Raw genomic sequence first — 57,671 nt, forward strand, 5'->3', positions numbered from 1 at the left:
CCGGAATATTTCCCTTATAGACTTTCCTTCTTTTTTCTCGATTACTTTATCAAGATCAATGAAATCACACCCTAATTCCTTTGCAAGAGCCTTTCCAAAAGTGCTTTTCCCGGACGCCATAAATCCGCATACATAAATAGTCTTGTCAAAATCATTCAGTTTTTTAATCATGATTTTGGTTTTTTGGGAGTTACCATTTCCACGTCTTCTTTGTCTACCAGTACCGCACCGGGAGGCGAACCTTTGGGTTTGCGCACATATTTCTTTTTGGTAATGATTACCGGGGCAAGATTTGATCCGCGCGCCTTGGAGTTATACGCAGCATAAGAAGCTGCTTCCAATAAAACATTTTTAGGGGGCATCCCTTTATCATTTCCCATTCGTATTACTAAATGTGAGCCGGCTACTTTCCGGGCATGCATCCAAACGTCTTCTTTATGAGCCTTTTGCACCAGGATGTCATTGCTTTTCGCATTTTTACCAATCCAGACCGGATACCCTTGAATTTCCAGGGTGTGAAATGGCAACTGTTCTGTATTGTTATCTGAACCGTCCTGTTCCTTAAATTCTTTCAGTTCCTCTTCATGTTCTTTTTCCCAATCTATAAAGTCCCATAAACTGCTAATGGCTTCGGCTTCTTCCAGAAGTTTTTCTGCTTGTTCTTTTTCTTTCTCCATTTTTGGGATCCGCTTTAGCGCTTCTTCATACGACCTCTCAGAACTTGCCGATTTTTTATAATATCGTTGTGCATTTTCCGCGATATCCAGTTCCTGCTTCAAAGGGATAGTTACTTTTTTGCCTTCATCATACAAATCATCCACTTCAATTTCCTCGGTGTTCACGTTGCCGAGATGTGCATTAGCCATCAAAATATGTCCCCATTGTTCATACTTTTCTGCACGTTCCAAACCTTTATCAGCCTGATGCAAGTTTTGAAGACCCGATTTGGTTCTCTTCACTTTTCGACGCAAGCTTTTTAGCAAAGAAGATTTGCGTTGTTTCAACCGCTGACTCCGGGAATAATTCTTATAGCGATAAAGAATTAATTCATTTACGTCATTAAACTTTTGCTCTGTTTTTAATGGCAAGGTTTTTTCTGAAAGTAAGGTTGTCTCGCCATTTTCGAGTAGCCGGAAATCGGGCTGTTCTTCCATTTCTTTACACATGCTTTTTACAAAATCCTCAAGTTCATCTTTACTTGCTTCATCGAGCTTGTGGATTTCGATCAGGTCTTCCAAATTTTGCCGGGGGAGCATCGGGTTGAGGGTCGTTAATTTATTCTTGGTATTTTTTCTGCTTATGTCTCCTTCTACCTCATACAAATCAAGAACCTGGGGCTCAGGCGGTTCACTTCCCTCTTCATCATATTCCTTAAACACTTCAGTAATCACTCCGCCTTTCGATAGGAATACATTCGACCGGTTGCTGAATAATCGAAAAGAAAGCTTGTATCCATTTTCGAAATGAATATACAGCCAACGATCACTTTCAGGAATGCTAACATCAGTAATTATAACATCATAAATAACTTCAAAAAAATCGATGGTATTACTCTTTTTCGCCCCTCGATAGCTATCTGTAAACAAGGCAATATTCCCGGGAGCCGAACTAAAACAAAGCCGGAACTTTTCCTCCTGTTCTTTAATAAAAAACTCTATGTAGTTTTTATATGGGCTTACCGCCTGTTCAAATCTGCTGCCAATTAATTTGTTTTTAAGCCGTCGATTTAGATATATTAATTCATAATAGTTCATTAAAAATCAGTTGGGGGATTTAAGAATTTCATGCATTATCCAATATTTAATTCTATAGTAAATACTGTAGAATCACAATTGGGAAAAAGAGGGATTAAAACTAATAAGTTTAGAACATGGGAAGATAATAAGATTCATGCCACCGGTTTGGAATTAATCATTGATTTAAAAGAAGCATCCGGATACATGGAATCTCTTTCTATAAATTTTGACTGGGACAGTTTCAGAGAAACAACCATGGCTAAAGAACTGGATGGAATGGAGAGTCACCCCTTTCTGAAAATAGAGACACTTACCAAGTCTTCCATAAAACCTACTATTGATATTGAAATGAGCTGGTTGTTTGATATCGACACCTGCCAGCCTGAAGTGCCGGGCGAAGCCGGAAATTATCGTATTGAAAAAGCAAGCCGCTGGATGGAATCGATCAGTAAAAAAGTGAATGAGCTTTTATCTGATAATGACATCATCACCCGATGGCATATCGAAATTGACGGTGACGAAAACGGACGCTACCTCTCCGCAATTAACTTGATTTCCTATTTTCAGTACGAACTCACTTCCCCGAAAAGCTTAAATGAGGTACAGCACCTGGTAGGGCGTAAACTTCACGATTTATTGCTCAAAGCCAATAAAGTGATTTACTCATCCAATGAGATTTTGGATGAATCCATTGCTGCTTAACCCTCTTCTGATTACCTCCTTTAGCAGGGCTAAAATTTCATTCAGGTCATTGCATATCCTATTGCCCTAAATAGCCTCTGCGCTTTAGCTGGAAGCAGAGCAGAACGTCTGTAATGATGACTGGTAACGACGCAGAGCATCGTTACTAGTTGAAACAAGATCCTGAAACGGTATAAAATAAAAAAAAGGTCAGACGGGCTTAACCCATCAGACCTTTTAATGTTAATGTGCTTCAAACGATAAAGTTTTAATCGTAAGTATAAAACCCTTCCCCGGTTTTATTGCCGAGTTTTCCGGCATCTACCATTTTTACCAGTAATGGAGCCGGCCGGTATTTTGGATCTTTAAATCCTTCGTATAACACGCCTAAAATATCGAGGCATACATCCAGTCCGATGAAGTCAGCAAGTCGCAGGGGGCCCATGGGATGCGCCATTCCCAGCTTCATCACTTCATCCACGTGTTCAGGTGTAGCAACGCCTTCACCTACACAAAAAATCGCCTCATTGATCATTGGCATGAGCACGCGATTGCTGACAAAACCGGGGGCATCGTTTACAGGAACCGGAACCTTGTTCAGTTTTTTCGACGTTTCCTCAACCACCTTATAAGTACTATCATCGGTTTGCAGTCCGCGTACTATTTCAACCAATTTCATAACCGGAACCGGATTGAAAAAATGCATCCCAATAAATTTCTCAGGGCGGGATGTTAAAGCCGCTAATTTTGTGATAGAAATGGACGAAGTATTGGACCCAAAAATTGTGTGATCAGGAGCGGACTCATCCACCTGTTTCCAAACTGATTTTTTGATATCAAAATTTTCAGGGACGGCTTCAATGACCAAATCAACATCTTTTACCCCTTCTTTTACATCCAGAAAAACACTGATGTCGCCAAGAGTAGATGATTTCTTCGCCTCATCAATTCTCTCTTTTTTGACCATGCGATCGAGATTCTTCTCGATGGTTGACATAGCCCAGTCGGCAAATTCTTGTTTGGTTTCAATAAGGTTTACAGGAATGTTGTTCATAGCAAACACATGAGCAATTCCATTCCCCATGGTTCCGCCACCAATTACGGCTACTTTTTTTACGTCCATTATTTTGATTTATTTTCGGTTTAAATTTCTATCAGATTAGGGTTTTTAAAAGCGTTTTTCAACCAATAAAGCCTAATAATCATATTTATAAATGCTAAAAATTAAAGCGAAGAACGGCAGTGAAACCCGGTTCTCCAAATTCATTGAAATACGATAATTTTGCTTCCGGAGCGTTTTCCCATTTATCGCGGGCCCGGACAAAAGCACTTAATCCACTGAACAGACGATTGGCTGCCATAAGGGCCAGCAGGGTTGGAAGCTGACTTCGGTGTTTATCTACCCGCTCCCTGGTGTTACGATATTGATTTCGCAAATCTCGATTTTCCCAACTCCATTGATACTCTGCCGTTTCGGGATAGAGTTGATCCCAGTTTCTTGTTCTAATCTGTGCTTCATTGTAAGAATCAAGATCATCATAATTTCCAACTGCAATCAGATAATCTCGTTTTTTTCCGGACAGATCAGTTCTGGCTTTACTCAAAGCCAACGTGATGAAATCATTCTCCAGGTTATCGGCGCGGGCATCCAGTCCAAAATAGGATAATACTAACACCACCTCACCTGCCAAGTGATATTTTCCACGGGTCCAGTTTTCATTATCAACATAATAATGGCCCCATCCCGGTACGACCAATGATCTCAGAAATGCTCTCTTAGCAGAAGGCAGGTCCTCCTCTTGTTCCTTTACCTGGGCTTCTGCCGCCGTTGAAAATGAAATGGCAAAAATGAAAATGAATATCGAAAACCATACCGGGATTATTGGAGAAACTGATTTTATGGGGCTTAAACAGTTCAAAATCCTCTATTCAATTTCATGATTCATTATTCTTCTTCCGTTCCCTGTTCCAATGTCGCAAAATGGAAATACTGAATCCGGCCATCAAAATAAATGTACCGGCCCAAACAACAGAAATAAATGGTTTTTCATCCGCTACAATCAACACCCATTCCGGCTCATACTCTTCTTCCAACCCTGTAACCGTAAGTTCGATGCTGTTTTCCTGGGGATTAATTTGCGTGAATTGAAACTCCAGATCGAATTCAGACACCATAGCGGGCGGAGAGTAAATATAACTCTGGCCATTCTGACTGTAAACGGCAAACAAAGGGTCTACGGTAATAATACGATTGCTTGCCGGATGTATCAGCTCCACCTCTGCACGCACACCGATGGTCGTATTTGGAGGCAATCCGGTACTGTCGGTTTTGGCATAATTAACGAATCGTATTTTAAACTTGCCTACATCTATAGTTTGACCCGGATTAAAGGTTAAAGTCTGTACTTTCGGTTCTTCATCAACAGTATCACGGGCAGCTACATTTTGCATCATACTGTTTTCGGCAATCCGGTCATTTTGCTCCTGCACATAAGAACTCCCCCCTACATAGAGGTAAATATCACTTAACAAGCCGGTTCTCACATCCGGATCCACTGACCATTGTATATTCTCCTGTGAAGATGAAGTCAGCATCGGATATACTTCCGGTATCATATAAAAAGGTTTCCCTCCATCAACCGGCTCAAATTTGATTTTGTAATTTTGCTGCCCCCTGCGCACGCGGTTGTCCAGCTCATAGCCTTCGTAAGTCACCGTATAACGATTGTCCACAAGTACCGGTTCATCCAGGTTTAAAACCAGCATCTCTTCTTTTTGTGTGACTTTGAAACCCTGTTCATCCGTCACCTCTCCTCTTTCAACCGCCGCATTGTAGTTAGCTGTTTTTTGATCCACAAGTGCTTCGTTATAAGCGGAAGAAGCTAAGATACCCACCAACAACATGCCGAAGCCGATGTGAGTCAAGGATCCGCCGATCAGTTTTGGTTTCTGCAAGGCAAGCCTGACCATCACCCACGCATTCCCGACAATAGCAAAATATCCGCAAAACAGATAAACCATATAATACAGATTCCTTACATCCCCCATAATAATGGAAAAGATGGTAACGGCACTGGTCACCAGCAGCGGGTTAATCAAAGCCGAAGCCAATGACTCTGCATCGTACTTTTTCCAGAAAAGATATTGCCCCAGCACAGTAAACACAGCCATAATCATGACTATGGGCATGCTCCAGTTATTATAGAAACTGATTTCCGGCGGAGTAGGATTTTCAACAAATAACTTACCAAGTATAGGAGAGCTGGTACCGAGAATAATAACCGATCCCAGAATCAGCAAAAGCATAGCACCCGTCACCGTCATAAATTCGCGGCTCAGTATCTTCGCTTCTTTGTCCGGAGATGGGAGTTCCCTATATCTCCAAAAGAATAAGCCTAAGCCAACGAGGGTCACCACCAGCATGAATGCCAGCAACTGATTGTATAAACCCAGGTCTACGAAACTGTGAACGGAAGAGCTTCCCAAAATCCCGGATCGCGTCAGAAAGGTTTCATAAACCACCGCTACATAAGCCAGGATCGCAAACAGAATGGATGATTTTTGAGCTATCGCGCTTTTTCGCTGAATGATCATGGTGTGAATTCCCGCCGTCCCAATCAACCATGGAACCAACGAGGCATTTTCTACCGGATCCCAGGCCCAGTATCCCCCAAAAGAAAGGGTGACATACGCCCAATATCCACCCAAGAATATAGCCGTCAGTAAAGCTACATTAGCACTGAGCGTCCAGGGTAAGGCCGGACCAATCCACTCGTTATATTTCTGTTTCCAAAGGGCCGCCATGGCAAAACAATAGGGAATGGTCATCATGGCAAAGCCAACAAAAAGTATCGGCGGATGAATCATCATCCACGGGCTTTTGAGCAGGTCATTCAACCCGCTGCCGTCTGCAGGAACAAAATCAGGATTGGTTTGAAGAAACGGGGCATTCGGCATTTCTTCAGCAATCGTTCTAAATGGAGAAGCTCCCAGCTTCAATCCAAAAATATCCCATCCCAATAACATAGAAAGCAAAAATACCTGGGTCAGAGTCAGGAAGAAAAGTACCGGGGCCTTATAAGGCGACCGGGTCCATTTCATCAACCCAAAACCAAGAAGTGCTGATATCAAAATCCAAAGCATAAAGCTGCCTTCCTGCCCGCCATAAAAAGCAGAAAACAGATATCGTGGGGTTAAATCAAGGCTGGTATAATTGAAAACATAGTAATACTGAAATTGATGCTGAAAAATCAGGTACATCAAAATTCCGGAAGCAGCAACCAGGAAAACAGCTTTGGCCGCAAACAGCCAATTTCCGATTTTCAGGGTTTTTTCTTCATCCCGGTTGGCAGAAATAAAATAGAAAACCATGGCAACCAAAGAAGCTGAAAAAGAAGCTGAGATAAGGACTTTACCAAGAATGCCTAACATAGATTATTGAGAGAGTAGATTTGGAAATTTATTAGCGCAGTAAAAAAAATTAACTGTCAGAGGCTTTTGTGAATTGTCCGGGATCATTGTCATTGTACTTGGAAGGACATTTCATCAACATTTCATTTGCATAAAATATATCTCCGCGCATTTCCCCTATGACCACCAATTGATCAGCGTCTTCAAAATTATTCGGTTTTGGTTTGGGATAAACAACTTTCTTTGAAACTCCGTCTTCATCTTTCATATAGAAAGTAAATCGTTTGGTTTCCAAAGAGAACTCAGCCCCCTTCTCTTCATCCCAGGTACCCGGAATATGAGCACTGCTCTGATTTTCCGCTCCTTCAAAAGTGGTATAAGTGCTGATGCTTTCGCCAAAATTATACATCAGCAAGGAAGTAAATCCTACAATGGCTATAATGCCAATTATCAGTTTCGGTTTCATGCTTCTTGGTTTGTTTTAATTTGTTCTTCCAGTTTGGTCACTTTTTTGTCTACCCGGAAAAGAAAAAACAGGAGTACCAGCCAAATGATCAGGCTCACTCCCAGTACAACGTACATAAGTTCGTTTGAGGACATAAATTGAATAAATGCGCCGGCTTCTTCTGCCCCGGTTGCGCCACTCCATTGATCGGAATAAGCATTGGTCAGCGTGTCAACGACGGCGAGTGAATCTTCTTGCATTAATTATGATACTTTTTTTTGATTATTTGGCTTCAGCCCAATTTCGTATAAATTACGAATTCTCCACTTCCAATTTCACCTTGTTGTAACGGAAATGGATATCATATATCCAATAGCCCAGTGCAATAAATCCTATAAATGCCGGATATAACACAAACCGCAATTCATCGGCTGTAATTTCACTAAAAGCGGGATTTCCGTCGGCACCGGGATGCAGGCTTGTCAGTTGCCGGGGGACCACATACAGCAAAAACGGAATAGTGGTAACAGCAAAAATATTATACACTGCCGAAAGTTTTGCGCGTTTATCACGGTCATCAAAGGCAGAGCGGAGCACGAAATAAGCCACATAAATCATCAGTGCCAAGGCCGCTAAATTCATTTTGGGTTCGGCGAATGTCCACCACGAACCCCAGGTAAAACGCGCCCAAAGCGAACCGGTCAGCAGTCCGCAAACGCCAAACGCCACTCCCACACTGGCGGCCGAGGAAGCTTTAATATCATACTCAATATTTGGAGTATTCAGGTATTTGATGCTGTACCAAAAACTCAAGATGAAAAGCACAAACATGGTCATCCACATAGGCACGTGAAAAAAGATATTACGCGCCGTTTGTTCGAGGATGGGGATTTCAGGAATGTAAATTAAAAAACCGGCAGAGATGACAAGTGTCATCCAAATGGCTACTACGTATTTCCAGACTTTCAAGAGTGTGTGAATTTTATTAACTATGGCTACGTTTTAGATTCAAAATATACGAATTTCACCTTGATAATCTGAGTATATAATCTGTAAAAGTTATCTATGACCCAAACCGAAAAATCCATCACTCTGACTCCCTCCTGGAAAGCTTTTTTTTGGAGATATATCTTTGGAGTAATTTTAGTTCCCGTACTCATCGGAATCATTCTGTTATGGAAAACCCGGAAAAAACACGCCGGCATTTCCTATAAAATTACCAATCGAAAAATTACTGTGGTGAAAGGAAATTATTCCCGGAATATTGACCTGGCCGATATACGTCAAGCCACGCCCGGAGAATCACGCTTCGGTGTAGGGACCGTCACCTTGAAAACACGGGGACGTGAAATTGAGCTTATTGGACTAGAAAATCCAGAATACATAGCGGATTCCATCGAAAAAGCAGTAGAAGCTGAACTCAAACGGCTGGAAGCAAAAAAACAGGCCAAACCGCGAAAAAGCCAATACAATCCCGGCACCATGGATCGCCTGGACTACCTGACCGGCCTTTGGCAACAGGGGCTTATGAGTGATGAAGATTTCGAAAAAGAGCGTAAAAACCTGCAAGGTTCTTAAAAAAAGCTATGAGTTTTCTTTTATCATTATTATTTACCATCGTTTTACAAAATTAAATCGTTTATTTCTCGCCTAATATAAATTCTAAGTCTCTCTCATGAATACTTCTACTCTGCTCAAATGGGTCGCGCTGCCCGTATACTTCGCTATGTTTACTTTTTCTCAAAGTTTTGCCCAGCAAGCTAATTTTGAGGCCGCCGAACGTTTTACCAGTGAGAAAATGGAAAAACTGATCGGCAATACTTCCGTTTATCCCCGGTGGATTGAAGACACCGACAATTTTTGGTACACCTATGAAAATGAAGCAGGTAAAAACTGGTATTTCGTAAATGCTGCCCGCCCCAACCAGCGACTCCTTTTTGACCAGGAAGACATGGCTTCGCAACTGACTGAAATTTTTGAGCGCCCTTTCAATGCCAAAGATTTAGACTTAAAAGATTTTGAATATGATACCGACAGGGAGCGGTTCACCTTCCACGTTGACAGCATTGAGTTTACTTATAATATCAATGGCAACGACCTGATTAAAGGGGATTCCCTGCAGAAAGAAGAGCGGGAGACTTGGGCAACGTACTCTTCTGACAGCACCTATATCGCTTTTGCTAAAGATCACAACCTGTACATTATGCGGTCTGATGATCCCGACAGTACCGAAATTCAGCTTACCGAAGACGGTGAGCGATGGTTCAGCTATCAAGCCGACCACGGGGATACCACAAGTAATGAACGGCTGAGATCGCGAGCCCGCTTTTTTGATGACGAGCAGAAAATATATGTATCCAGAACAGATGCACGGGAAGTCGGAGAGCTTTGGGTGATTAATACCCTGGATAAGCGCCCAACCCTTGAGACTTATAAATACGGCATGCCCGGCGAAGATGAAATCGGCATTGATCACATTGAGGTAATTGATATCGCAAGCCGGGAGCGCATCCGCATGGATACCGACAAATGGGAAGATCAGACTTTAAACGCCAACTACGGAAATCACCAGACCGGAGATTACCGGGCCAACAGCTCCGATAAACTCTACATCTACCGCGAAAACCGAACTTCAGATAAAGCAGATATCCTTATCGGGGATACCGAAACCGGGGAAACGGAAGTCCTGCTTAGCGAGACCAGCAAGCCATATTTCAACTGGAGTTTTCAATATCTGGGTATTATCAATGACGGTGAAGAATATATCTGGTGGAGTGAGCGAACCGGCTGGGGACAATTATATCGGTATGATTCGGAAGGAAACCTCAAAAATCAAATTACCTCCGGCAACTTTGTAGTGGGTGATGTGGTTAAAATTGATACTACCGCTCAAACTATCTTCTTTGAAGGCTATGGCAGAGACGGCGACCATCCTTATTACGAGCACTTATACAGCGTAAAATTTGACGGGTCCAACTTCAAGCACCTCACCCCTGAAAACGCCGACCACAGTATCTCCGAATCCGATGAAGGCAATTACTTTGTAGATAACTTCTCCAGGGTGAATGAACCTACGAAATCTGTTATCCGGGATGGAAACGGTAGAATTACGCTGACCCTGCAGGAAGTTGACATGAGCGCTGCAAGGGAAATCGGGTGGGAAGCTCCGGAAGAATTTAAAATCAAAGCCGCCGACGGTGTTACTGATTTATACGGGGTGATGTGGAAACCTTTCGACTTTGACTCCACCAAAAACTATCCCATCATCTCTTACGTATATCCGGGGCCGCAAACCGAACCCTTCCCCACCAGCTTTTCATTAACCGGCTATACCGGAAGAAATCAGGCACTGGCACAACTGGGCTTTGTGGTGGTGGCATTCGGAAACCGTGGCGGAAGCCCGCTTCGCTCCCGCTATTATCACACCTACGGGTATGGAAATTTAAGAGATTACCCACTGGCGGATAACAAATACGGTATTGAACAACTGGCAGCACGCCACTCTTTTATCAACCAGGATAAAGTGGGGATCTTCGGCCATTCCGGCGGTGGATTCATGAGTACCGCGGCCCTGCTCACCTATCCCGATTTTTATGATGTCGCTGTTTCTTCAGCCGGAAACCACGACAATAATATCTACAATACCTGGTGGAGCGAAACCCATCACGGGGTGAAAGAGAAGCGGAAGACGATTAAAGAAATGACCGAAGACAGCGTTGAAGTGGAAAAAGAAGAAATTACTTTTGACGGCAAAAGTGCATCAAATCCTGAACTGGCTAAGAACCTCAAGGGACATTTGTTGTTGGTCCATGGAAACATTGACAACAATGTACACCCTGCCAATACGCTTCGACTGGCAGATGCCCTCATTAAAGCCGGTAAGCGATTTGATATGATGATTCTGCCCGGCCGCCGTCATGGCTTCGGGCCTTATCAGCCTTACTTTGAACGTCAAAAATGGTACTATTTTGCACAGCACCTGCTGGGTGACTATAAGACCAATGTTGACTTCAACCTTCCCGAAGATGAGTAGAACATCGAACAAGGAATAAAGAACATCCAACGCCGAAGTGGGTTACTGCTTCGGCATTTTTATTTAAAATGATATATCACAAACTGCATACTTTACAATAAAGACTCTTTAATTCAGTCAACCAACTAAATACCTCTGTCTCATGCTCAGTCAATCAATTAAAACCCTATTACCACTTTTACTTTTCTTCTTTTGCTTCACATCCATTTCACTGGCTCAAAAAGCCAATTTTGAGGCTGCCGAAAGATTCACCGGCGAAAAAATGGAGAAATTAATCGGCAGTACTTCTGTCTATCCGAGATGGATCGAGGACACCGATCAATTCTGGTACACCTACGAAAATGCCGAAGGCAAGAACTGGTACTTTGTTAATGCAGCCCGTCCTTCTCAGCGAATGCTGTTCGATCAGGAGGAAATGGCCGCTCAGCTTGCTGAGATATTCAACCGCCCTTTCAATGCCAAAGATCTCGACTTAAAGGATTTTGAGTATAATACTGATAAAGAACGCTTCACTTTTCATGTAGATAGCATTGAGTTCACCTACAACCTGAATGGAAATCAACTCATCAAGGGGGATTCCCTCAGCGAAGAAAAAGAAGAGGATTGGGCCAACTTCTCCCCTGACAGCACCTGGATCGCTTTTGCAAAAGATCACAATCTTTATGTGATGCGTGCTAATGATGAGGACAGTACCGAAATTCAGCTTACTGACGACGGTGAACGATGGTTCAGCTATCAAGCTCAGGATGGTGATACTACCTCCAACAAAAGGCTCGCAGCAAGAGCAAATTGGTTTGAAGACTCCCAAAAATTGTGGGTCAAACGACAAGACAAACGAAAAGTGGACGAACTTTGGGTAATAGATTCTTCGGGAGAAAGGCCTTCACTTGAGACCTACAAATACTCCATGCCGGGTGAGGAAGACATTTATATTGATGAGATCAAGGTGTTTGACCCTGAGGCACAAACTTCCGTAACCCTTGATACCGACAAATGGGAGGATCAATCTCTTGGCGGTGCATATTTTAATGACGGGGGGATCTTTGAAACCGAGAGGTCAGATTATCTTTACATCTTACGAAGGGACCGAACATGGAGCAAGATTGATGTAATAAAAGCCAACACTGCAACCGGAGAAACAGAGGTGCTTTTCTCAGAAGAAAGCAAACCCTACTTCAATACCCGGTATGCTCAGCTTGCTATTATAAATGAAGGAGAAGAATTCATCTGGTGGAGCGAACGCACCGGCTGGGGACAGCTTTATCGATATGACAGTGAGGGTAATTTGAAAAACGCCATAACAACAGGCTACTATACCGTGGGTGATATTGCCAAAATTGACACCACCGCGCAAACCATCTACTTCTCTGCTTACGGACGTGAAGCCGGCCAAAACCCATACTTCGAAAACCTGTACTCAGTCCGTTTTGACGGATCCAGATTCAGGCATCTCACCCCTGAAGATGCCAATCACAACATCTCAGAATCCGAGAAGGGTAATTACTTTGTCGACAACTACTCAAAAGTAGATCAGCCAACAACCACTGTGATTCGAAATGCATCCGGAGAGGTCACGCTACAGCTGCAACAAGTAGATATGAAGCCGGCCGAAAATATTGGATGGCAAGCTCCGGAAGAATTCAAGCTTAAAGCCGCAGACGGAGCCACCGATCTTTACGGGGTAATGTGGAAGCCTTTTGACTTCGATTCAACAAAAAGTTATCCGATCATCGCTTACGTGTACCCGGGACCACAGACTGAACCTTTCCCTACCAGTTTTTCCGTCACGGGATCAACAGGCAGAAATCAAGCCTTATCGCAGCTTGGATTTGTGGTAGTGGCATTTGGAAACCGGGGCGGAAGTCCGATACGCTCCAAGTATTATCATAATTACGGATATGGAGATCTCAGAGACTATCCTTTGGCAGATAACAAGTATGGTATTGAGCAGCTGGCAACACGCCACTCTTTCATCAACCAAAATAAAGTGGGAATTTTCGGGCATTCCGGCGGGGGATTCATGAGTACAGCCGCGCTTCTTACCTATCCCGATTTTTATGATGTAGCTGTTTCCTCAGCCGGTAATCACGATAATAACATCTATAACATTTGGTGGAGTGAAGTTCACAACGGGGTAAAAGAAAACCGGAAAATGGTTAAAGAAATGAACGAAGACAGTGTTGAAGTGGAAAAGGAAGAGATTACATTTGATGCACCCATCGAGACAAACCCTGCGCTGGCTGAGAACTTGAAAGGGCACCTCCTGCTGGTTCACGGCGATATGGATAATAACGTGCATCCTGCCAATACACTGCGGCTGGCAGATGCCCTTATTAAAGCCGGTAAGCGATTTGATATGATGATTCTGCCCGGCCGCCGTCATGGCTTCGGACCTTATCAGCCTTATTTTGAGCGTCAGAAGTGGTACTACTTCGCCGAGCATTTGCTGGGAGATTACCGTACCAATGTAAACTTCAACCTTCCCGAAGATGAATAGAACATCGAACAAGGAATAAAGAACATCCTACGCTGAAGTGGGTTACTGCTTCGGCGTTTTTTTTGCTAAATCAGTCTGCTAAAATTCAGCGTTCGGAGTTCTGCGTTGGATGTTCGATGTTTCCAACCCTTCCTGGTATTCTTTTTCGTTTTGGGTGATGGTAAAGCTCCAGAAGATCCCCCCAAGCGCCATGATACCGCCGTACACCATAATGAGCGGCTTCACCGTCATCAGTCCGGTTTCAAGGATTAAAGAAGCAATAACGGTAGAAACAGAGCTTCCAATCGTAAATAACAGCCATTCCGTACTGAATATCCGTCCCCGGAAAGTATCCTTGGTTCGCTTTTGTAAGAGTACGGTACTGGTTACCCAGTTGGCGCCGGAAGCGGAATGTGCCAAAAGCACAAATATCAGCATCAATGCGAGTTCATCCACCATCCCGACCACCATATACATCAACCCGCAAAAAGTGATAGCCAACCCCATCACCATCACCCAGTCTTTTTCATCACTGAATAACCGCCGGCCGATGATAGGCCCGATTCCCGTTCCAAAACCGCGGGCAGCATACAATAAACCCAGCCCGATGCTTCCCATCATCAGCACTTCCTCACTGACGATGATGAGCAGATAAACCAATCCTCCCAAAAACACGGTGGAGGTCCCCTTGGCTAACGAAGGCCGTAAAATCTGCCGGTTTGCCAGCAAATAACTCAACCCTTCCCTGATCCCCTTCAACGGGTTGCGCGTCCGGTACATCTCCTCTTTTGACAATCTCTTTTGGGGAATCGTGGCCCGGTACACAAACCATGCGGAAAGTACATAGGTCAATGCATCCAGGATCAACACCAGATCGGTTCCCAGCCACTCGGTTGCAAACCCCCCAATGGCCATTCCCGTGGTAAAAATGATACTCCATGTAGCCGTGGATATGATATTGGCATTGGTAAGATTGGCTTCGGAAGTCACATTGGGGATAGAAGAAGTCTTGGCCGGCTCAAAAACAGCTGAAAGCATCATTTGTACTGCTGTGAGTACATAAGCCAGCCACAGCAAAGAGGCAGACTGAACCAGGATAATCCCCAGCACGGCAATCGCCCGCAACAGGTCACACCAAATCATCAGCTGCCTTCGGTTAAAACGGTCGGCCAGGTACCCGGCAAAAGGCGAAGAAAAAGCAAGGCTCAGCATCTTTACGACAATAATGAGCCCCAGAAGAAATTCCGAATCCGAATATCTCGCTATAATCGCATACAGCGCCAGCAGCCCAAACCAATCTCCGAAATTCGATACCGACTGTGCCATCCACAGGCGCCGAAAGTCGTGATTTTCTTTAATGAGGGTTAGATACGGACGAAGGTTTTTTAGCATGCTTACTAGCTTTCAGCTGTCAGCTTTTTCTTATTTAATTTCGTTGTTCAACCAACCTTGGAGGTTCTTCAAAGTTCGATGTCGAATGTTCCCTGTTCGATGTTCAATGTTCGATCACTCCACCCCGGTGCTGCCAAACCCGCCTTCGCCGCGATCCGTTTCATCCAGCTCGTCCACTTCCACCACGGGAAATTGGGTAACGGGAGCAATCACCATTTGAGCAATGCGGTCGCCATGGTTTACCACAAATTCCTCTTCCCCATGGTTGATGACAATCACTTTTAGTTCTCCCCTGTAATCAGCATCTATGGTTCCGGGCGTATTCAACATGGTGATGCCGTTGCGAATTGCCAGTCCGCTGCGAGGACGAACCTGGGCTTCATACCCTTCAGGCAAAGCCATTTGCAGCCCGGTTGGAATCATTTTCCGTTCCCCGGGCTTAATAACGATGGGCGTTTCAACGGCAGCACGTAAATCCATCCCGGCGGCCGATACCGACTCATAATTAGGCAATGGAAGGTCTTTGGCGTGATCCAGTTTCTTAATCAATACTTGTTTCATAGTTCTTCGCGTGTGTATTCAATCATTCGTACAATTACATTTCCCCAAAGCACCTTTACACGGGCCTCCAGCGGAACCCTCAGGTCATCATCCAAAAACCAGGCCCTGAAATCTCCTGAAAAACCAAAAGGCCCCTCAATATTTTCCGTTGAACCTTTCATCTTATAGGCCATAATCGGACCGTCAAAAGGCTCATAATTTCGTTCCTCTTTCTTGGTTGAGTTCTTCCCGTAGATGTAGCCCTTCTTCTTGGTCACATACACCGGGAGTTTGAAATCCTCTTCAGTACCGGCAAACAACCGGGAGAAGTAAAAAATCAGGTGACCCGAAGTAGCCGGGTCCTCCAGGTCCAGGGTATCGCGGGTATCATCTTCCTCAAGATAAAATACCTTCCCCACGTCCCGCTCAAACCAATACTGTATTTCACCGTACTCTCCTTCGTCAACATTGTCCTTCCAATACTTCGATTCCACCGGAAGTCCGTCCTCGTTCACATAAAATAGGCTGTAAAACCGGTCCAGCTCCTTTCCCATAAAGGGAATGGACGAATTAGAGGTAATTTCAGTTAGCAGCCGTTTTCGTTCCTGGTCCTGGTAAAGGGAATCGCTGAGTAATTTCACTTCCACCCAGCCCAGTTTTAAAAACCCGTATTTAACTTCGTACCGAAACGTTTCTTTCACTGAAAACAAATCCTCCATATCGGGCGGATGTGTCTTGTCTGACGGGAAATCATGCTGCGCAAAAACCACGGCAGGAAGCAGAAATAAAAGTATCGACAGCAGAAATTTTTTCATAAGATGCCTGTTGCCTTACTTCTCCTCATCAGGTTCTTCCGAGATAAAGGCTTCAAACGATTCCTCGTCATAGCCTACCAATACGGATTCATCTTTAATTAAAACCGGGCGCTTAATCATGGTCTGATGCTCCAGCAACTGCTCAAATAATTCCTCTTCCGAAAGGTCTTTTTCAGCCAGTCCGAGGTCACGCCACTTCCTTCCCCTTTTATTAATCAAAACATCCAGTCCCACTTTAAATTCCAGCTCTTTAAGCTCTTCACGGGTGAGCGGGGCTTTCTTTACGTCAATAAACTCAAATTCTACCCCTTGCTCTTCCATCCATTTTTTGGTGTCTCTGATCTTATTACAATTATTAATCCCAACTATATGAAGCATCGTATGATTATGGTGAATGTTTTGTATTTTTCCTGTCTGAAGATACGGTTTGTTTCCTGAAATTCGAACGTAATGAACACCCGATTCGTGCCTTTTATGTCACACTTTAAATCTTTTATGATCTTTTTGCTGGTATCTGTCTCCCTGATGAGCTGCAGCCGCAATGATGACCAGGTTAAATTTGAGAAAGAAGCCTATTCGGCTCCGGCCGGTTATACCGAGACCAATTTTCAAGGAGAAGTGCAATCAGAGGATCCGGACGACTGGCGTATTTCCCCCCTTTATCAGGGAACAGTTCGAGTCAACCCCCCGTTTCCCAATCCCGTCACAACGGATCAGCCTGTCAATTTTGAGATTGAGGTAATATCGGTACAACAATCTATCAATGGCCTGTTCGTCGTGACCCGGAATAACGATGGGACCTTGAAATCACCTCCTCTTTATGAAAGGTTTGAAACTTTAGATCAGGGGTTAACGACCTTCACCATCAATCCCATTGAGTTTGGGTTTCAGGGAAGTCCGGAAGGAGCACGGGGCCTGCACCGGGTATTTATTTTCGACGGCAACCAACAGATGATTTCCTACGGCGATATTATGGTGGAGTGAGTAGAACATTGAACGCCGAACAAGGAACATTGAAATGAGTCGGTTACTGGGCTTTGCATTCAAAACCTCCCCACCAAAATTCAATACCTTCCCGAGATGGAAATAAAAGATGATGTGACCGTTTCAGGATCTCAGGAAAAGCTTCCCCGAAAACTCGGTCTTTGGGGGCTGTGGTTGTTGGTGGTAAACGGTTTTATCGGAGCCGGGATTTTTGGCCTTCCAAGCGGTGCCGCTGAGCTCGCCGGAGAATACAGCGTCTGGATTTACGTCATTTGCGCCCTGCTGATGCTCCCCGTCATCCTCTCCTTTGCAGAACTGGGCAGCTACTTCCGCGGTACCGGCGGGCCCATCAAATACGGGACGGCGGCTTTTGGGCCCTTCATCGGTTTTCAGGCGGGATGGTTGTTTTATGTAGCAAGGATCATCTCCTTTGCCGCCAACTCCGTACTGCTCACCGACAGCATCGCCTACTTTTTTGAACCGGCTGCAGAAGGAACCGGCCGGCTGATCTCCCTGGCCTTTATCATCGGCGGACTGACCCTCATCAATGTACTGGGTTCCGTAGAATCCATCCGCTCCCTCGCCCTCTTTACCGTCCTCAAATTTTCGGTACTGATCTTTTTGGTCTTCGGGGGATTGGTGATGTTAGGTTCGGAAGTTATGCCTTCGTTTGAAACCCCCGTTCCCCCGGTTGGTGATCTGGGTGCGGCGGCCCTCTTATTGATCTATGCTTTTGTGGGATTTGAAGGAGCGGTGGTCCCCGCCGGCGAAGCCAAAAAACCCGAGCGCGATATGCCCCTCGCTTTGTTATTGGGATTAGGCTCGGTCGTCGTGCTTTATATGATGATACAGCTCGTATCCCAGTCTGCCGTACCTGATCTGGCCTCTTCCTCTTCTCCTTTGCTGGATGCCTCTGCCGCCCTGTTTGGCAATACCGGAGCCATTATCCTAATGATCGGCGTGGTTGCCTCGGTGACCGGGAACCTGGTGAGTACTATTTTTTCCACGCCGCGACTCACCTATGCCCTTTCCATTGAAGGCTCGCTGCCCCAATGGTTTGGGAAAGTTCATCCGAAATTTTTAACCCCCGCCAACTCCGTCCTCTTCTTCGGGGTCTTTGCCTTTATCGGGGCGGCGCTGGGTTCCTTTACCGTTTTAGCAGCCATGACCGTCCTGTCCCGATTGTTTCTATTTATCATCACTTGTGCAGCGGTTCCGGTACTTCGTCCCAAATTCCGCGGCCAATCCCGCTTCATCCTCAAAGGCGGCTACCTCATTCCCGCCCTCGGCATCCTCGCCTGCATCTGGCTGATGTTCCAGGTCACCTTCAACTCCATCTGGCTGACCGCCCTTTTTATTGCAATCGGAACCGGACTGTACTTCCTCGGCCGCCGACAAGCGGAAAACTAACCCTAAAGAAATTCGTCCATCGGTTCATCGTCCATCGATCTTTCGTAAATCTATTTACTCTCCTTCCTTTCCCGCTAACACCTTGAATTGACTTTACTTTGAAAGTTACTATTTTAGTGAAGGTTTTCGGGATTATGCGAATTAGAAACACCAAAGAAGCGGATTTGAGCGATTTTGTTCTGCTCGCCCTAACAAACCCCTTGTTTGGATAATATTATGTTATAAATCAAAAATCAGTATAAACGATTAGTGAACAAATCTTTGAAATATGCTAAGACAAAATCACTGCCTCTTCCTATCAGTTTTTTTGGGGATAATGTTTCTTTCAAGCTGTGAAAGAACAGATAATGAAAATCCTACTAATAATCGGGAATCGATTGTAATTGAAAACCTTGAATTGTTTTCCGATTTCGACCGTCACGGCTTGGTCAGGCCTGTTCAAATTGAGACGTTACCGAATGGCAATGTAGCTGTGCTGGATAATCAGACCAATAAAGTACATATTCTCGATATTAATGGAAAAATCATTACCAGTTTTGGTGGCGAAGGAAGAGGGCCATGTGAATCACTTAGCGCCATGCAATTACAGATATCTGATGAAGCAATATATGTTGTTGATTCTAATCAGCGTCGCATTAATCAGTTTAACCATGAAGGAGGATGTGTTCAAAGTTTTAATTTTGATACAGGAATATTTCGATCTTATGTCACTGTCAAAGATTCTGAATCTTATTTTACGATGAGCATGGGTAAAAACGGCGCCCTTGTCCGATTAGTTGATCTACATGGTGATTCGACATATTATTTTGGCGAAGCTATGGGAAAAGAATATAGGCCTGGGGATTTAGAAGTTGAAAGAAGGACTTTACAACGGGGTGGGATACCCGATTTGATGAAAAATGAGATCACAAAGTATTTCAGTGATGATCACTTGTATGTTTTTCTGAATGTTTACAGTAGGCTTCAAAAATATACAGAACAGGGAGATTTACTTTGGGATCAGGAAATCGACATGCCTGTGAATGAAGCTATTTTTGAAAAGGTTGTTGAACGTGCTCATGAACCTGAAAGCCAAGGTGGCGTACCTGTATTACGTTATATCCTATCAATGAAAGTTGTAGATGATCAACCATATCTGTTATGGTATCCTGTGGATGACTACCCTCAACACTTGGTTAAAACGAATAAAGATGGAGATCTGGAAACTATCTTTGACATTAGGAATGATGAGTTCGTGTTTTTCGATTTTACTCTCGATTCGCGGAATAACATACTCTACTTAATTGATTCTGAAACAAGTCAAATTTATCGTACTAAAATGCCAGCTTGATCTTTGATTTATAACAATGCAAATCAAGCGGACGCGTTTGCGTTTAGTTATGCGCATTTAACAATAGTGAGGTCTTATGAAAACTATACTTACACTATCTTTTCTACTTCTATCTATTTCAGCATTTTCCCAAGAACAACTTACCGTTTTCTATTTCGGAGCAACAGATTGCGGACCTTGCAATCGTCCAGATGTAATTGAAAGTATCGATGTAATCAGGACTAATTTCGATTCATTGCACTCTGAGTTTGAGACAAAACTTGTGATGGTTACAATGGATGAGAATATGGACGAGGCTATTAAATATATTCAGAAATATGAATATTGGGATGAGACCTCAATGGGAAGCAGATATCATAATGAGCTTATTTTAGCACATTTAAATAAAGCCGAAATTCCAGGAGTTCCACATATAATGATTTTTAAAGATAGGTTCGAAGATGGTGGCTTTGGTACTCAAACAATAAAAAACAGAGAATTCGTCAAAAACATAATGGGTGGGGATGAAATCGTTGCTTGGGCAAATGCTGAGATGAAACTAGACTAAATCGAGTTCAATGTGTATAACAAGCAAACCAAATAGGACGACAGAGAATGACAGAGAATAATGAATTAAAGGGGTTAGGTGGGTGGCTAATTTTGGCAGGGCTCGGAGTTGTAATAAGCCCGATCAGATTGCTTGTTACGCTTATCCCAATTTACAAGCCAATTTTTGAAAATGGCACTTGGGAAGCGTTAACTACAGAAGGATCTGAAGCTTACACCCCCTATTTTAGTGGTATATTGATAGGTGAAATCACATTTAACACTATAATGATTGCCGCTTCCATTTATCTAATATATTTGTTCTTTTCCAAGCACTATCTATTCCCAAAACTATATATAGGCATTGTAGCGGCATCATTGATATTTATTCCTTTGGATGCTTGGATTGTTACGAAAGTCTTTCCTGGAGTGCCAATGTTTGATCCAGACACAACAAAAGAGTTCTTGAGATCACTTTTAACGGGTGTCATTTGGATCCCTTACATGCTTGTTTCGAAAAGAGTCCAAGCGACTTTCGTAGAAAAGAGTCCTAACAAGAAAATGCAGCCGACCGCTGAAAGCGTCGGCTGATTTGAGCATTATAAAGCAGATCAAACCTTGATTTAAAATTCCAAATTGGGTCAAATATCAAAAGGAATCCTGTTTAAAATATCAAACATAAAATGACTGAACTAACAGGCATTTTTAAGCAAATTGAAGAGCATTCATATACGCCAGATAATTGTTTCCTTTGTGGCTGTGAATTGTCAGATGATAACAGGACTATAGAACATGTTATCCCAAAATGGCTACAACGCAAATTTAATTTATGGGATCAAAAGATCACCCTGCTAAATGGCACTCTACTCCCTTATAGAAATCTCACAATACCATGTTGCCTTAATTGTAATAATCGTCATTTACGACCATTTGAAAATGAAGTAAAAAAAGCTTTCGAAAATGGCTTTGAGGCAATGTCAGAGTTACCTGATGAGATATTATTCTATTGGCTCGGTAAAATTTATTTTGGAATGATGTATCGTGAGTTATTTCTGGATTTTGACAGATCAGATCCAAAAAAAGGAACAATAGTTACTCCTGAATATCTTGATTCTTTTTACTCTCACTTTCTGTTCCTCCAAGGAATTCGAGGTCAGATTGCGTTTTCCAATTTTTTTCCAGCATCTATTTATTTATTTAAAACTCAAAAGCCTAAAGAATTAGAATCACAATGGGACTTTATTGATAATCAGGATGCCCTATTTATATCAATCAGAATGGGTGGTATTGGAATAATTGCCTTATTACAAGACTGTAAAAGCACAAAAAAAATTGAACATCACCTTGATGTACATAAGAAAATAGAACTACATCCTTTACAGTTTAGAGAGTTATCTGCAAAAATTTTATATAAGGGAATTCTTATGAATAGAACCCCAAAATTTATAAATACACAAACCGGAAAAGGCCCTGTAGAAACACACATGCTACCATTACAAGGTTTTAGCTCAAAACCTATTTTTGATGATTGGAACGACGATGATTATTCAATTTTAATGTCTCATATACTGAGACTACCTTTGGATATTTGTCAACCTAAAAAGGGACAAACTTATACTTGGTTATTAAAAAAGAATGGTGAACCGCTCTTCATAGATATTAAAGATGATTTGAATCTCTTTTAGGTTTACCCTCGTCCCCACAACCACCCAGTCGGAAATGCCACTAGTGCCCCCCCCCGATCCCAATACCCTCCATTCGAAACCAACCACCTGATTGATCACCGAGGCTTTTTCTCATCCTTCTAACACCTCACTCTTTTTATCTAAACAATTTTCAAATCTACCCCGGGGTAGATGGAAAAACTATCCAGATCTTTTTCTGAAGACATACGCTCGCCCTCAACGCCCTATTGTGTCGTCCCGCCGGGACTTGGCTTGGCCCTGATTCCACCCTCACCACGGGCTGAAGCCGCGTGGCTATGGGCGGTCATCCCTTCGGGATTTTAGTTTTTATGCCAAAGTTGCTTGTGTTAATTATTTCACCTTTATTCAATTTTTACTTCCGGGAATGCATATCTAGTAAAAACTATCGGGGTTATGCGCCGGGTGTTGATATAGCTTGTACTCAATTAAAAACAAAAAAATCCCTTTATGAATTTTAGCAAGAAAAAAGTGGCTGCTTATTTATGGTCGATAGGCTCCCTCCTATTTTTTGTGTCAATCTTGCTGTTTGTATTTGTATACCAACCATCCTCCGGTACAGATGCTGATAAAACCAGCCAAATTTTAAGTGAATGGGTTTTGGTTGCTACTATTTGGAGAGTTGAAGCAATAGCAGCAGTACTGATAGCCGTCTCTTCGTGGTATTTTGCGACTGTTAAGCAGAGCATCAGCTGGTTTCTAATCTCCTTTGCACATATTGTCATGATTTTGATGTATGCCAATATGCTCGGTTCCTATCCGGTTGCTGCTGAATTTTATAATGAGTCTCCCCGGTTATTTCCTATGCTTAATGATAAAGCAATATGGATTTTTGGGTTTAGCAATTTGCTATTTCTAACCGGTTTAGCCGGAGTATATTTAACAAATAAAACTTTGCCGAAATGGATGGTATGGACCGGGGTAATAATTAGTTTTTTGGGAGCACTTGCTTCGCTTGCCCTTTACTTCGAATTAATAACATTTGCAGACCTGAATATAGGGGGGCCCCTAATACTCATTCTTTTTCTTCTCAATTTCTATCTTGGACTAAAACTTGCTAAAGAATAAAGATTTACGCTCGTTCCCAACCTCTCGGTCCCAATACCCTCCATTCATCACTCCTCCGGCCGCCAGCTGGGAGACGTGTCTGCACCCGGATCATCAGTCAGGTTGGTCAAATGGGATCCGTCAGCGTCCATTACCCAGATCTCATTATCAAAGGTGCGAAAGTTTTCGAAGGCGATCTGCATCCCGTCCGGCGACCACCGGTGGTCGATGTCAGTACTTGGCTCGTTCGTCAGGTTGGTTTGGTTGTTCCCGTCGACGTCCATTACCCAGATCTCATTATCCCCGGTTCGGTAGCTGCGAAAAGCGATCTTGGACCCGTCCGGCGACCAGCGGGGATCGGCGTCAGTGCCCGGATCGTACCCTCGTTCCCAACCCCCCGGTTGGGAACGCTACCCGGGACCTCCCGGTCCAACTGAGATATTCTCTTCCATCCTTCCCAACGACCTGAGGTAAATTTCATTCGCAAATCGGTCTGTCGGTCCATTCCCGAGGATCGGGACAATTTTTTCCGAACTGATATGCGAAAGACTGAACGACTCTCGACTGCTCGGGACGATGGACGATTTTACTCCCGGTCCCAATACCCTCCATTCGAAACCAACCACCTGATTGATTACCGAGGCTTTTTCTTATCCTTCTAACATCTCACTCAATTTATCTAAACAATTTTTCCATCTACCCCGGGGTAGATGGAAAAACTATCCAGATCTTTTTCTGAAGACGTACGCTCGCCTTCAACGCCCTGTTGTGTTGTTCCGCCGGGACTTGGCTCATTCATAGATGTTCGTTATTCTGGGAATAGTTATTTTTGGTGAGAAGGAACCCGTATAAGACCAAAAAATCATCCTTATGAGACTCTATTATCAAGAACCAGATAAATCGATTCAAGGATTTGTGGAACACATTTTAGTACTGGAGGATTTCCCGGTAGCCGGTTCTTTCGCCCTCCCTCTGTATGCCAATGGAATGCCCAACCTTCTGTTTAAAACAAAAAAAGGGCTTATTGGAAATAACAGTGCAGGCAACTTAACCTTGTTTGGACAAACCACATGTCCTGAAAATTGGGTTGTTGAGGAAGACTTTACCTTAATCGCCTACTTTTTTAAGCCTTATGCTATAGGTGCATTATTTGGAATCGCTGCAAGGGAACTCACTGATCACCCAATTGATCTTGCTTTATGGAAACCTGCAAAAGCCTATGAGCTTCAGGAACAGTTATTGAATGCAGAAACCACAGAGAACAGGTTAAAATTATTGAACAAATTTATCTTTGAACTAATCAAAAATCATAAAAAAAGCTGTCAGGCAGTAAAATATTCAGCCCATCAGTTAATGGCTTGTCCCGAACCGGATGCTTTATCTAACATTCGAAATGAGCTGGAAATAAGTACAAGAACCTTCCAAAGGAGGTTTAAGAAACATGTAGGGGTTTCAGCTAACCAGTTCAGGCGGATTTGTCAATTTTATTCGGGGTTTAGGCAGTTGCAGAGCGGCCAATTCCAAAAGTTGTCTGATATTGCCTTCCAACACGGCTATGCCGACCAAAGTCATTATATCAGGCTATTCAGGGAATTCACCAATATTACGCCCAAAGAGTACCTTAAACTGGGTGCCGCAGAATAAATTAATGGCTGTCGTTTCTATTCTATTTTTATTTTTTCTGATGCCTTAATATTTGGATCACCACAGAATAGTAACAACTAAATTTATTCTATTATGTCGAAAGTAATATTCAATATCAGCATGTCTCTTGATGGATATGTTGCGGATCCAAATGATGACCCAAGTCAACTGCATGAATGGTACTTTAGCGGAGATACCGAAATACCGGGAACGCCATTCAAAGTATCCAAAGCCAGTGCCGAAATGATGGGTAAAGCAGGTGGTTCTGTTGGAGCAATGGTTACGGGACGAAGAAACTTTGATCTTGCGAATGCATGGGGCGGCCACCCTCCATTGGGTGTTCATCACTTTGTAGTCACCCACAACCCTGCAACCGAGTGGGAAAAACCGGATTCCCCGTTCACATTTGTCCCCGAAGGTGTAGAAGATGCCATCGCAAAGGCAAAAGAACTGGCAGAGACAAAAACTGTTTGTATAAGCTCCCCGAGCATATTACAACAAGCACTTAAGGCGGGTTTGGTTGATGAGATATACATTGACTTGATACCGGTCCTGCTTGGCGAAGGCAAGACATTATTTGAAAATACTTCACAACCTAAACTGGAATGTACAAGTTCTGTCGAAGGAACAGGAGTCATCCATCTTGGATTTAAGGTGGTAAGCTGACAGAACAAGTTTTTCAATTAAAAGAATACCCTCACCGGCGATAACAGATGTCGGTGGGGGTATTTGTTTATCCTCGTTCCCAACGCCTCCGCTGGGACTTCGGTACCGGTCATCCCTTCGGGATTTTATTCTCTTTGCGGGGTTGCTTGTTTTGAATTTTTCTTCGCCTATTCACTCATAATAATGGCATCTGTCTATCCCGCTCAGCTATTCAATCAACTAAAAAAGAAAATTTATATCGCCTCAAAAACTAATTCTCAGCTTCAATGGCTTGTAGCTTTTGTTGCAAATTTCCCTGACTCCATTCTTCCACAATTTTCCCATCAACAATACGTGAAATGATCAAATTCTCCCACGTTATTTGCTGATTTGAAGCGGGGATACCCATAATCTGCCCCCGGTGAGTACCGGTGTGCGTTCTTTGCCAACCTACAAGGTCGCCTTCTGCAAGTACAGGCTCAATCGTGACCTCCAGATCCGGAAAGGCCTGTAAAAGAGTGGAAATGAAATTTTTAATAGCCTCCCTTCCTGTCTCTGCCCCATCAACTCGATAATCTTCAGCAAAAACGGAGTCCACGTAAGCTGTGTTGCCGTTATTGAGTAACTCTTGGTTGGCTTTAAGGACCAGGTTTTTGTTTTGCTCCAGTCTGTCAACCTGACTATTACAAGTACTGAAAAGGAGCAGTATTCCGGTTAAAATCATCAGAATATGAGTATTCATAATCATCCTCTATTTGTTAATGTTTCAAACAAATGGGCATACCGAATAGATGATAACTAACAGGAAAAACTAAAAGCTATTATAATATATTACGACCAGAAAAGACAAATCAATGCCGGTTCAACAAAATGAGGCAGTATTCGCAGGCCTTTAGGGTGAACAAGCTCTGCCTGTCTTGTTTCGGAAAGAGACCGGGGTCCTGTGTGAAATCATCAGCGTCACCAACGATGAGCCTGGACGGCTCTCGCTGGGACTTTCTGCTGATAATTTGAATTCGATTCTAAAGCTAGTGCTTAGTAAAACAATACATCAGATTGCTTATTCCCAGGATTGTTAACATCGTCTCCGCCCAGGATCATAACGTGTGCTACACCGTCTGCATCGATATAGCTAATCGCTGCCTGATTATAAAGGTTTTGGCCACCTTCAGACTGCAGGGTATTAGACCCGGTAGCGCCACCGAAAGCACCCACCGATCCGTCAGAGTTAATTTGTGCGAAGGTATTTTCGGAGGAACCTTGTCCGCTGCCGGCATACAAGCCTGAGCTTACAAAAAGATTACCGCCGGTAACCAGGGCAGAATGCTTGCTTCGGGGTTTCGACATTTCATCCACGTTAATGCTCCATCCGTCGGTGGTTATATCACCGGTACGCAAATTTATTTTAGCATATACAACGGTAGAAAATTTGGTGTCATTATTGTTAAAATCTCCGTCATCCGGACTTTCGGCAGCTCCTTCACCGCCTACCGCATACAGAAAAGCACCAAATGATTGAAAACCGTGATACATTCTCGGTGATGGCATAGAAGCCAGTTCTTCCCACGCCCCTAAATTACCCGAGGTATCAATAGCCGCTTTATATACTTTCTCCGTGGGATTATCTCCGGTTGTTGCACCGCCGGCAATATAGATTGCACTTCTGAAAACGACTGCACCTAATGAGTGGAGCGGTTCCGGCAAAGCCTGGTTTGTATTCCAGGAATTAATGGATCCGTCTTCATTCAGAGAAGCAAAATGAACCGAGGATACCGGCTCTCCTGTATTATCAACACCGCCCAGTGCATAAATAAATCCTTTGCCACTTACCTTTGAATTAAAAGGTGTTGCAACAACTGAGGCATGGAAAGATATGGAATCGGGCAGAGCGGTGGCGGTATTCCAGCTGCTTATAGTACCATCAGTATTAATTTGACCATAGAATACATCCTTTTGGGATATAGCAGAGGTATCTCGTCCGCCGCTGACATGTACAAAACTATTGGTATTGCCTGAAGCATCATCAATAGGGGTATATACCGCCCGGTGACCACTAAGACCCTGGGGAAGGGATGTGGTTTGTGTCCAATTTATCGTTGAAGGACTAAATGTGGCCGCATCAGTTACATTAAAATCCAAAGAGCTGCTAGCTCCAATTTCCGTTTCAACAAAAACAGGGCCGTCTTCAGCTCCGCTGGGCACAGTCGTTACAATAAAGGTGTCGAACCAATCGTCATCACTGGCAATGGTTGCCGGGATTGTGCCGCCGGCTCCGTCAGAAAATAAAACCCGGGAATCTCCCTGGGAATCTCCAAAAGCCTTCCCGTCGATAATTACCGTACTTCCAATATTTCCGGATGGCTTAGTGGCACTATTTACAAAAGAGAGAACAGGATCAATGGCGGTAAATGCCGAACTTGAAGTTATTTCTCCGCCATCGCCATTGGTAACTGTAATATCCAAAGCTGTATTTCCTGTAATGCCGGATGGGACCGTAACATAAAGTGTAGTTGAAGAAGAAAACTCAACAACGTCGGCAGTAACGGTGCCTACTTTAACGGTTGCATCGGAAGAAAAATCAGAACCTGAAATCGTAAGTTCTGTTCCTACCGTACCCTCACCGGGCATGACGCTTTCAATCGTTGGAGAGGATTCTACCGGATCGGTAATTCCATTGCCCCCCTTTTTTCCACATCCGGTGAGCAGGATAAGTAAAGTCCCTATGGTTACTGTAGCTGTAAGTATCTTTTTTGAGGTGTTCATAATAGCAGTATTTTAGTGTCGCCCTATTAATTTAAAGTCCTGACATACAGGCAATTTTCATGTGTGACGACCGAGATCGGATTCGGTTACATGGTTTTTAGATGCTGCTTTTTTCACCCGGGACCACCCGGTACAACTGAAAGATACTCCTTCCATCCTTCCCAACGGGCTGCGGTAAATTTCATTCGCAAATCCTCCAAAGGAGTGCCCTTGGCAGGTCTGTCGGTCCATTCCCGATGGATGATTTATACCAGGCCGCGTGGCTATAGACTGTCATCCCTCCGGGATTTTTAGCCTCTTTCCGGAGTTGCTTGTTTCAATTTTTTTGTCATTTATTCAATTATAATATTCGCGCCCTCTAATCTCTTTTCCGGTACCCCTTTAGTTGGATTGCGAAAAATTAATTAAAACGATTAGAACAGGATCTTATGTACGATCTTCCGTATTACAAAGAACAAGATGAACAGGTAATTAAAGAGTTTATTGATCGACATCCGTTTGCTTTTTTAAGCGGGTGCGATACCGAAAACAAGCCGATTGCTACACAAGTGCCCGTTTTTATCGAAAAAAGGGAAGGCCGAAAAATATTGAGCGGGCACATCATGAAAAATACCGACCACCATAAAGCCTTCTTGCACAATGAACACGTGCTTGCGGTTTTCACCGGCCCTCATACCTATGTAAGTGCCGCATGGTACAGTAATCCTCATCTGGCTTCTACATGGAACTATATGAGTGTGCATGCAAAAGGCAAGATCAGTTTTCTGGATGAGGCAGGTTTAGAAGAAGTGCTTCGTAAAACAACGCTTCATTTTGAAGGCTATGATCAGCACTCCCCTACGGTTTTTGACAACCTTCCTTCTGAGTATAGACAAAAAATGATGAAGTACATTGTGGCTTTTGAAATTGAAGTAACCGAAATGAATAATGTTTTCAAATTAAGTCAGGACAGAGATGCCGAGAGCTATCACAATATCATTGAGGAGCTGAAAACACAGGATGAAGACGGACGTGTGATTGCCGCAGAGATGGAAAAAAGAATGAAGGGCGTTTTTCCGGAAGATTGATGATAGTAAAGTCCTCCTTTACCCTCATTCACAACGGCTCGCGGTAAATTTCATTCGCAAATCGGTCTGTCGGTCTATCGGTTAATCGCAATTCTGTCTGAACTGATTTGCGACTCTTTCAAGAGTCATCCTGAACCGCCATTTGGCAGAGAAGGATCGACATGACCAGGAATCTCCAATGATGAAGTTTTCGCCTGGATATTAAATTATTTACCAAACGATCGCCCGTCTGCGGTCCCCGGTCATAAAGCCGGTTGCCTGTATGATATATGAATACGTCCATTCCTTTTCTATATTGGCATTCCTTGTTCATCACAGGATAACTTACATACATCATCAAAATGCAAACATACAGTAAAACCATTGAGGTGACATGGGCGGATATGGATCCCAACCGCCACATGCGTCATTCCGTGTACAACGACTATGCCGCCCAGACACGGGTCGGAATGTTCTCCGATTTCGGACTCTCCATTACTGAGATCAGCCGCCTGGGTTTTGGCCCCGTCTTGTTTCGGGAAGAGACCCAATTCCTGCGTGAAATAAGTTTGCTTGAAATCATCACGGTCACCTGTGCATTGACCACGATGCGCCGGGACGGTTCCCGCTGGAGCTTTCTGCATGAAATTATCAAGGAAGGCGAAGACGGTATCAAAGCGGCTCAAATCGCCGTTGATGGTGCCTGGCTGAATCTGGAAAGCCGGAAACTGGGCACCATCCCGGAGTTAGGAGAAGTTATGAACCGGTTCCCAAAAACTGAAAACTTCGAATGGATACCTGATTCGACCTCCCGATCAGAGTAAGTAAAACAGGTGCAAAGTTTTAGCCTGGCAATCTGCCTGCTAAAATATTCTGGTCGGAGGAATCTGCACAAAATACCAAGCTAAGCGGGACAGCCCGGCAGTAAGCCTCTTGTTTATGAGTAATTAATTCTGCTAATTCAAAAAAAGAATCTGATTAGCGTGATATGGCTTACGATGAAGGGTTGGCTCAGCGAATACGTGATCTTCTGCAGGATAACAGAAATGTAGAAGAGAAAAAGATGTTTGGCGGACTTTGCTTTATGATTTCAGGTCATATGGCATTCGGTATCATTAAAAATGAACTGATGGCACGTGTTGGCCCTGAACAATATGAAATGAGTCTTTCCAGGGCCCATGCTAAAGAAATGGATTTTACAGGAAAGGCCCTGAAGGGTATGATTTATGTGGCACCGGAAGGTTTGACGACGGATCAGGATTTAAAATCCTGGATGGATGTCTGCCTCACTTTCATATCCTCACTACCACCTAAAAATTAAACGAATCATCACCTATGCAGGAACCTCGTATTGTTACTATTTCTGAACTGAAGTTAGTAGGTAAGCGAATCCAAACCACCCTCGCTGAGAACAGCACTGGAAAATTATGGCAATCTTTTGGCCCATATAAGAAAGAGATTCTTCACCCGGCCAATACAGATTTATACTCGGTCCAAATTTTTGCTGAAGATCAGGATTTTAAGAAATTCACTCCGCAAACCCGGTTCGAGAAATGGGCTGCTATAGAAGTAGATAGATTTGATGAGCTCCCCAACGGAATGGAAAGCCTCACCCTAAAGGGCGGTAAATATGCCGTTTTCATTCACAAAGGGCTGCCATCCGATTTTCCGAAAACCAGTCATTATATCCACCGGGAATGGATGCCAAATTCATTGTATGAATTAGATAGTCGACCTCACTTTGAAATTATGAAGGAAGGATATAGTCCAACAGATCCCGAGGCTGAAGAAGAAGTTTGGGTTCCCATTAAACAAAACGAAATTGGTTATGAACTTTGAAATTTTTTTCCCAGCTCACTCCTTTCTTTTCATCCTTCCTAACGGCTCGCGGTAATTTTCATTCGCAAATCGGTCTTTAGGTTCATCGGTTAATCGCAATTTTTTCTGAACTGATATGCGAAAAACCGAACGACCGATTTGCGATGGACGATTTTATTCCCGTTCCCCCCTCGGTCCCAATACCCTCCATTCGAAACCACCCAACTGATTGATTAGCGAGGTTTTTCTCATCCTATTCACATCTCCTTCAACTACTCAACGGATTAGAAATAGACGTATTGAGCCGGCCGGGTGAACTTTGTTATTAGCCCATTTTGACCCTATTTCGCTTTTTGTCGCGTATACAATGATGGAAAAGAATTCTACCTCTATCAAAACAAAAACTAATTAATAATATGTATACGACTGACAATAAAAGAGTAAATAAACCTAACATTTTAAAAACCCTACTCCTGCTGGCATTGCCACTTGCATTAGTTATGGGAACTATCACAGGCTGCGAAAGCCCGGAAGGGCCACAGGGTCCGGAAGGCCCTGAAGGACCGGTGGGTGCAGCCGGTGAAGATGGCAGCTCTATCTATGCCGGAACAGGGGCTCCCTCAACCGATCTGGGAGCAAGCGGAGATTATTATTTAAACCAGGATACCGGTGAACTCTATGGTCCTAAAAACAACAGCGGATGGGGAACGCCCATTAGCCTGCAGGGCCCTCAGGGTGAGGCCGGCGCAGATGGCAGTCAAATATATTCCGGAACCGGTTCACCAGATGATTCACTCGGTGTTCCAGGAGACTACTACTTAAACAATGACACCTTCGATCTATATGGACCCAAAACCGACAGTGGCTGGGGAACGCCCCTAAACCTGAAGGGTACCGCAAATGTCATGTACTCTTCGTGGACATACCTTGACTCTGCCGTCCGTGATACTACTATTGACAGCAGCAACATGAAAATTGGAGATATCAATGCTCCTCAGCTAACGCAAGAAATATTAGATACGGGAGTAGTGAATGTATATATGCAATTTTCCAATTACATATACCCTTTACCATACACGGGTTATGCCGGCGGAATAACAAACACGATGGATTTTCTGCCAAGATTAAATCTTATTCAAATTACACGATTCACTCATGATAACAGCGGAAGCGTTGGATTTAACAGTAGTCTTCAATATCGCTACGTGCTTATCCCCGGTGGAGTAGCGGCAAAAAGCAAGATGTCAAAGGATCAAATTAAGACGATGTCTTATCAGGAAGCTAAAAAACGATTCGGTATTCCGGATTAGAAATCATAACTGACTTTTAGTGTAAATGGGCTCTGTCTAAATCGGCAGAGCCCATTTTTATTTTAAACTAGTTCCGGAATTAATCAGGTACCGGAAGATCTGCAACTCAAAATTATTTTCTCCCCCTATTGTAAAACACAAATTTCTGCATTACTTTGAAATAAAAAGTACTTTGTATGAAAGAAGAACAGGACTACATTCAGGACATTGCAGAGATACGTTCCATGATGGAGCGGTCTACCAAATTTTTATCGCTCTCGGGTTGGGCTGGAATATTGGCCGGGGTGTACGCTCTTGCCGGTGCATGGATCGTTTCCCACGTTCTTGGGTTTCAGCCTGATGAGATCTTTTACTCCTACCCGGATCTGACTAATATCTTTTTAACAGCGGCAGGAGTTTTATTTCTGGCACTGATCAGTGCCCTTCTGGATTCCCAAAGAAAGGCACAAAAGCAAGATAAAAAAGCCTGGAATGCAACTTCCCGCAGAATGTTGGCAAGCATGGCTGTTCCGCTATTTACCGGGGGAATTTTGATCCTGCTTCTGATTTCAAATGGACTTCTCGGGTTGATTGCTCCCCTCACCCTGCTGTTCTACGGACTCGCTTTGTACAACGCCGGAGCTTACACTATCCGGGAAGTGCGGGTGATGGGTTATGTGCAGATGATCCTGGGACTGCTGAATATGGCATTTATCAGCTATGGGCTCCTTTTCTGGGCCATAGGTTTTGGAGTGGTTCATATTGTATATGGTATTTATATGTACTTCAGGTTTGAGCGGTGACCCACTGTGAACGTATCATTCGACGATCTACATAAAGCATTTGAGAATAGGGTCAGGCTGGGGATTATGTCGGCCTTGGCCGTCAACGATTCTCTGGACTTCACTTCTCTTAAGGAATTCCTGGATGTGACCGACGGAAACCTGGCCACCCACATCAAAAAGCTGGAACAAGAAGGCTTTGTGGAGGTGGAGAAATCTTTCATCGACAATAAACCCAACACCAGTTACTCCATGACCCCGAAGGGCAAAAAAGCATTTGAAGAACATCTCAAAGTCCTGGAAACCATCATCAAATCACAACAATAGCTATGGAAACCAATCAATCTAAAAAACTAAAAATGCATAAGCTGCTTTCACTCTTGACCATCTTCATCGGCCTCCTTTTGGTAACCTTCATGATCGTAGTTGAAGGTGAACCGGGTGCACTTCCACTTGCGCTTACTGTCATTGGAACCGTATGGCATTTCTTCACCCGATCCAAACTTCGTTCGCAGCAGATATATTCATAACTCAAAAAAATTTATGCCACTACTTTGTAATTCAAAGTTCTTTCAATATAAAACTATCAACCACATAAAAATGACCACTGCAGCCCAACAACCCCTCGACAAGAATGTTCTTACGGAAGCCCTGATTGCATTTTCTCTGGCAATTGCTGCAGCCGTATTTATAAAACTTCCTGCCCTGTTCGGGATTGACCTTGATCAGAACGAGAGTTTCTACCTCCGGAATATGAGCTTCTTCGTACTGCCCCTCCTGACCGGCTATTTTGCATGGAAAAGGAAGCTGGAGTCCCGCTCTGTAATCTGGCTGGCTCTTGCATTTGTTATGGCGGCAGCATTCGCCAACCTTTATCCGTTCGAGCAAGGCGGCGACACCGAGGCACTTTTAGCACTGCATCTTCCGATTGCACTTTGGCTGGTGGTGGGCATCGCATTCTCGGGCGGTCGATGGAATCAGGTTAGCGAACGCATGGACTTCGTTCGATTCTCCGGAGAACTCTTCATTTACTATGTGCTGATCGCCCTTGGCGGCGGGGCTTTAACCGGATTCATGGCATTGATCTTCGGAACCATTGGCATCGATATTGAACCGTTTTTTGAATCGTGGCTGTTGCCCTGTGGTGTGACCGGGGCCGTCATTATTGCTGCGTGGCTGGTCGAGATCAGGAACCATATGGCCGGTAATTTTGCTCCTGTCCTGGCTAAATTATTCTCCCCTCTTTTCGCCCTCATGCTGTTGTCTTTCCTGGGAACACTGCTCTTTACGGGGAATGAGTTGATTATGGAACGCAACGTACTCATCGCTTTTGATTTGCTGTTGGTGGTAGTCCTTTGCCTGCTCCTTTACTCTATTTCTGCCCGAGACACTAAAGCTGCTCCCGGGTTATTTGATGTAGTTCAGGTTGTATTGGTGACAAGTGCTTTAATGGCAGATGCCGTTGCACTCTGGGGAATCTCCGAACGAATTGCAGAATTCGGCTTCACTCCCAACAGAGTAGCCGCTCTTGGCATGAATTTAATCCTCTTGGTGAACCTGGCATGGTCTGCAGTTCTCTATATCCGTTTTATCAGTGGAAAAACAAATTTCTCAACTCTCGAAAAATGGCAAACCGATTATCTGCCGTTTTACGCGGTCTGGGCAGCAATCGTTGTGATCATCTTCCCGCTCTTATTCGGCTTTACATGATACAATAACCACCTTTTAATAACTCATTTTTAACTATAAACATAACACAGGTAACAACCATGAATACAGAACAAAATCTATCCAAAGCTTTCACATATCCGGCTATCGCAACCGGATTATTATTACTCATACCTTTCATCGCCATGAAGTTTTCAGAAGATGTGGTATGGACTTTGTCTGATTTTATTTTAGCAGGGATAATGATCTTTGGAACCGGAATTACTTATACATTAGTCACAAGGAAGTCCGAAGAAATGGCTTACAGGGTAGCTGTTGGGTTTGCCCTTTTCACCGGCCTCTTCCTTATTTGGAGTAACCTTGCTGTTGGCCTCATCGGCTCCGAGAATAACGAGTTCAACTCATTGTATTTCCTTGTGATCGGTGTCGGGATAATGGGTGCTTTTATTGCGCGTTTTAAAGCCGCTGGCTTGATGTTAACCTTACTTGCCATGGCGGCAACTCAAGCAATTATTACCGTAGCTGCATTTTTCACGGGTATGGCTGAAGTACCGGAAAGTTCCGTGTATGAGATCCTGGCTGTAAACGGATTCTTCATTACATTATTTGTGGTAGCAGCTATGTTGTTTCGCTATGCTGCTCAGGAAGAGTCTCAAACGAATGAAGAAGAAGGTTAAGTTCACCATCGGCGGCCTGATCAGGGGTCGCCTTACCTTTGATTTTCCAGTTAAACCGGGATGTATTTTGATGAAGAGAAATTCTTTAATATGCTGTAAGTTCTCTCATGGCTAAAAGCAAAATACCCCAAAATCTACCCGATGAAGGAAAGGCTCACCTAATACTCATCCGAGTCCTTTTAGCTTTGATGGCTGTAGAATGGGGACTACTGTTGTATGATCAAAGCTGGCTTTCACTTTTCCTGGTTACGATGATTATCGGGACTGTTTTTGTTCCTATTCTCTTTCGAAAAAAAATGGAGATGGAAATTCCCGCTGAATTTCATTTTACCGCTGTCATTTTCATTTTTGCTTCTTTTTATCTGGGTGAGGTTCAGGATTTTTATCACCGTCTTTGGTGGTGGGACATTGCGCTTCATACCACAGCCGGCTTGCTCATGGGCATTCTCGGCTTTTTACTGGTTTATGTACTGAATGAAAGCAAGCGTGTGGAGCTTAATATGACCTCAGGCTTCATCGCATTTTTTGCCTTCACCTTTGCCCTTGCAATCGGTTCTGTTTGGGAAATTTTTGAGTTCGGTATGGACCAAATTTTCGGAACCAATATGCAAAAAACAATGCTTAGCGACCCTTCCGGCCTGACCGATACCATGTGGGATATCATTGTAAATGCCGCCGGAGCTTTCATTATCAGCTTTGCAGGATTCTTATACCTGAAGCACAAAAGGAGCTTTTTTGTCAAAGACTGGATTCGAAAGTTTATTGAAAGAAATCCAAAGATGTTCAGGAAGTAGCGTGTTTTTGGGGATCGTTATTGTGAATCGGATTTTATTTCTAATCCATAGATCTCTTCAGCCTTGTGCGGACCGGAGACTTAAGTGATCGTACCATTTTCAAAAATGAGTCTAAATGTTGCTGTTTAGCTGTTTTATAGCTTAATTCAACCTCAAAACCTTTCAACATGAAACTATATACGTTTACCATAGTTATTCTGATGAGTTTCGCTGTTCCTGTGAGTGAATTCGGTGTCTCACAAAGCCAATTAGAAGAAACGGACGGTAGTATTACGGGCGTTGTAGAGCTAATTCCAAAAAATACTCCTTCACGTTTTGGCGGAGGCATGTACGGAAGGCCGAGCCGCTCCCCCTCTTCGGAAATAACAGTTGATTCTGTATTGGTGATCTTAATGGGTTCAGAAAATAACACGACTCCACAAAATACCGGCCCGGTCATTTTAGATCAGAAAGGTCAGAAATTTATACCGAATCTTTTACCCATTCGTCAAAATCAGGATGTACGCATTCGTAACTCAGACCCGGTATATCACAACGTCTTTAGCTTATCAAAAACCAAAAAATTTGATGTGGGCCGCAGGCCTCGCGGCGAATACCTGGATGTTACTTTTGACAAGCCAGGTGTAGTTGATGTGTTTTGCGACATCCATTCTAACATGCATGCGGTCATTTATGTAATTCCTGCCAATGCATTGCACTGGGTTAAAATTAAAAGCGGGGAAACATTCAGTATTGACGAAGTTCCACCGGGAAATTATGAGCTTAAAGTCTTTGCAAGCGGGTATGAAGAGCAATCAGTAGCCGTTGAAGTTGGATCCGGTAAAATCACACAAATAGGTACCGTTACCTTAAACTCTTAGAATAAGATATGAAGCTGTCTTACATTAGCTTGCGATGGAAATTACTTTCCGGCTTTGTCGGTTTAGTGGTCATTATTGTACTTAGCCTGCTTATAAGTGTAAGTCAGATTGTAGATTCGCGTATTCGTCAGGATATTGATACCAATTTCGTAGAAGCCGGCCGGGTTTTTGAACGCATTCAGGATATCCGTTTTCGTCAACTACGTCAAACCGCCATTCTGCTTGCCGATATACCCAGCCTGAAAGCCGCTATCAGTACCGGCGACACGGTAACCGTAAACCAAAAAATTCAACAGGAATTACGGTATCTCCTGGATTTTGACCCGGTGATTCCGGATACCCTGATTCCTGAAGAATTTTATGCCAATCCGGACTCGGCAGGACTGTTATTAATCTCCGATTCCCAAGGCCGGCCCCTCGGACAGCTTTCAACCCGGGAATTACCACAATTTTCAATTGCAGACCGCCCCGGTGTAACCCATGCCTTGAACGGGAATATGCCTTCCCAAACATATATCTGGAAGGAAGATCATCGTTATTTCAATGTAATCACCATACCGATTTGGGCCGGGCGCAATCTCGTTGGCACTCTTTCCTACGGATTCCCCATCCGTCAGCTCGAAACCGAACAATTATCCCGGGATATTGGACTGGAAGTCATCTTTTATGTGGATGACCAACTATTAGCCGGATCTTTTAAAAAACTATCCTCTGATGATGAAACCCATCTTTCAAAAATGATTCATGAGGCAACTTTTGAAACCTTACGAACCAAAAAAGCCACCACTTCCGAAATTGTTTTGGACGGCAAAACCTGGCTCATTTACCTGGCTCCCATGTTCGAGATTACTGATGAATTAGAGGGAATTCGCGGATATTATGCAGTTGCCAAATCATTAACGGAAGCCCTGGGTCCGCTTCAAAGTCTGCAACTTTTGATTTTCGGAATTGGCATTATAGCCATTGCGGCATCGATTCTTATTAGTATTTGGTTAACTCGCCGAATCACCAAACCCATCGATTTACTTGTAGCCGGAGTGCACCGGGTAGAAAAAGAAGATTTCAGCCGGGAAGTGCCCATCACCAGCAATGACGAGATAGGGAAACTTACATCTGCGTTCAATAATCTCGCAGAGGGTTTGAGAGAACGGCTGTTAATGCTAAAATTTGTTTCTGAGGCCACCCTTGATGCCATCAAAAAAAATATTTCCCGCATTGAACCGGGTGGTGAACGCCGAAACATCACGGTTCTTTTTTCTGATATTCGAGGGTTTACTTCCTGGAGTGAAAACCATTCTCCGGAAGAAGTAATTGATATGCTTAACAACCTGTTGAGCTTCCAGGCAGAACTGGTAAAACAATTTGGAGGAGATGTAGATAAATTTGTTGGTGACGAATTAGTGGCTGTTTTTCAGGGAAAAGATAAAGACCAAAAAGCAGTAAATGCCGCGATTCGCATTCAGAAAAAGATTACCTCCATGCTGGAGGGAGAGCAGGAAGAACTGGCAGTGGGGATTGGCATCAACAGCGGCGAAGCAGTTATGGGGGCCATGGGCAGCGAAAACAGGATGGACTATACGGTACTTGGCAACACCGTTAACCTGGGGGCAAGGTTGTGTACAGCCGCTCAAAAACATCAAATCCTGATTTCAAATTCCGTTTTTTTAAACCTGGAACGTAAAATTCCTGTTTCCGAACTCGACCAAATACAGGTTAAAGGAATTGAAAAGCCCATTACCATCTATGAAATAAACTGGAAGGATGAAATATTTTCAGCTACAAATGAGGAGGAACTGCATGATGAAACATAAAATTTTCCATATTTCATTATTGGTTACTACATTTTTTGGAATACATGGAGCTGCTTTTGCCCAGATACAAATAGGTGGCCTTGCTGATTTTGAGCTCAGAAAAGCCGGTGATCATTCCTCCCCTTATATAAATCAAACTCCCGGCAGTAAACTATCTCTTTATACTCCAAATATTCGTCTTTTTATAAGCGGAAGTATCTCAGAAAATTGGTTTACAAACCTGGCACTTCAATCCGATTATTATAACAGCAATGAACTCAGCTCACCCTTCTTTTCGGTATTAAATTTGAACTACGCCCCTGAATCTGATTCCGACTTTATGGTTACCGTGGGTCGCTTTATCACTCCTTACGGAGTTTATTCCGAACGGGTGCTTTCGTCCGATAATCCTTTTGTTCACTTGCCCCTTACTCATGCTTCCGGGTTACCCATCAGTAAACGGATTGGATTTTTTAGTGGAGGAACTTACAATCCGGAAATAAGTCAATCTCTCTATGGCGAAAACGAAACCGGATTGACCATGGTCTACCAGCGAATGTACACTCAAGGCATAAAAATATCCGGGAATATCGGAGAAACCGAGTGGCTTAGCTATAATCTGGGAGCGACGCTTGCACCTGCTTCTACTCATCTCGAATACGGACAGTATAATAAACCTGCGCTTACCGGCCGAATATTCTTGAAGCCGACCGTATGGGCACAGCTTGGTTTTTCTTTGAGTACCGGAGCATTTCTGAAAGAAGACACGGCAAATGATACCCTCCTGGCTTATGATCTGTCTTCTTATAACCAAAATTTATTAGGAGCCGATCTCAAGTTTTCCTATCGCTACTATACTTTGCTGTTTGAATACAATCACAGCTATTGGAAAGCTCCTTATTACGATCCGGGAAGCTCAACCTCCGCAACAAGAACAACCGGGGAAGCAACCATTGGCCATGTTTCGGGGGAGTTTATAGTCAATTTCCCTTTCCTGGTGGGCAGTTATGCAGCCCTTCGGTATGAAACCATGAGTTCCGGTGACATAGAAACCTATACGTCCAATTTCTCTTATTCCTCCTATTCAAATCTTAACAAAAAAACATGGACCTACGACCGCGAACGTATTGAGTTTGTGGCCGGGTATAAATTACAGCGAAACATCATCCTTAAAGCATCTTATCTCTATTCTGATGATTCCGGCCCGGATTTGGATGACAATGTTTTTACCTTGCAGCTAAGTGTTCTTTTTTAGTCTCCTTGAAATTTATAAAGTGACCACGCGGTAACGCCTAACAGTGCGGTGATCCCACCAAGTATCAAAGCCAGGTTTACATCCCTCTGAATCCGTTCAGCTTTTGACAGATAATTTGAACCTACCCCGTTTTTGGCGATGAGGTCTTCCAGTTCTTCGATTCTCTCTTCAATTTCCTCTTGTGATCTTTTCTTTAAATCCATGGTATTATGCTTTTATATTTTTTATTAGTTCTACCATGTTAACATGAAGCACCTTTCCTGAGTTTCATCTAAAACTTTCATTTACAAATAAGCATTTCAATTCGCTGCCAGAGATGCTATATTCCCAACCCCAAATTTGAACCTCAAAAAAGATGAAATGAGCGTATTAGTTGGAAATGATACCCGCCTGATTGTACAGGGATTTACCGGAAGCGAAGGAAGCTTTCATGCCGAACAAATGATTGAATACGGCACCAATGTTGTTGGAGGAGTAACTCCCGGAAAAGGTGGTCAAACCCATTTAGACCGGCCCGTTTTTAATACGGTAGCTGAAGCAGTCCGGGAAGTAAAAGCCAATGCTTCCATTATTTTTGTACCTCCTGCTTTTGCAGGTGATGCCATCACAGAAGCCGCTTTTGCCGGAATCGAAGTTATTATTTGTATCACGGAGGGCATCCCGGTGAAGGACATGATTGTGGCTAAACAAATTGTAAACAGTCATGGTGCTACCTTGATCGGTCCTAACTGCCCCGGCTTGATCACTCCCGGTGAAGCTAAAGTCGGTATTATGCCCGGAAATATTTTTACTCCCGGAAGAGTAGGTTTGATTTCACGCTCCGGAACGCTCACTTACGAAGCTGTTGACCAGCTTACCAAAGAAGGATTGGGCCAAAGTACAGCCATCGGTATTGGCGGTGACCCTGTTATCGGAACCACTCACCTTGATGCTGTGAAGTTATTGAATGATGATCCTGATACAGACTCTATTGTTCTTATCGGTGAGATCGGCGGAACCGCTGAGGAAGAAGCAGCTGAATGGATCAAAGACCATTGTAAAAAACCGGTTGTAGCATTTATTGCCGGTTCAACAGCGCCTCCCGGCCGACGAATGGGCCATGCCGGTGCGATCATCTCAGGAGGTAAAGGTACTGCTCAGGAGAAAAAGAAAGCGCTCGCTGCCGCAGGTATTACCGTTGTTGACAGTCCGGCCGAGATCGGTATTACATTGAAGAAAATGCTGGAAACTGCTTAAAAAGCTAACCCGTTTGTGATTAATTTAAAGCCTTCATTTCTTTTTGAAATGAAGGCTTTTTTGTTTATTAAAGGCACTTCTGACAGTAATGTCGTTAAAATGACGGGTACATGTCATACTTTAATATTTCAGTAGTACATATGTTTTGAGTGAAATCAAACACACAATTTACTTATGAGTAATTCTCTTGCCAATCAGATCAAAAACATTCGAAATCAAAAGGGCTTTTCGCAAGAACTGCTTGCTGAGAAAACGGGCCTGAGCCTTCGAACTATTCAGCGAGTTGAGAATGCCGAAACGGAACCCAGGGGCGATACCCTTTTGCGAATTGCGGTGGCACTGCAGGTGACCCCTGATGAGCTGCTTGAATGGAATCAGGTGAAAGATGTCTCGACTCTGATCGTTCTAAATCTTTCTGCCTTATCTTTTCTTTTCTATCCTATATTGGGCGTTATTGTACCTCTGATAATCTGGGTTACAAGAAAAGATGCGGTAAAAGGAGTTAATGAGTTGGGCAAAAAGCTACTCAATTTCCAGATCACTTTTGTTGGGGTTGTTTACTTGATTCATGCTATTTTCTTTATAATTCCAATATTTCGGATCAATCTGATGTGGCTGATAGACCCCATTTACTTACTACCAATTCCCTTTTTCTTGATGCCAATATTAATTTACGCTATCCCTTATATTTTCAATTTTGGATATGTGCTACTTAACACTTTCAGAATTAAAGCCGAAAAGGAAATAGATTATAAACCATCTATTAAAATTATCCGATAGCTTAAATAAAAGTCCCGTCCGGGATCACTGTTTTCTTTAACTTGTCTCCGTACTTTTTTCAATGCCCATTGTGTTGTCTGTATCAACAGTAACCGGCAAGCTTAATATAAATTTGGTTCCGATTCCCCCTTCCCTATTCTTTGCTTCAATAGTGCCTCCCATTTCTTCCATATAATTGGCACAGCTGTGAAGCCCAAATCCATGCCCCTTTTTCTTGGTGGTAAAACCCTGGTTAAAGATTTTACCTAAATGTTCTTTCTTAATTCCGGGTCCGGTATCCGATACTTCCAGAAATACTTGTCCATTTTGTTGGTAAAGTTTTATGAATATCTTTCTCTCCTTACTTCTTGACTCATCAATAGCTTCCTTAGAATTTTTAAATAAATTGAGAAGTATGTGCACCAATTTAACTTTCTGAAAGCTGACGGTATCCGTCATTTTAATATCTTTTTCAACTTCAATCTTATGACGCTCCATCGAAGCAGAAAAAATAGTTAAAGCATCTTCCAGTACTCCCTCAAGACTGGCCAATTCATTTTTCATGCCTACCATTGCATAATTTTGCTGCGCCTCTATTATTTCGTTAATAGCAGCAATTTTTTGGTCGAGTCGCTGGTGATGCTTTCGGAGCACCTTAAGTTCCTCTTTTATGACTTCATCGAGCTTAAAGAAATATTCAATTAATTTTTCCCCTTTAGGATCGGCCGTAAGAAAGTGTTCAAGATCATCTTCATGCTCCTTTAATAACTGAATGGCCTGAAATAGCTTTTTCAACTTTGTTTTTTCCAACAGCTCCCCGGTAATAGATGCAGAAGTCACGATACTGTTAAGCACATTCCCAATATTGTGCAGTACCCCGGTAGCTATATCTGCCATTCCTGACTTACGGGCAACTTCAACCAGCTCTTTTCGGGTTTCATCTAACTCGCGAAGGGTATTCTCAAGCTCTGTATTCTTACTCTCTACCTGCATTTTGACCATCGCCAGCCTCTCATTCACGTTATAAAAAGTCCAGGCTATACTGGCGACATAAAGTACCAGTGAAATCATTGCAATCAACTCCACATAAAGAGAAGCACTCGGTTCGAATTGAAATCCTGTGACGGCCCCTAAAATCAGGATGCCGAAACCATACAAAGCGAGGCTCTTAAACAGCTGTTTAAATCCTCCTAACATCATATTATTCAACACAGTAGCAGTCAGAAAAGCATAAGATATCCAAAGCGTGAAATGAATATGAGCGGTCCACATCCCAAGAACCAGGGCATCAAACATCATAGAATATAATTCAACTTTTTTTCCATCGTCTGCAAACCTGGATCCCAAATAAACAAGGTGCGGATAGATTAAAAAGTAAAATCCCAAAACTAAAAAATTCCAATACGACCAGTCTCTCTCAACAACTAAAAACGCTATCATAATAAAACTAGCCACAAAACCCACCACTCTTGGCAGGTAGTTAGCTTTAGATAATCGATGTGCCTTATTCATCTTCCTTGATTTATTTTTGCCAGCCATTCCCGGTTGTATTAGTAATCATTTTTAAAAACTATTTTTCAGAAATAACGGGGAAGGTCATCACAAACAAGGCGCCTTTTTCACCTTCTCTATTCTCCACTTTTATTTTACCCCCCATTTCAGACATATAATTTGCACTGCTGTGCAGTCCAAAACCATGACCGTCTTTTTTAGTAGTGAAACCTTGTGTAAAAATTTTCCCCAGATGTTCAGGTTTTATACCCGGCCCGTAATCGGCAATGGAGAGATAGACACTTTCTTGATCCTCCCAGGTTTTGATGATGATTTTTTTCTCTTCCGGTGCACTATTTGACATAGCTTCTTTTGCATTTTTGAATATATTTACCAGCACATGAATTAGTTTGGAGCGTTGGGCAATAATCGGCTTGGTGGCCTGCAGGTCTTTTTCTACAATGAGACCGTGCCGTTCAATAGAGCCGGACTGGAGTGCTAAGGCATTATCAATCATATCGGCCAATGAAGTTTGGTTGGCATGCACACTCGCACCTGCATAGGTTTGCTGGGCAGCAATTACCTCATTAATCAGGTCAATTTTTTCTTCCAATCTCGTAGAATGAGAAACAATCTCCTCTCGTTCTTTTCTAAGGGGCTCTTCCAACTTCAGGTAATACTCAATTATTTTTTCCCCTTTAGGATCTTCGGCAATAAACTTACCAATATCGTCGATATGCTCTCTAAGCACACTATTAGCCTTGATAAACCCATCGATCTTCGACTTTTTAATGATGTCCTTAATTAGAGATGTAGAAGTATTTACACTGTTCAAGACGTTCCCAACATTATGCAAAACGCCGGTAGCTATATCTGCCATACCCGCTTTATGGGCATTTTGAACAAGTTCTTCCCGGGTTTCTTCCAAATCTTTTAGAACTTCTTTTAAGTTCTGATTGCTTTTCTGCAATTCCGAAGTTCGTTCATCTACCTCTTGTTCCAGTTGCTTATTCTGTTGCATTATCTGATGAGTTCTGTACCTGAATCCCCCTGCAATCAATCCTATCAATGAAAAGCCCGTGATAATATAAAACCATGTTGTTTGCCAAAATGGAGGGGTAATAATTAGTGCAAGAGAAGTCCCTCCTTCATTCCAAACCCCGTCATTATTTGAAGCTTTAACCAGAAACGTATATTCACCAGGGGCTAAATCGGTGTAAGTGACAAAATTTCGATTACCTATATAGTTCCACTTTTCATCAAATCCTTCCAATTTATATGCATATTGGTTTTTTTCGGGAATCGTAAAGTTCAGCGCCGAAAATTCAAAAGAGATTACTTTATCGAAATGAGAAAGCGTTAAGTGATCGGTATAAGTAATCGACTCTTCCAGAATTGTTCTTTGTTCTTCATTTTCAGTTTCATTTATACTTTCCTGAATTGGAACAGATTCATTAAATAATTTAAAATCGGTCAATACAACAGGAGGGGGATACGGATTTCCTTTAAGATCAGAAGGATAAAATACATTGAATCCATTTATTCCTCCCATATACACTTCTCCTGTAGATGAAGTAAAAGCAGCGCCGGAATTAAATTCATTATCCTGCAAACCGTCCTGCTTATCAAAAAGGGTAAATATCTCTGTCTCTGGATCCCATACTGCAAGTCCACGGGTAGTGCCCATATAGATATTTCCGTTGTTGTCTTCGGTAATCCCCCAAACCGCGTCATCTGGCAAACCATCAGAGATGGAGAAAAAATTAAGCACATCATGCGACTCAATATCCAATATATTCACACCCATTGCTGTTCCAACCCAAAGTTGTCCCTCTGAATCTTCATGAAAGTCGACGATTGAACCTTCGCTGAGGCTATGGGGATTTTCAGCAGACTGAGAGAATTTTTTAAAAGTTTCTGTGTCGCGCTGATATAGATTCAAGCCTCCCCTGGTACCAACCCAAACCTGATCTTTACTGTCCACATAGATGCTGGTAACATAAGATTCGCTCAAACTTCCCTGGATATTCGGATCATAGTCGTAATTAACAAAAGTTTCTGTCTCAGGATCGAATCTATCAACACCTTTTGCGGTTGTAGCCACCCAAATTTTTCCGGATGCTTCAACATCAAGTCCCCACAAAGCATTGTAACTGAGTGAATTGGGATCATCAGGATCATTTGTAAACCGTATAGCTTCTCTTGTATCAGGATTAAACTTATTTAACCCATTGAGCGTAGTTATCCATAAATTTCCAGCTTCATCCTGTTTTATATTAAATACGCGATTGTTGCTCAATGAATTTTCATCATCGGGATCATGCAGAAAGTGCTCGAACTGTTTTGTTTCCGGATCAAATTTATTCAGACCCTTATCCGTACCCAGCCAAATATTATTGTTCTCATCTTCCAGAAACTCCCAGACATTATTATCACTTAAACTGTTTTCAATGTCCGGTTCGTGTTCATAATGCTTAATCCCTTTCTGATGGTAGCTGAATTTATTGATCCCATTCGACCACGTTCCAATCCAAAGAGTGTTGTCCTTATCTTCATAAATACTATGTACACGATTGGACGTCAGGCTATGCTCATCCGAGGGATCCGCATGAAAACGAATAAACTCTCCTTTTTCAGGCTGATACAGGTTTAAACCGTTTTCAGTGCCAACCCAAAAATTAGAACGACTGTCCTCATAAATTACATTCACACTATTATTACTAAGCGTGGCAGAATTATTAATTTCACTTTGATAGGTTATTGTTTTGTCGCGCTCCGGATTAACCCTAATCAACCCGTTGTCTGTACCTAACCACAGATATCCCTTGCTGTCTTCATAAATTTCATTAATAACCTCTTTACTTAACCCTTCAATTTGACTAGCTAGAAGTTGTCCGCCTGTTTCATCCATATAATAAAGACCTTGGCCAAATGTACCTATCCATAAAACACCTGTTTTATCCCTGTATACTTTCTGAAAACTATTTTCATTTCCTTCTCCCGTTAAAAAATGGGTAAACTCTTTCTCCTTTACAGTAGTCTTATTTAAACCATTATCAGTTGCAATCCAAACCGTGCCATTGGGTTCACAATAAACACTATTTGTTGCATTATGGCTGATGGATTTTGGACCGTATTCTTTATAAAACCGGCTAAAATGTTCTGTTTTTAAGTTCAAAAAGGAAAGTCCGTTAATTGTCGCGATCCAAAGGTTCCCTTCCGAATCCTTACACATATCGGATATACGTTTATTACTGAGGCTATTGTTATCAACCAAATGGCTCCGGTAAATAACCATTTGTCGCCCGTCGTAGCGGTTCAATCCACCTACAGTACCAAACCACATAAATCCCTTATCATCCTGAACAATCGATGTAACGGTTGCCTGAGAAAGCCCGTCTTCAAGCCCCAAATGCTTAAACTTGAAGGAATCCTCTTGAGAAAAAGCCGTTGCTCCTGCCAAAAAAAGAAAACCTGCGGTAAGAGTTACAATTGAAAAATATTTAATCACTCGCTTCATATTTATTTAATTTTACAGGAGACTCGTAGGTGCATGTAAACAGGAATATAATTTGAGAATAATTCCACCACTTTTAACATGAATACTTCACGTAAATACAAAAATGGGTTAGCTCTTATTATCTGTTTTTGATTTTTTGGCCCATTTCACAACTTTACCGACCAGGTGCTTAGCCTTCACCGGTTTTCCAATAAAATCATCCACTCCGGCTTTAAAAATTATTTCCTTATCCTCTGGCATTACACTGGCAGAAAGAGCAATAATCGGGGTATGTTTTCCGGTTCCTTCGTCAAGCTCTCGAATAGTTTTAGTTGCTTCAATCCCATCCATTTCAGGCATGTAGATATCCATAAGTACTAAATCGAACGAATCATTTTTGATCGCATCAATAGCTTTTAGCCCATTTTCTACAGAGGTAACTTTCATTCCACTTTTTTCAAGCATTTTTCTTGTTAAGGTTTTATTTGAGCTATTATCCTCAACCATCAATATTTTAAAAGGTATTTTTTCGGTTGCTTCATCCGTTGGAGATGATTCTAATAAAGATTGGGGGGCGGGATTACTTTCGTTTTCTCCCTTAACTTTCTTAAGCGATACTTCAAACCAAAACTCTGATCCCTTTCCCTCGGTACTCTCCACTCCCACTTTCCCATTCATTAATTCAGCAAGTTGCTTACAAATAGACAGTCCCAAGCCGGTTCCTCCATATTTCCGGGTAGTAGAGGCATCAGCTTGGGTAAATGGATTAAACAGCAGTTTTCTTTTTTCTTCAGTGAGCCCTATTCCTGTATCTTTAACTGAAAATCGAAGCGTAACTGATTCTTTATCTTCATCCAGCAGAGAAACTTCAAATTCAATCTTTCCCTCCTCGGTAAACTTGATGGCATTGTTACCATAATTAAGCAGAATTTGCCGCAGCCTCATCGGATCACCTATCACTTCTTCCGGGATATTGTCATCCATTAATAAAGAAACTTCTACTGCTTTATTTTCAGTAGAGTATTCCACAAGCATTTTCAGTTCATCCATCCGTTCTTTTATTTCAAACGGAATCAATTCAACCTCCATCTTACCTGCTTCAATTTTGGCTAGGTCAAGAATGTCATTGAGAATACCCATCAAAGAGTCTGCACTATACTGTACCATTTGAGCGTATTCTTCTTGCTCTTCATTGAGTTCAGTTTCCATCAACAGGCTATTCATCCCCATAATACCATTCATTGGAGTTCTGATCTCATGGCTTACATTAGCCAAAAATTCACTTTTAGCTTCCGAGGCCTGTTCTGCTTTTTCTTTCATTTTTTTATACTCACCTACTAACTTGGTGAGTTCCTTTGTCCGCCTCTTTACTTCTTCTTCCAATTTCTCAGTGTACTGAAATGCTTCTTGCTGCAATCTCCACTTAGTAGTTAAAGTAAGTGCCGTTTGTTTAAGAGCGGTGGCATCAAAGGGTTTTTTCATGAAAAGCAACTTATCAGAAGTCCCCAATTCTGATAAAATATCTTCCCAAGAATAATCTGAGTATGCTGTACAAATCACAATTTCCGTATCCCTGTGCTTTTCCCAAATCTTCTTAATCGCCTGAATACCGTCCATGCCGGGCGGCATCCGTACATCCATAAAAATCAGTGAATACGGGGAGCCGTTTTCAGCAGCTCTATCCGCGAGTTCTAAGGCTTCCTCTCCCTGGTAGGCATGATTAATATCATAAATTACATCATCCAAAGCATGGGATTCACTACCATCAGCTGCAAACAACTCGTCTTCTAATTCCTGAAGCTCTTTTTCTCCAACACCAGTACGGGGCACCAAAATAGACTCTATATCCTCATGAATTGATACATTATCATCAACCACTAATATGCGCAGGTTAACCTTCATATTGTCAATTTATATGCCAAGTCCATTCAATTCCCTTTTTACCAACTCTCCTGAAAACTCTTTCAAGCAATACAACTTATCAAAAACAATTCTTTTATTAAAATATTTTAATATTTAATTGCTTTTTTTTCAATGGAAAGCAATAAGAAATTTAACCAGAAGGGTGTACAACTCAGCGAAGAGAGCAAGTTTGTTAAATAATAATCCCGTCCGGAATCACGGTTTTCTTCTTCACGATAATGATGCCATCGCGGACATAATGGTATTTATGATCACCGTCCTCAAGATGTTTTCCTCCCACAATCCGGACATCGTTGCCAATTGCTACGTTGCGATCGATAATACAATTACTGATGTAACAGCGCTGCCCGATTCCCATAGCAGGACTCTCCGAACCGGCATTCTCGATGACAGAACGGTCCTGGAAAATATCATTACCCATGATGATAGAATTTTCAATGGTCGTTCCCTTACCGATTCTCGAACGAATTCCTATCACTGAGCGAACAATTCGGCTGGCCTCGATGATACATCCTTCAGCCATTAATGCATGTTCCAGCGTAGTACCCATCAGCTTTGAAGCCGGAAGCAACCGAGCCCGGGTGTAAATAAAATTTTCGTTGTCGTACAGGTTAAAATCAGGAATCGTTTCGGCTAAGGATAAATTGGCTTCAAAAAATGACTCTATGGTTCCGATATCTGTCCAATACCCGCCAAATTCATAACTGCAAACTTTCTGGCCGCCCTCCACACACTTGGGAATGAGTTCTTTTCCAAAGTCCGTAGCATCGGGATTGTCATCGAAAAGCTTTTTCAGCACCTTTCGGTTAAAAATATAAATCCCCATAGATGCCAGATAATCTTTCCCTTCGCTTTTAAAGGGTTCCGGTACCTGCGATTGCCATTTATCCAATTCATCTTCCGAAGGTTTTTCCACAAAGCTTTCAATGGTCCCTTTAGCATTGGTTTTCATAATACCGAAGCCGGTGGCATCTTTGGCATTTACAGGTATGGTAGCAACCGTTAAATCCGCATCATTTTCTTTATGACGCTCTAACATCTTTGCATAATTCATTTGATAAAGCTGATCACCGGACAGAATCAATACATACTCATGTTCATGGTTCTCCATATGATGTATAGACTGCCGCACGGCATCGGCGGTACCTTGAAACCAACCGGTATTATCCGGAGTTTGCTCGGCTGCAAGGATATCAACAAAGCCACTGCTGAAAACGTCAAAGTTATAAGTGTTCTTGATGTGCCGGTTCAGGGAAGCAGAATTAAATTGGGTCAGCACATATATCCGGCGGATATCCGAATTTAAACAATTAGAGATCGGAATATCAACCAACCGATATTTACCACCAACTGGTACAGCCGGCTTTGACCGGTGATCGGTTAACGGGAAAAGTCGAGTACCTCTTCCCCCTCCTAAAATAACTGCAATAACTGATGATCTTTTCATGAATGATCTAATTTGGGATTAGTGCTTTGTACATTCCTATATACTCCCGGGCCGAACGTTTCCAGGAGAAATCCAACTTCATTATTTTGCGTAATACTTCCGAATATTTTTCAGAATCATTGTACAATTCTACCGCTCGATGAATGGATTTTACAGCAGATTCGAGGCTAAAATCTTCAAAAGTAATTCCATAGCCGCCCTTTTCTGAAATATCTATAACGGTATCTTTCAATCCACCAACAGAGCGTACAATTGGCACCGTTCCATACCGCATGGCAAACATTTGGTTTAAACCGCAAGGCTCCACACGCGAAGGCATTAATATAAAATCTGATCCGGCGTATATTTGATGAGCCAGTTGCTCATTATATTCCAGGGTGGCATCAAAATATCCCATATGATTGCCCTCCATTCGCGAAAAAATCTGGTGCAGCTGCGGGTCACCTGTTCCCAGCAACACAAAATTTACTTCCTGATCTGAATGCATGACTTGTCTGAAAAGGTCGGGCAACAAATCTGCCCCTTTTTCTCTGACCAGTCTCCCGATAAAAGAAACCGTCGGGACATCGGGATTCAAACCAAATTCTTTACACAAATACTCTTTATTTTTTCGTTTTCCTTTTTTGCGATTTCCATAATTGAAGTTAAACTCAATCAATTCATCACTTGAAGGATCCCAAATTTCAGTATCAATTCCATTTATGATACCCGTGGATTTGTTTCTTTCCTCTTCAAACAATAACTCCAAGCCGTTACTGTTTTCTGCCAGCTCACTCATATAACTTTTGGAAACCGTTGTTATCTTCCAAGCTGTTTTAAGTCCTGCTGCCAAAGAATTCAGCCGTCCATCCCAGTCCAAAAGGCCAATCTTATCTATATTAAAAGCCGGCAAGAGCTTGTAATTATCCAGTTCATACTCTCCGTGATATTCGGCATTATGGACCGTCAAAACCGTTGGAATCTCAGACATCTCCCGATACCGGTTACATTGCGATAACATAAATGGAACTAAGCCGGTGTGGTGATCGTGGCAATGAATGATATCCGGCTGTATTTTCCCTCTTTTAAGCCATTCAAGGGCGGCAATCTGGAAGCTGACAAAACGCTCTAACTCATCCCAATATCCATGTCCTGACCAAGGGTCGATATAAATGCCCGGCCGATCAAATCTTCCCGGAATATCAATCACATAAAAAGGAAAACCCAAATTCTCATCCGACATTCTGAGAACGGAAAATTTCACCTGTTCCGTAGCCATAGAAAAACTTCCCTCATGAACAATCTCATAATCCTTGGAGCCAATCCAATGATTATCATACTTGGGAATAACCACTTCACACTCATGTCCCAACTGATTCAAGTATTTAGGAAGGGAACCAACTACATCTGCAAGGCCGCCGGCTTTAGCGGCCGGGTAACACTCTGCACTCAAGTGAGTAATGCGCATTGTTTTTGAAACCTATGTAATTATTTTCCGTTATTAGTTTATAATATGGGAAATAAGAAATCTTTGGGCATCTTCCAAAATAATCAACGGCATATTTCAAAGTTTTATGAGGTTACTCCTATACCTATTTGAGGTACTCCAATTTCAATTCTAAAATCAAATTATGGCAATAATTGAAGTGAAAAACGTCTTCAAGGCTTTCGGTAAAACCAAGGCTGTAAATGACGTCAGTTTCGAGGTAGAAAAAGGGCGAATTTTTGGGTTACTGGGTCCAAATGGGGCCGGTAAAACTACCACCATTCGGATGATTAATTACATCATCACTCCGGATAGCGGTAACATTAGCATTAACGGGGTTGAAGCAAGCCCAGAGACCCAGAAAATGATTGGCTACATGCCCGAAGAACGCGGCTTGTATAAAAAGATGAAAGTTTTTGACCAGCTCATGTATCTCACCCAGCTAAAAGGAATAAATCCGGGTGAGGCCAGGAAAGCAATCGAATACTGGCTGGAGCGGTTCGGGGCATCGGACTGGAAAAAGAAAAAAGTCGGAGAACTTTCCAAAGGGATGTCCCAGAAAATTCAATTCATTGCCACCATAGCACATGATCCGGATATTTATATTTTTGATGAACCATTCAGCGGACTCGATCCCATCAACAGTGAGACCTTAAAAGAAATCATCATTGAGCTCCGTGATAAAGGCAAAACTATTTTATTCTCTACCCACCGCATGGAACAAGTAGAGCAAATGTGTGATGATATCTGTCTGTTTAATCAGGGAGAGGCCGTACTGACCGGTAAACTGAGGGAGATTAAATCTTCCTTCGGCGAAAATACCATTAACCTGGAATTTGAGGGCGACGGCTCTTTTCTCGACGAACTGGAAGACGTTCGAATTAATAATCGCTCCACAAATTTTGCAGAAATCCGTGTACTGAACGGCCAAAATATGCAGAACATATTGAGACTGGCCATGGACCATGCCGAGATTCATAGGTTCGAACGTATTGAACCTTCATTAACCGAAATTTTTATCTCCACCGTTGGGGAAGACAATATTAAAAAAGCAGAGATCCAATAAAATGAGTTTACATAAAATCTGGTTGGTACTGAAACGGGAATATCTTACCCGGGTAAAAAGTAAATCATTCATCATCATCACCGCACTCACCCCTTTAGCTTTTGTAACCTTTATGGGCATTGTTGTTTATATCAGCATTTCAGAATCAGAAGTCGAAAAACAAATCGGTATACTTGACGAAACGAATGTACTGGTTGAGCGTTTAGTTGAGCTTAATGAAGCCAGGTATTTTGATGTAGGCAATGGACCTGTTGATACGCTCCGTGCCCGGGTTTTGGATGGCGGATTGGACGGCTTTATTGTGCTGACAGATTCGGTTATTACGCATGCAAAAAGCCCGACCCTGGTTCATGATGGCAGCGGTGGCTTGTCTTTCTTATCGGCTGTTCGATCTGATTTAAGAGATGCAGTTCGCGAAGAACGGCTTTCCCGGGAAAACGTATCAGCTGAAATTCGGGATATATTTGAAACCCGAACCGGACTTGAAGCTGTGAAACTGACAGAAGAAGGTGAATCAGAAGATAACACTGTGTTTGCCTCCGCCATTGGATTCATTCTCGGATTGTTGGTCTTTTTCGGAATTTTCTTTTATGGAGCTTTGCTTATGCGCAGCGTAATTGAAGAAAAAACCAACCGGGTGTTGGAAGTTATTGCCTCCTCAGTGAAACCCCTTGAACTTATGTATGGAAAGTTACTTGGGGTATTATCCATGGCACTGACCCAATTTGGGATATGGATCTTGTTCTATGTTGGCCTTTCTATTGCCGCCGCTCCCGTTGCGGGAATGATCATAGAAGCACAAATGAGCAATCTTCCCGAAAGCACAACCGAAGCCGCTGCTTCTTTCGATGCTTCAATACTCGAAAATATGATAATTGAACCCTCTATTTTCATTTATTTCATACTATTTTTCTTTCTGGGATTCATGATATACAGTGCCTTGTTTGCGGCCATCGGAGCTGCCGTTGAAAATGAACAAGATTCCCAGCAATTTATGCCCATTGTAGGGTTGCCGATTTTTGTTGCTTATTTTCTGAATACTAAAGTAATGCAGTCTCCGGATTCCAGCCTTTCAACTTTCATCTCCATTTTCCCCCTCACCTCTCCCATCAACATGATTTCGAGAATTGCTTCTACCTCCGTTCCGGGCTGGCAAATCTTCCTTTCGATCTTGCTGATGGTGGCCACATTCTTTGGCATTATGTGGTTGGCCGCAAAAATCTATCGTGTGGGTATCTTGATGTATGGCAAAAAGGCCACTTTTAAAGATCTTGCCAAATGGATTAAGCAAAGTTAGGTCAGGTAAAAGACTTAAGTGACAAGGGCAAGGTTTTCTTGTCCTTTTTTTATAGTCTCCACACTAATGAACGCATTTTCGACGATATTTTATAGCCAACTGCGCACGTACTATTCTAATGGTTTGGTATTAGCGAACCGTTATCTTAAGTGCTGTTATACCCGTTAATTTTTACCGGCAACTGCAAGAAAAGCTATGAAATTATATATCAAATATATGGTGAGTCTACGGTGTAAAATGCTGGTCAAAGAAGAGCTTGAGAAAATTGGCTTGCGTTATGTGAATGTGGAATTGGGTACCATAGAGATTCTCGAGGACATCACGGCTGAACAACGGGAACAATTAAAAATTAACCTGCTTAAGTCCGGATTAGAACTTATGGACGATAAAAAGCAGATTCTGATCGATAAAATTAAAACCGTGATCATAGAGATGATACACTATTTGGAAGATGAACCTTTAGAAAATTACTCGGATTACATTAGCAAAAAAGTGGGGAAAGACTATAATTATTTATCGGATATCTTCTCAGAAGTAAAGGGAGTAACCATTCAGCAGTTCATCATCATGCATAAGATTGAAAAAGCTAAAGAATTGATCCTCTATGATGAGTTAAATATTACTGAAATAGCACATAAATTACACTACAGCAGCGTGGCACATCTTTCCAATCAATTCAAAAAAATCACCGGGCTCACTCCTTCTTTCTTCAAAAAACTGAAAAAGAAGCGCTTAGGTAACCTGGAAGATATTTAATGATGATTTATATATCATAAAAAATCAGTGATTTATGTAAGTTTATTATTTCGCTGTGTAACACTTACAGAATCAATTTTATGTTAATTGTAGTTGTGATAATTATATCACATCAACCCGTTTTATCGGGTAATTACAAAATCATGAAATCAATAAATACTTTTTTTAAATATTCTACTTTTACAGCCCTTTTTCTGGCTGTTTTTATGGTAGGGTGTGACAATCAAAATACCGGCGACAACGGAGACCCTGATATCGATGCTCCAACGGTTCTGGCTACCAGCCCTGCAAATAACGATGCAGATGTAGCGCGCAATATAGCAGTTACCATCACTTTCAGTGAAGCCATGGATCCTGCAACTATTAATGCTACTACGTTTACCCTAAAACAAGGGACTACAACAATTCCGGGCACCGTAACTTATAGCGGAACCACAGCAACATATACTGCCACAAATATTTTTGCATCTGCTGATGTTTATACTGCAAATATCACAACCGGGGCAAAAAGCGCTCAGAACGTTGCTCTTACTGCAAATACTGAATGGAAGTTTACAACTGCGGGTTCAAATGAACCTATAGCAATTGTAGATCTTGGAACTGCAGGCGACTATGTTATTCTTGCCAAAACAGCAATCAATAACAACCCGACTTCTGCAATAACCGGAGATCTGGGTTTAAGTCCCGCAGCAACTTCTTACATCACAGGTTTTGCATTAACCGCTAATACTGGATATGCAACATCAGATCAGGTAACCGGACAGATTTTTGCAGCCGACATGGCCGATCCTACACCTTCTAATCTGACCACAGCTGTAGAGAACATGATCACAGCCTATAACGATGCCGCAGGCCGTCCAAACCCTGATTTCTTTGAGTTATATGACGGAAACATCGGTGGTAAAACACTTACTTCTGGCCTTTACAAATGGACTAATACTGTACTCATACCCTCAGATATTACCATCTCCGGTAGTGCTGAAGACGTATGGATTTTCCAGATAGCTGAAAACCTGACTTTAAGCTCAGCCGTAAATATTACCCTAAGTGGTGGTGCATTAGCCGAAAACATTTTTTGGCAGGTAGCCGGTGAAGTAACGATTGGAACAACCACTCATTTTGAAGGTGTTATCCTTTCAATGACAGGTATCACTTTAAACAGTGGTGCTACTCTGAATGGCCGTATGCTGGCTCAAACAGCCGTAGTATTGGATGGCAATACCGTAGTTCAACAATAAATAATTCAAAAACTTTCTTTAAAGAAGTAAGTGTAACATTTCATGTAACACTTAAAGCAGTCTCGGTGAGAACCGGGGCTGCTTTTTTTATGCCCATCATCCATTTAGCAGAATTCAATTTAAATGAGCCCTTTCTGAATGCTGTCTCGTATTAACCTGTGAAATTAAAACCTTAGACTTATTTCACTAAAACTATTATGACGTTACGTTTTTCTGCTTTTTTAATATTTGCTTTTTTTCTCACTATCGGGTGTAAAGACAGTTCGACTAATTCCGGTAATGACGACTCTGATTTAGAAAATAACGGGCTGGCCATCAGGGCAGTTAACACCGGTACCGGAGATCTCGAAATTTCTACGGATGGCGATGCAGCCATTGCTTTTTGTTATGAATCAGATGGCTGTGAGGAGATCACCGGTGGAGGGGGTAGTTTCCATTGGATAACGGAAGGGGATGCATCTCTCATTGACTTTTCCAGCGTTGATGGGAAAGCAGTTGGCGTCAATATTGCATTTCACGTAGATGCCGGAAGCGGTTATTTTGAAGTGGTCTCCGGCAACACTTATAAAGACGATGCCGGGTTTCTGGAATTTGAAGAAGGTAAAGTATTGTACACTTCCGATGATTTTACCGAAGGTACCATTGTTCGAGATTCTTACGGTGACACTAACTGATAATAATAAAACTCCCCAATATACTTCAGAATGGGTTTGGGTTTTCGGGCTTTATCAACAAGGATGGATTTATCATAACTTGATGAATTCATCCTTCTGATAAAGGTTTATCCCTTCCTCTTCACATGACGGTATCTCATCTATTCGGGAATCTTGGTGGCTTGCCACGCAACCGCCCGCCACTCTCCTTTTTGCTTGATAAAAGTTCCCGTATTATAATATTCCATTGTATTATTATCGTCCGATTCAGTGCTTACAGCTA

58 protein-coding genes (2 of these 58 running past the window's edge) are annotated in these 57,671 nt (G+C 42.6%); 35 read left to right on the forward strand and 23 right to left on the reverse strand.

All coding sequences use genetic code 11. The features are described 5' to 3' along the window. A protein-coding gene (locus HUJ22_RS05655; RefSeq protein WP_290875095.1) for a shikimate kinase crosses the window boundary here: on the reverse strand, nucleotides 1-171 show its 5' portion. 393 nt of this gene lie to the left of the window's left edge; 171 of the gene's 564 nt are visible here — the first part of the coding sequence; it begins with the start codon at nucleotides 169-171; its stop codon lies off the left edge, out of view. Next, the gene (locus HUJ22_RS05660; protein ID WP_290875097.1) at nucleotides 168-1,754 is read right to left on the reverse strand and encodes an NFACT RNA binding domain-containing protein; all 1,587 of its coding nucleotides are present in this window, start codon (nucleotides 1,752-1,754) and stop codon (nucleotides 168-170) included. The genes HUJ22_RS05655 and HUJ22_RS05660 overlap by 4 nt, the downstream gene beginning before the upstream one ends. 30 nt (nucleotides 1,755-1,784) lie before the next feature. On the opposite strand from HUJ22_RS05660, the gene HUJ22_RS05665 reads away from it, so the two are divergent. Next, nucleotides 1,785-2,438 (forward strand): hypothetical protein, encoded by a 654-nt coding sequence (locus tag HUJ22_RS05665; RefSeq protein ID WP_290875099.1) that lies wholly within the window; start codon nucleotides 1,785-1,787, stop codon nucleotides 2,436-2,438. A 247-nt stretch (nucleotides 2,439-2,685) separates the two neighbouring features. Here HUJ22_RS05665 and HUJ22_RS05670 read toward each other — a convergent pair whose 3' ends face one another. The 6 genes from HUJ22_RS05670 to HUJ22_RS05695 form a co-directional block, all read right to left on the reverse strand. Next, nucleotides 2,686-3,540: a 3-hydroxybutyryl-CoA dehydrogenase gene (locus HUJ22_RS05670; RefSeq protein WP_290875101.1), complete on the reverse strand. Its 855-nt coding sequence runs from the start codon at nucleotides 3,538-3,540 to the stop codon at nucleotides 2,686-2,688. A 94-nt stretch (nucleotides 3,541-3,634) separates the two neighbouring features. Next, a complete protein-coding gene (locus HUJ22_RS05675) occupies nucleotides 3,635-4,336 on the reverse strand; it encodes a hypothetical protein (RefSeq protein WP_290875103.1) in 702 nt (233 codons plus the stop codon). Nucleotides 4,337-4,352: 16 nt separating this feature from the next. Further along, complete coding sequence (gene ccsA, locus HUJ22_RS05680) at nucleotides 4,353-6,848, reverse strand: cytochrome c biogenesis protein CcsA (RefSeq protein WP_290875104.1); 2,496 nt, start codon at nucleotides 6,846-6,848, stop codon at nucleotides 4,353-4,355. Between the two features lie 49 nt (nucleotides 6,849-6,897). Continuing rightward, nucleotides 6,898-7,293 (reverse strand): cytochrome c maturation protein CcmE, encoded by a 396-nt coding sequence (locus HUJ22_RS05685; protein WP_290875106.1) that lies wholly within the window; start codon nucleotides 7,291-7,293, stop codon nucleotides 6,898-6,900. Beyond that, nucleotides 7,290-7,532, reverse strand: a complete 243-nt coding sequence (locus HUJ22_RS05690; protein ID WP_290875108.1) for a CcmD family protein — start codon at nucleotides 7,530-7,532, stop codon at nucleotides 7,290-7,292. Before HUJ22_RS05690 ends, HUJ22_RS05685 begins: the two co-directional genes overlap by 4 nt. A 52-nt stretch (nucleotides 7,533-7,584) precedes the next feature. Continuing rightward, complete coding sequence (locus HUJ22_RS05695) at nucleotides 7,585-8,241, reverse strand: cytochrome c biogenesis protein (protein ID WP_290875110.1); 657 nt, start codon at nucleotides 8,239-8,241, stop codon at nucleotides 7,585-7,587. Between the two features lie 96 nt (nucleotides 8,242-8,337). On the opposite strand from HUJ22_RS05695, the gene HUJ22_RS05700 reads away from it, so the two are divergent. From HUJ22_RS05700 to HUJ22_RS05710, 3 genes are all read left to right on the forward strand, one after another. Then, the gene (locus tag HUJ22_RS05700; protein WP_290875112.1) at nucleotides 8,338-8,850 is read left to right on the forward strand and encodes a PH domain-containing protein; all 513 of its coding nucleotides are present in this window, start codon (nucleotides 8,338-8,340) and stop codon (nucleotides 8,848-8,850) included. Between the two features lie 97 nt (nucleotides 8,851-8,947). Continuing rightward, on the forward strand, nucleotides 8,948-11,305 hold the full coding sequence (locus HUJ22_RS05705) for a DPP IV N-terminal domain-containing protein (protein WP_290875114.1): 2,358 nt from the start codon (nucleotides 8,948-8,950) through the stop codon (nucleotides 11,303-11,305). Nucleotides 11,306-11,447: 142 nt separating this feature from the next. After that, nucleotides 11,448-13,802, forward strand: coding sequence for a DPP IV N-terminal domain-containing protein (locus HUJ22_RS05710; protein ID WP_290875116.1), 2,355 nt, complete (start codon nucleotides 11,448-11,450; stop codon nucleotides 13,800-13,802). Between the two features lie 78 nt (nucleotides 13,803-13,880). Here the strand turns inward: HUJ22_RS05710 and HUJ22_RS05715 are convergent, their stop codons facing one another. From HUJ22_RS05715 to HUJ22_RS05730, 4 genes are all read right to left on the reverse strand, one after another. Further along, the gene (locus HUJ22_RS05715) at nucleotides 13,881-15,173 is read right to left on the reverse strand and encodes an MFS transporter (RefSeq protein ID WP_290875118.1); all 1,293 of its coding nucleotides are present in this window, start codon (nucleotides 15,171-15,173) and stop codon (nucleotides 13,881-13,883) included. A 114-nt stretch (nucleotides 15,174-15,287) separates the two neighbouring features. After that, on the reverse strand, nucleotides 15,288-15,734 hold the full coding sequence (dut, locus tag HUJ22_RS05720) for a dUTP diphosphatase (RefSeq protein ID WP_290875120.1): 447 nt from the start codon (nucleotides 15,732-15,734) through the stop codon (nucleotides 15,288-15,290). Beyond that, complete coding sequence (locus tag HUJ22_RS05725; RefSeq protein ID WP_290875122.1) at nucleotides 15,731-16,528, reverse strand: DUF3108 domain-containing protein; 798 nt, start codon at nucleotides 16,526-16,528, stop codon at nucleotides 15,731-15,733. The genes dut and HUJ22_RS05725 overlap by 4 nt, the downstream gene beginning before the upstream one ends. A 15-nt stretch (nucleotides 16,529-16,543) precedes the next feature. Next, entirely contained in the window at nucleotides 16,544-16,906 is a 363-nt protein-coding gene (locus tag HUJ22_RS05730) for an arsenate reductase family protein (RefSeq protein ID WP_290875124.1), read from the reverse strand. A gap of 96 nt (nucleotides 16,907-17,002) precedes the next feature. On the opposite strand from HUJ22_RS05730, the gene HUJ22_RS05735 reads away from it, so the two are divergent. From HUJ22_RS05735 to HUJ22_RS05770, 8 genes are all read left to right on the forward strand, one after another. Next, nucleotides 17,003-17,512 carry a hypothetical protein gene (locus tag HUJ22_RS05735; RefSeq protein ID WP_290875126.1) on the forward strand — a complete coding sequence of 170 codons (510 nt, stop codon included), beginning with the start codon at nucleotides 17,003-17,005 and terminating at the stop codon, nucleotides 17,510-17,512. A 96-nt stretch (nucleotides 17,513-17,608) separates the two neighbouring features. Next, the gene (locus HUJ22_RS05740; protein ID WP_290875128.1) at nucleotides 17,609-18,922 is read left to right on the forward strand and encodes an APC family permease; all 1,314 of its coding nucleotides are present in this window, start codon (nucleotides 17,609-17,611) and stop codon (nucleotides 18,920-18,922) included. A gap of 316 nt (nucleotides 18,923-19,238) precedes the next feature. After that, on the forward strand, nucleotides 19,239-20,252 hold the full coding sequence (locus tag HUJ22_RS05745; protein WP_290875130.1) for a 6-bladed beta-propeller: 1,014 nt from the start codon (nucleotides 19,239-19,241) through the stop codon (nucleotides 20,250-20,252). Nucleotides 20,253-20,328: 76 nt separating this feature from the next. Continuing rightward, nucleotides 20,329-20,799 carry a thioredoxin-like domain-containing protein gene (locus HUJ22_RS05750; RefSeq protein ID WP_290875132.1) on the forward strand — a complete coding sequence of 157 codons (471 nt, stop codon included), beginning with the start codon at nucleotides 20,329-20,331 and terminating at the stop codon, nucleotides 20,797-20,799. Nucleotides 20,800-20,846: 47 nt separating this feature from the next. Continuing rightward, on the forward strand, nucleotides 20,847-21,368 hold the full coding sequence (locus HUJ22_RS05755) for a DUF2569 domain-containing protein (RefSeq protein WP_290875134.1): 522 nt from the start codon (nucleotides 20,847-20,849) through the stop codon (nucleotides 21,366-21,368). A 92-nt stretch (nucleotides 21,369-21,460) separates the two neighbouring features. Beyond that, nucleotides 21,461-22,462, forward strand: a complete 1,002-nt coding sequence (locus HUJ22_RS05760; RefSeq protein ID WP_290875136.1) for a hypothetical protein — start codon at nucleotides 21,461-21,463, stop codon at nucleotides 22,460-22,462. Nucleotides 22,463-22,633: 171 nt separating this feature from the next. After that, on the forward strand, nucleotides 22,634-22,786 hold the full coding sequence (locus tag HUJ22_RS05765; protein WP_290875138.1) for a hypothetical protein: 153 nt from the start codon (nucleotides 22,634-22,636) through the stop codon (nucleotides 22,784-22,786). Nucleotides 22,787-22,930: 144 nt separating this feature from the next. Beyond that, nucleotides 22,931-23,548 (forward strand): hypothetical protein, encoded by a 618-nt coding sequence (locus HUJ22_RS05770; RefSeq protein ID WP_290875140.1) that lies wholly within the window; start codon nucleotides 22,931-22,933, stop codon nucleotides 23,546-23,548. A gap of 47 nt (nucleotides 23,549-23,595) precedes the next feature. Here HUJ22_RS05770 and HUJ22_RS05775 read toward each other — a convergent pair whose 3' ends face one another. Further along, entirely contained in the window at nucleotides 23,596-23,856 is a 261-nt protein-coding gene (locus HUJ22_RS05775; RefSeq protein WP_366871015.1) for a DPP IV N-terminal domain-containing protein, read from the reverse strand. A gap of 541 nt (nucleotides 23,857-24,397) precedes the next feature. On the opposite strand from HUJ22_RS05775, the gene HUJ22_RS05780 reads away from it, so the two are divergent. Further along, the gene (locus tag HUJ22_RS05780) at nucleotides 24,398-25,171 is read left to right on the forward strand and encodes a helix-turn-helix transcriptional regulator (protein WP_290875142.1); all 774 of its coding nucleotides are present in this window, start codon (nucleotides 24,398-24,400) and stop codon (nucleotides 25,169-25,171) included. A gap of 93 nt (nucleotides 25,172-25,264) precedes the next feature. Further along, nucleotides 25,265-25,837, forward strand: coding sequence for a dihydrofolate reductase family protein (locus tag HUJ22_RS05785; RefSeq protein WP_290875144.1), 573 nt, complete (start codon nucleotides 25,265-25,267; stop codon nucleotides 25,835-25,837). A 250-nt stretch (nucleotides 25,838-26,087) separates the two neighbouring features. Here HUJ22_RS05785 and HUJ22_RS05790 read toward each other — a convergent pair whose 3' ends face one another. Both HUJ22_RS05790 and HUJ22_RS05795 read right to left on the reverse strand, forming a co-directional pair. Then, nucleotides 26,088-26,558 (reverse strand): ester cyclase, encoded by a 471-nt coding sequence (locus tag HUJ22_RS05790; RefSeq protein WP_290875146.1) that lies wholly within the window; start codon nucleotides 26,556-26,558, stop codon nucleotides 26,088-26,090. 293 nt (nucleotides 26,559-26,851) lie between these two features. Beyond that, nucleotides 26,852-28,579 carry an IPT/TIG domain-containing protein gene (locus HUJ22_RS05795; RefSeq protein ID WP_290875148.1) on the reverse strand — a complete coding sequence of 576 codons (1,728 nt, stop codon included), beginning with the start codon at nucleotides 28,577-28,579 and terminating at the stop codon, nucleotides 26,852-26,854. 428 nt (nucleotides 28,580-29,007) lie between these two features. Between HUJ22_RS05795 and HUJ22_RS05800 the strand changes: the two genes are divergently transcribed. Further along, the gene (locus HUJ22_RS05800; RefSeq protein WP_290875150.1) at nucleotides 29,008-29,646 is read left to right on the forward strand and encodes an FMN-binding negative transcriptional regulator; all 639 of its coding nucleotides are present in this window, start codon (nucleotides 29,008-29,010) and stop codon (nucleotides 29,644-29,646) included. Between the two features lie 118 nt (nucleotides 29,647-29,764). Here the strand turns inward: HUJ22_RS05800 and HUJ22_RS05805 are convergent, their stop codons facing one another. Continuing rightward, nucleotides 29,765-29,929, reverse strand: coding sequence for a hypothetical protein (locus HUJ22_RS05805; RefSeq protein WP_290875152.1), 165 nt, complete (start codon nucleotides 29,927-29,929; stop codon nucleotides 29,765-29,767). Between the two features lie 58 nt (nucleotides 29,930-29,987). On the opposite strand from HUJ22_RS05805, the gene HUJ22_RS05810 reads away from it, so the two are divergent. From HUJ22_RS05810 to HUJ22_RS05870, 13 genes are all read left to right on the forward strand, one after another. Beyond that, the gene (locus HUJ22_RS05810) at nucleotides 29,988-30,449 is read left to right on the forward strand and encodes a thioesterase family protein (protein WP_290875154.1); all 462 of its coding nucleotides are present in this window, start codon (nucleotides 29,988-29,990) and stop codon (nucleotides 30,447-30,449) included. 164 nt (nucleotides 30,450-30,613) lie between these two features. Beyond that, nucleotides 30,614-30,946, forward strand: a complete 333-nt coding sequence (locus HUJ22_RS05815) for a TfoX/Sxy family protein (protein ID WP_290875156.1) — start codon at nucleotides 30,614-30,616, stop codon at nucleotides 30,944-30,946. Nucleotides 30,947-30,960: 14 nt separating this feature from the next. Next, complete coding sequence (locus HUJ22_RS05820) at nucleotides 30,961-31,464, forward strand: GyrI-like domain-containing protein (protein ID WP_290875158.1); 504 nt, start codon at nucleotides 30,961-30,963, stop codon at nucleotides 31,462-31,464. A gap of 479 nt (nucleotides 31,465-31,943) precedes the next feature. After that, entirely contained in the window at nucleotides 31,944-32,753 is an 810-nt protein-coding gene (locus tag HUJ22_RS05825) for a hypothetical protein (RefSeq protein ID WP_290875160.1), read from the forward strand. A gap of 176 nt (nucleotides 32,754-32,929) precedes the next feature. Further along, a complete protein-coding gene (locus HUJ22_RS05830) occupies nucleotides 32,930-33,535 on the forward strand; it encodes a hypothetical protein (protein WP_290875162.1) in 606 nt (201 codons plus the stop codon). A gap of 6 nt (nucleotides 33,536-33,541) precedes the next feature. Further along, entirely contained in the window at nucleotides 33,542-33,841 is a 300-nt protein-coding gene (locus tag HUJ22_RS05835) for a transcriptional regulator (RefSeq protein WP_290875164.1), read from the forward strand. A 32-nt stretch (nucleotides 33,842-33,873) separates the two neighbouring features. Next, nucleotides 33,874-34,044, forward strand: a complete 171-nt coding sequence (locus HUJ22_RS05840) for a hypothetical protein (protein WP_290875166.1) — start codon at nucleotides 33,874-33,876, stop codon at nucleotides 34,042-34,044. Nucleotides 34,045-34,057: 13 nt separating this feature from the next. Beyond that, complete coding sequence (locus HUJ22_RS05845; RefSeq protein WP_290875168.1) at nucleotides 34,058-35,224, forward strand: hypothetical protein; 1,167 nt, start codon at nucleotides 34,058-34,060, stop codon at nucleotides 35,222-35,224. A 59-nt stretch (nucleotides 35,225-35,283) separates the two neighbouring features. Further along, complete coding sequence (locus tag HUJ22_RS05850) at nucleotides 35,284-35,859, forward strand: hypothetical protein (RefSeq protein ID WP_290875170.1); 576 nt, start codon at nucleotides 35,284-35,286, stop codon at nucleotides 35,857-35,859. Nucleotides 35,860-35,966: 107 nt separating this feature from the next. Then, nucleotides 35,967-36,653: a hypothetical protein gene (locus tag HUJ22_RS05855; RefSeq protein WP_290875172.1), complete on the forward strand. Its 687-nt coding sequence runs from the start codon at nucleotides 35,967-35,969 to the stop codon at nucleotides 36,651-36,653. Between the two features lie 167 nt (nucleotides 36,654-36,820). Beyond that, nucleotides 36,821-37,513, forward strand: coding sequence for a hypothetical protein (locus HUJ22_RS05860; protein WP_290875174.1), 693 nt, complete (start codon nucleotides 36,821-36,823; stop codon nucleotides 37,511-37,513). Nucleotides 37,514-37,521: 8 nt separating this feature from the next. Further along, nucleotides 37,522-39,324 carry an adenylate/guanylate cyclase domain-containing protein gene (locus HUJ22_RS05865; protein ID WP_290875176.1) on the forward strand — a complete coding sequence of 601 codons (1,803 nt, stop codon included), beginning with the start codon at nucleotides 37,522-37,524 and terminating at the stop codon, nucleotides 39,322-39,324. Then, complete coding sequence (locus HUJ22_RS05870) at nucleotides 39,311-40,558, forward strand: hypothetical protein (RefSeq protein ID WP_290875178.1); 1,248 nt, start codon at nucleotides 39,311-39,313, stop codon at nucleotides 40,556-40,558. Before HUJ22_RS05865 ends, HUJ22_RS05870 begins: the two co-directional genes overlap by 14 nt. Here the strand turns inward: HUJ22_RS05870 and HUJ22_RS05875 are convergent. Beyond that, on the reverse strand, nucleotides 40,555-40,761 hold the full coding sequence (locus tag HUJ22_RS05875; protein ID WP_290875180.1) for a hypothetical protein: 207 nt from the start codon (nucleotides 40,759-40,761) through the stop codon (nucleotides 40,555-40,557). The two genes, HUJ22_RS05870 and HUJ22_RS05875, sit on opposite strands and share 4 nt — an antisense overlap. Before the next feature lie 157 nt (nucleotides 40,762-40,918). Between HUJ22_RS05875 and sucD the strand changes: the two genes are divergently transcribed. Together sucD and HUJ22_RS05885 are read left to right on the forward strand one after the other, a co-directional pair. Further along, nucleotides 40,919-41,794 (forward strand): succinate--CoA ligase subunit alpha, encoded by an 876-nt coding sequence (gene sucD, locus HUJ22_RS05880; protein ID WP_290875182.1) that lies wholly within the window; start codon nucleotides 40,919-40,921, stop codon nucleotides 41,792-41,794. A 174-nt stretch (nucleotides 41,795-41,968) separates the two neighbouring features. Continuing rightward, nucleotides 41,969-42,574, forward strand: coding sequence for a helix-turn-helix domain-containing protein (locus HUJ22_RS05885; RefSeq protein ID WP_290875183.1), 606 nt, complete (start codon nucleotides 41,969-41,971; stop codon nucleotides 42,572-42,574). Nucleotides 42,575-42,610: 36 nt separating this feature from the next. On the opposite strand, the gene HUJ22_RS05890 is transcribed toward HUJ22_RS05885, so the two are convergent. From HUJ22_RS05890 to HUJ22_RS05910, 5 genes are all read right to left on the reverse strand, one after another. Further along, nucleotides 42,611-44,065 (reverse strand): ATP-binding protein, encoded by a 1,455-nt coding sequence (locus HUJ22_RS05890; protein ID WP_290875185.1) that lies wholly within the window; start codon nucleotides 44,063-44,065, stop codon nucleotides 42,611-42,613. A 58-nt stretch (nucleotides 44,066-44,123) separates the two neighbouring features. Continuing rightward, nucleotides 44,124-47,564 (reverse strand): two-component regulator propeller domain-containing protein, encoded by a 3,441-nt coding sequence (locus HUJ22_RS05895; RefSeq protein ID WP_290875187.1) that lies wholly within the window; start codon nucleotides 47,562-47,564, stop codon nucleotides 44,124-44,126. A 108-nt stretch (nucleotides 47,565-47,672) separates the two neighbouring features. Continuing rightward, nucleotides 47,673-49,445 (reverse strand): response regulator, encoded by a 1,773-nt coding sequence (locus HUJ22_RS05900; protein WP_290875189.1) that lies wholly within the window; start codon nucleotides 49,443-49,445, stop codon nucleotides 47,673-47,675. 193 nt (nucleotides 49,446-49,638) lie between these two features. Continuing rightward, nucleotides 49,639-50,913, reverse strand: coding sequence for a glucose-1-phosphate adenylyltransferase (locus tag HUJ22_RS05905; RefSeq protein ID WP_290875191.1), 1,275 nt, complete (start codon nucleotides 50,911-50,913; stop codon nucleotides 49,639-49,641). Nucleotides 50,914-50,920: 7 nt separating this feature from the next. Then, a complete protein-coding gene (locus tag HUJ22_RS05910) occupies nucleotides 50,921-52,360 on the reverse strand; it encodes a glycogen/starch synthase (protein ID WP_290875193.1) in 1,440 nt (479 codons plus the stop codon). A gap of 163 nt (nucleotides 52,361-52,523) precedes the next feature. Here HUJ22_RS05910 and HUJ22_RS05915 point away from each other — a divergent pair, with 163 nt between their 5' ends. From HUJ22_RS05915 to HUJ22_RS05935, 5 genes are all read left to right on the forward strand, one after another. After that, complete coding sequence (locus HUJ22_RS05915) at nucleotides 52,524-53,444, forward strand: ATP-binding cassette domain-containing protein (protein ID WP_290875196.1); 921 nt, start codon at nucleotides 52,524-52,526, stop codon at nucleotides 53,442-53,444. A 1-nt stretch (nucleotide 53,445) separates the two neighbouring features. Further along, nucleotides 53,446-54,741 (forward strand): ABC transporter permease, encoded by a 1,296-nt coding sequence (locus HUJ22_RS05920; RefSeq protein WP_290875198.1) that lies wholly within the window; start codon nucleotides 53,446-53,448, stop codon nucleotides 54,739-54,741. A gap of 195 nt (nucleotides 54,742-54,936) precedes the next feature. Next, nucleotides 54,937-55,497 carry an AraC family transcriptional regulator gene (locus tag HUJ22_RS05925; protein WP_290875200.1) on the forward strand — a complete coding sequence of 187 codons (561 nt, stop codon included), beginning with the start codon at nucleotides 54,937-54,939 and terminating at the stop codon, nucleotides 55,495-55,497. A gap of 143 nt (nucleotides 55,498-55,640) precedes the next feature. Beyond that, nucleotides 55,641-56,735, forward strand: coding sequence for an ice-binding family protein (locus HUJ22_RS05930; protein ID WP_290875202.1), 1,095 nt, complete (start codon nucleotides 55,641-55,643; stop codon nucleotides 56,733-56,735). A gap of 197 nt (nucleotides 56,736-56,932) precedes the next feature. Then, nucleotides 56,933-57,409: a hypothetical protein gene (locus tag HUJ22_RS05935; RefSeq protein WP_290875204.1), complete on the forward strand. Its 477-nt coding sequence runs from the start codon at nucleotides 56,933-56,935 to the stop codon at nucleotides 57,407-57,409. Between the two features lie 140 nt (nucleotides 57,410-57,549). Here the strand turns inward: HUJ22_RS05935 and HUJ22_RS05940 are convergent, their stop codons facing one another. Continuing rightward, nucleotides 57,550-57,671: the 3' end of a nuclear transport factor 2 family protein gene (locus HUJ22_RS05940; protein ID WP_290875207.1), read on the reverse strand. It continues 325 nt past the right edge of the window; the window shows 122 of its 447 coding nt (coding positions 326-447); its start codon lies beyond the right edge, outside the window; its stop codon occupies nucleotides 57,550-57,552.

Source organism: Gracilimonas sp. (assembly GCF_014762685.1).
In the GTDB taxonomy this organism is placed as follows: Bacteria; Bacteroidota; Rhodothermia; order Balneolales; family Balneolaceae; genus Gracilimonas.

Coding starts and splice junctions, on each gene's coding strand:
- HUJ22_RS05660 (WP_290875097.1), bottom strand. CDS start 1,754: ATGAACTATTATGAATTAATATATCTAAATCGACGGCTTAAAAACAAA.
- HUJ22_RS05665 (WP_290875099.1), top strand. CDS start 1,785: ATGCATTATCCAATATTTAATTCTATAGTAAATACTGTAGAATCACAA.
- HUJ22_RS05670 (WP_290875101.1), bottom strand. CDS start 3,540: ATGGACGTAAAAAAAGTAGCCGTAATTGGTGGCGGAACCATGGGGAAT.
- ccsA (WP_290875104.1), bottom strand. CDS start 6,848: ATGTTAGGCATTCTTGGTAAAGTCCTTATCTCAGCTTCTTTTTCAGCT.
- HUJ22_RS05685 (WP_290875106.1), bottom strand. CDS start 7,293: ATGAAACCGAAACTGATAATTGGCATTATAGCCATTGTAGGATTTACT.
- HUJ22_RS05690 (WP_290875108.1), bottom strand. CDS start 7,532: ATGCAAGAAGATTCACTCGCCGTCGTTGACACGCTGACCAATGCTTAT.
- HUJ22_RS05700 (WP_290875112.1), top strand. CDS start 8,338: ATGACCCAAACCGAAAAATCCATCACTCTGACTCCCTCCTGGAAAGCT.
- HUJ22_RS05705 (WP_290875114.1), top strand. CDS start 8,948: ATGAATACTTCTACTCTGCTCAAATGGGTCGCGCTGCCCGTATACTTC.
- HUJ22_RS05710 (WP_290875116.1), top strand. CDS start 11,448: ATGCTCAGTCAATCAATTAAAACCCTATTACCACTTTTACTTTTCTTC.
- HUJ22_RS05715 (WP_290875118.1), bottom strand. CDS start 15,173: ATGCTAAAAAACCTTCGTCCGTATCTAACCCTCATTAAAGAAAATCAC.
- dut (WP_290875120.1), bottom strand. CDS start 15,734: ATGAAACAAGTATTGATTAAGAAACTGGATCACGCCAAAGACCTTCCA.
- HUJ22_RS05725 (WP_290875122.1), bottom strand. CDS start 16,528: ATGAAAAAATTTCTGCTGTCGATACTTTTATTTCTGCTTCCTGCCGTG.
- HUJ22_RS05730 (WP_290875124.1), bottom strand. CDS start 16,906: ATGCTTCATATAGTTGGGATTAATAATTGTAATAAGATCAGAGACACC.
- HUJ22_RS05735 (WP_290875126.1), top strand. CDS start 17,003: ATGTCACACTTTAAATCTTTTATGATCTTTTTGCTGGTATCTGTCTCC.
- HUJ22_RS05740 (WP_290875128.1), top strand. CDS start 17,609: ATGGAAATAAAAGATGATGTGACCGTTTCAGGATCTCAGGAAAAGCTT.
- HUJ22_RS05745 (WP_290875130.1), top strand. CDS start 19,239: ATGTTTCTTTCAAGCTGTGAAAGAACAGATAATGAAAATCCTACTAAT.
- HUJ22_RS05750 (WP_290875132.1), top strand. CDS start 20,329: ATGAAAACTATACTTACACTATCTTTTCTACTTCTATCTATTTCAGCA.
- HUJ22_RS05755 (WP_290875134.1), top strand. CDS start 20,847: ATGACAGAGAATAATGAATTAAAGGGGTTAGGTGGGTGGCTAATTTTG.
- HUJ22_RS05760 (WP_290875136.1), top strand. CDS start 21,461: ATGACTGAACTAACAGGCATTTTTAAGCAAATTGAAGAGCATTCATAT.
- HUJ22_RS05765 (WP_290875138.1), top strand. CDS start 22,634: ATGGAAAAACTATCCAGATCTTTTTCTGAAGACATACGCTCGCCCTCA.
- HUJ22_RS05770 (WP_290875140.1), top strand. CDS start 22,931: ATGAATTTTAGCAAGAAAAAAGTGGCTGCTTATTTATGGTCGATAGGC.
- HUJ22_RS05780 (WP_290875142.1), top strand. CDS start 24,398: ATGAGACTCTATTATCAAGAACCAGATAAATCGATTCAAGGATTTGTG.
- HUJ22_RS05785 (WP_290875144.1), top strand. CDS start 25,265: ATGTCGAAAGTAATATTCAATATCAGCATGTCTCTTGATGGATATGTT.
- HUJ22_RS05790 (WP_290875146.1), bottom strand. CDS start 26,558: ATGAATACTCATATTCTGATGATTTTAACCGGAATACTGCTCCTTTTC.
- HUJ22_RS05795 (WP_290875148.1), bottom strand. CDS start 28,579: ATGAACACCTCAAAAAAGATACTTACAGCTACAGTAACCATAGGGACT.
- HUJ22_RS05800 (WP_290875150.1), top strand. CDS start 29,008: ATGTACGATCTTCCGTATTACAAAGAACAAGATGAACAGGTAATTAAA.
- HUJ22_RS05805 (WP_290875152.1), bottom strand. CDS start 29,929: ATGGACGTATTCATATATCATACAGGCAACCGGCTTTATGACCGGGGA.
- HUJ22_RS05810 (WP_290875154.1), top strand. CDS start 29,988: ATGCAAACATACAGTAAAACCATTGAGGTGACATGGGCGGATATGGAT.
- HUJ22_RS05815 (WP_290875156.1), top strand. CDS start 30,614: ATGGCTTACGATGAAGGGTTGGCTCAGCGAATACGTGATCTTCTGCAG.
- HUJ22_RS05820 (WP_290875158.1), top strand. CDS start 30,961: ATGCAGGAACCTCGTATTGTTACTATTTCTGAACTGAAGTTAGTAGGT.
- HUJ22_RS05825 (WP_290875160.1), top strand. CDS start 31,944: ATGGGAACTATCACAGGCTGCGAAAGCCCGGAAGGGCCACAGGGTCCG.
- HUJ22_RS05830 (WP_290875162.1), top strand. CDS start 32,930: ATGAAAGAAGAACAGGACTACATTCAGGACATTGCAGAGATACGTTCC.
- HUJ22_RS05840 (WP_290875166.1), top strand. CDS start 33,874: ATGCATAAGCTGCTTTCACTCTTGACCATCTTCATCGGCCTCCTTTTG.
- HUJ22_RS05845 (WP_290875168.1), top strand. CDS start 34,058: ATGCCACTACTTTGTAATTCAAAGTTCTTTCAATATAAAACTATCAAC.
- HUJ22_RS05850 (WP_290875170.1), top strand. CDS start 35,284: ATGAATACAGAACAAAATCTATCCAAAGCTTTCACATATCCGGCTATC.
- HUJ22_RS05855 (WP_290875172.1), top strand. CDS start 35,967: ATGGCTAAAAGCAAAATACCCCAAAATCTACCCGATGAAGGAAAGGCT.
- HUJ22_RS05860 (WP_290875174.1), top strand. CDS start 36,821: ATGAAACTATATACGTTTACCATAGTTATTCTGATGAGTTTCGCTGTT.
- HUJ22_RS05865 (WP_290875176.1), top strand. CDS start 37,522: ATGAAGCTGTCTTACATTAGCTTGCGATGGAAATTACTTTCCGGCTTT.
- HUJ22_RS05870 (WP_290875178.1), top strand. CDS start 39,311: ATGATGAAACATAAAATTTTCCATATTTCATTATTGGTTACTACATTT.
- HUJ22_RS05875 (WP_290875180.1), bottom strand. CDS start 40,761: ATGGATTTAAAGAAAAGATCACAAGAGGAAATTGAAGAGAGAATCGAA.
- sucD (WP_290875182.1), top strand. CDS start 40,919: ATGAGCGTATTAGTTGGAAATGATACCCGCCTGATTGTACAGGGATTT.
- HUJ22_RS05885 (WP_290875183.1), top strand. CDS start 41,969: ATGAGTAATTCTCTTGCCAATCAGATCAAAAACATTCGAAATCAAAAG.
- HUJ22_RS05890 (WP_290875185.1), bottom strand. CDS start 44,065: ATGAATAAGGCACATCGATTATCTAAAGCTAACTACCTGCCAAGAGTG.
- HUJ22_RS05895 (WP_290875187.1), bottom strand. CDS start 47,564: ATGAAGCGAGTGATTAAATATTTTTCAATTGTAACTCTTACCGCAGGT.
- HUJ22_RS05900 (WP_290875189.1), bottom strand. CDS start 49,445: ATGAAGGTTAACCTGCGCATATTAGTGGTTGATGATAATGTATCAATT.
- HUJ22_RS05905 (WP_290875191.1), bottom strand. CDS start 50,913: ATGAAAAGATCATCAGTTATTGCAGTTATTTTAGGAGGGGGAAGAGGT.
- HUJ22_RS05910 (WP_290875193.1), bottom strand. CDS start 52,360: ATGCGCATTACTCACTTGAGTGCAGAGTGTTACCCGGCCGCTAAAGCC.
- HUJ22_RS05915 (WP_290875196.1), top strand. CDS start 52,524: ATGGCAATAATTGAAGTGAAAAACGTCTTCAAGGCTTTCGGTAAAACC.
- HUJ22_RS05920 (WP_290875198.1), top strand. CDS start 53,446: ATGAGTTTACATAAAATCTGGTTGGTACTGAAACGGGAATATCTTACC.
- HUJ22_RS05925 (WP_290875200.1), top strand. CDS start 54,937: ATGAAATTATATATCAAATATATGGTGAGTCTACGGTGTAAAATGCTG.
- HUJ22_RS05930 (WP_290875202.1), top strand. CDS start 55,641: ATGAAATCAATAAATACTTTTTTTAAATATTCTACTTTTACAGCCCTT.
- HUJ22_RS05935 (WP_290875204.1), top strand. CDS start 56,933: ATGACGTTACGTTTTTCTGCTTTTTTAATATTTGCTTTTTTTCTCACT.